Source organism: Pseudarthrobacter leeuwenhoeki (genome assembly GCF_055412885.1).
Genome location: NZ_JBVAYY010000019.1, coordinates 1 through 55,847 on the forward strand (window position 1 = coordinate 1; position 55,847 = coordinate 55,847).

At 63.1% G+C, this 55,847-nt stretch carries 54 protein-coding genes and 1 pseudogene; 31 read left to right on the top strand and 24 right to left on the bottom strand.

Annotated features, from left to right (window positions below; all coding sequences use genetic code 11):
• Window positions 1–271: 271 nt before the first annotated feature.
• Window positions 272–466, bottom strand: a complete 195-nt coding sequence (locus ACZYX4_RS15295) for a hypothetical protein (RefSeq protein WP_463877378.1) — start codon at window positions 464–466, stop codon at window positions 272–274.
• 291 nt (window positions 467–757) lie between these two features.
• Between ACZYX4_RS15295 and ACZYX4_RS15300 the strand changes: the two genes are divergently transcribed.
• The 3 genes from ACZYX4_RS15300 to ACZYX4_RS15310 all read left to right on the top strand — a co-directional run bounded on the left by ACZYX4_RS15300 (window position 758) and on the right by ACZYX4_RS15310 (window position 2,796).
• Entirely contained in the window at window positions 758–1,063 is a 306-nt protein-coding gene (locus tag ACZYX4_RS15300) for a hypothetical protein (RefSeq protein WP_463877380.1), read from the top strand.
• A 617-nt stretch (window positions 1,064–1,680) separates the two neighbouring features.
• Entirely contained in the window at window positions 1,681–2,262 is a 582-nt protein-coding gene (locus ACZYX4_RS15305) for a recombinase family protein (RefSeq protein ID WP_463877383.1), read from the top strand.
• 234 nt (window positions 2,263–2,496) lie between these two features.
• A complete protein-coding gene (locus tag ACZYX4_RS15310) occupies window positions 2,497–2,796 on the top strand; it encodes a DUF4193 domain-containing protein (RefSeq protein ID WP_123255197.1) in 300 nt (99 codons plus the stop codon).
• 60 nt (window positions 2,797–2,856) lie between these two features.
• Here the strand turns inward: ACZYX4_RS15310 and ACZYX4_RS15315 are convergent, their stop codons facing one another.
• Both ACZYX4_RS15315 and ACZYX4_RS15320 read right to left on the bottom strand, forming a co-directional pair.
• Complete coding sequence (locus tag ACZYX4_RS15315) at window positions 2,857–3,195, bottom strand: recombinase family protein (protein ID WP_463877494.1); 339 nt, start codon at window positions 3,193–3,195, stop codon at window positions 2,857–2,859.
• 510 nt (window positions 3,196–3,705) lie between these two features.
• Entirely contained in the window at window positions 3,706–3,987 is a 282-nt protein-coding gene (locus ACZYX4_RS15320; protein ID WP_463877385.1) for a hypothetical protein, read from the bottom strand.
• On the opposite strand from ACZYX4_RS15320, the gene ACZYX4_RS15325 reads away from it, so the two are divergent.
• Both ACZYX4_RS15325 and ACZYX4_RS15330 read left to right on the top strand, forming a co-directional pair.
• Window positions 3,988–4,827, top strand: coding sequence for a hypothetical protein (locus tag ACZYX4_RS15325; protein ID WP_463877387.1), 840 nt, complete (start codon window positions 3,988–3,990; stop codon window positions 4,825–4,827).
• Window positions 4,828–4,988: 161 nt separating this feature from the next.
• Window positions 4,989–6,158, top strand: a complete 1,170-nt coding sequence (locus tag ACZYX4_RS15330) for a DUF6544 family protein (RefSeq protein ID WP_463877390.1) — start codon at window positions 4,989–4,991, stop codon at window positions 6,156–6,158.
• Between the two features lie 47 nt (window positions 6,159–6,205).
• Here the strand turns inward: ACZYX4_RS15330 and ACZYX4_RS15335 are convergent, their stop codons facing one another.
• The 8 genes from ACZYX4_RS15335 to ACZYX4_RS15370 all read right to left on the bottom strand — a co-directional run bounded on the left by ACZYX4_RS15335 (window position 6,206) and on the right by ACZYX4_RS15370 (window position 15,239).
• Entirely contained in the window at window positions 6,206–6,586 is a 381-nt protein-coding gene (locus tag ACZYX4_RS15335) for a hypothetical protein (RefSeq protein WP_463877393.1), read from the bottom strand.
• A 630-nt stretch (window positions 6,587–7,216) separates the two neighbouring features.
• Window positions 7,217–7,702: a hypothetical protein gene (locus tag ACZYX4_RS15340; protein ID WP_463877396.1), complete on the bottom strand. Its 486-nt coding sequence runs from the start codon at window positions 7,700–7,702 to the stop codon at window positions 7,217–7,219.
• Window positions 7,699–8,115 (bottom strand): ester cyclase, encoded by a 417-nt coding sequence (locus tag ACZYX4_RS15345; RefSeq protein ID WP_463877398.1) that lies wholly within the window; start codon window positions 8,113–8,115, stop codon window positions 7,699–7,701. Before ACZYX4_RS15345 ends, ACZYX4_RS15340 begins: the two co-directional genes overlap by 4 nt.
• 602 nt (window positions 8,116–8,717) lie before the next feature.
• Window positions 8,718–11,330, bottom strand: a complete 2,613-nt coding sequence (locus ACZYX4_RS15350; protein WP_463877400.1) for a helicase-related protein — start codon at window positions 11,328–11,330, stop codon at window positions 8,718–8,720.
• A 243-nt stretch (window positions 11,331–11,573) separates the two neighbouring features.
• Window positions 11,574–11,957, bottom strand: a complete 384-nt coding sequence (locus ACZYX4_RS15355) for a ParB family protein (protein WP_463877403.1) — start codon at window positions 11,955–11,957, stop codon at window positions 11,574–11,576.
• On the bottom strand, window positions 11,954–13,042 hold the full coding sequence (locus ACZYX4_RS15360; RefSeq protein WP_463877405.1) for a ParA family protein: 1,089 nt from the start codon (window positions 13,040–13,042) through the stop codon (window positions 11,954–11,956). The genes ACZYX4_RS15355 and ACZYX4_RS15360 overlap by 4 nt, the downstream gene beginning before the upstream one ends.
• 1 nt (window position 13,043) lies before the next feature.
• Complete coding sequence (locus tag ACZYX4_RS15365; RefSeq protein WP_463877407.1) at window positions 13,044–14,660, bottom strand: hypothetical protein; 1,617 nt, start codon at window positions 14,658–14,660, stop codon at window positions 13,044–13,046.
• Window positions 14,661–15,035: 375 nt separating this feature from the next.
• Window positions 15,036–15,239 carry a hypothetical protein gene (locus ACZYX4_RS15370; RefSeq protein ID WP_463877410.1) on the bottom strand — a complete coding sequence of 68 codons (204 nt, stop codon included), beginning with the start codon at window positions 15,237–15,239 and terminating at the stop codon, window positions 15,036–15,038.
• A 263-nt stretch (window positions 15,240–15,502) separates the two neighbouring features.
• Between ACZYX4_RS15370 and ACZYX4_RS15375 the strand changes: the two genes are divergently transcribed.
• The 15 genes from ACZYX4_RS15375 to ACZYX4_RS15445 all read left to right on the top strand — a co-directional run bounded on the left by ACZYX4_RS15375 (window position 15,503) and on the right by ACZYX4_RS15445 (window position 30,251).
• Window positions 15,503–16,339, top strand: a complete 837-nt coding sequence (locus tag ACZYX4_RS15375; RefSeq protein ID WP_463877412.1) for an oxygenase MpaB family protein — start codon at window positions 15,503–15,505, stop codon at window positions 16,337–16,339.
• A complete protein-coding gene (locus ACZYX4_RS15380; protein WP_463877414.1) occupies window positions 16,336–16,872 on the top strand; it encodes a hypothetical protein in 537 nt (178 codons plus the stop codon). Before ACZYX4_RS15375 ends, ACZYX4_RS15380 begins: the two co-directional genes overlap by 4 nt.
• Before the next feature lie 86 nt (window positions 16,873–16,958).
• Entirely contained in the window at window positions 16,959–17,882 is a 924-nt protein-coding gene (locus ACZYX4_RS15385) for a DUF6545 domain-containing protein (RefSeq protein ID WP_463877415.1), read from the top strand.
• Window positions 17,879–18,307, top strand: a complete 429-nt coding sequence (locus tag ACZYX4_RS15390; RefSeq protein WP_463877418.1) for a hypothetical protein — start codon at window positions 17,879–17,881, stop codon at window positions 18,305–18,307. The genes ACZYX4_RS15385 and ACZYX4_RS15390 overlap by 4 nt, the downstream gene beginning before the upstream one ends.
• Window positions 18,308–18,885: 578 nt before the next feature.
• The gene (locus tag ACZYX4_RS15395; RefSeq protein WP_463877419.1) at window positions 18,886–19,965 is read left to right on the top strand and encodes a CHAP domain-containing protein; all 1,080 of its coding nucleotides are present in this window, start codon (window positions 18,886–18,888) and stop codon (window positions 19,963–19,965) included.
• Window positions 19,962–20,480, top strand: coding sequence for a hypothetical protein (locus ACZYX4_RS15400; RefSeq protein WP_463877421.1), 519 nt, complete (start codon window positions 19,962–19,964; stop codon window positions 20,478–20,480). Before ACZYX4_RS15395 ends, ACZYX4_RS15400 begins: the two co-directional genes overlap by 4 nt.
• A 40-nt stretch (window positions 20,481–20,520) precedes the next feature.
• Window positions 20,521–21,984 (top strand): MinD/ParA family ATP-binding protein, encoded by a 1,464-nt coding sequence (locus tag ACZYX4_RS15405; protein WP_463877424.1) that lies wholly within the window; start codon window positions 20,521–20,523, stop codon window positions 21,982–21,984.
• 34 nt (window positions 21,985–22,018) lie between these two features.
• Window positions 22,019–22,633 (top strand): DUF6668 family protein, encoded by a 615-nt coding sequence (locus tag ACZYX4_RS15410; protein ID WP_463877426.1) that lies wholly within the window; start codon window positions 22,019–22,021, stop codon window positions 22,631–22,633.
• Window positions 22,634–22,645: 12 nt separating this feature from the next.
• The gene (locus tag ACZYX4_RS15415; protein ID WP_463877428.1) at window positions 22,646–22,915 is read left to right on the top strand and encodes a hypothetical protein; all 270 of its coding nucleotides are present in this window, start codon (window positions 22,646–22,648) and stop codon (window positions 22,913–22,915) included.
• A gap of 29 nt (window positions 22,916–22,944) precedes the next feature.
• Window positions 22,945–23,697, top strand: coding sequence for a DUF8175 domain-containg protein (locus tag ACZYX4_RS15420; RefSeq protein WP_463877431.1), 753 nt, complete (start codon window positions 22,945–22,947; stop codon window positions 23,695–23,697).
• Between the two features lie 25 nt (window positions 23,698–23,722).
• Complete coding sequence (locus ACZYX4_RS15425; protein WP_463877433.1) at window positions 23,723–24,949, top strand: hypothetical protein; 1,227 nt, start codon at window positions 23,723–23,725, stop codon at window positions 24,947–24,949.
• A complete protein-coding gene (locus ACZYX4_RS15430; protein ID WP_463877434.1) occupies window positions 24,936–26,444 on the top strand; it encodes an SCO6880 family protein in 1,509 nt (502 codons plus the stop codon). The genes ACZYX4_RS15425 and ACZYX4_RS15430 overlap by 14 nt, the downstream gene beginning before the upstream one ends.
• A complete protein-coding gene (locus ACZYX4_RS15435) occupies window positions 26,445–28,040 on the top strand; it encodes an ATP/GTP-binding protein (RefSeq protein ID WP_463877437.1) in 1,596 nt (531 codons plus the stop codon).
• Between the two features lie 20 nt (window positions 28,041–28,060).
• Window positions 28,061–29,818, top strand: a complete 1,758-nt coding sequence (locus tag ACZYX4_RS15440; protein ID WP_463877439.1) for a type IV secretory system conjugative DNA transfer family protein — start codon at window positions 28,061–28,063, stop codon at window positions 29,816–29,818.
• A 1-nt stretch (window position 29,819) separates the two neighbouring features.
• Window positions 29,820–30,251 (top strand): DUF4913 domain-containing protein, encoded by a 432-nt coding sequence (locus ACZYX4_RS15445; protein WP_463877441.1) that lies wholly within the window; start codon window positions 29,820–29,822, stop codon window positions 30,249–30,251.
• A 493-nt stretch (window positions 30,252–30,744) separates the two neighbouring features.
• Here the strand turns inward: ACZYX4_RS15445 and ACZYX4_RS15450 are convergent.
• A pseudogene (locus ACZYX4_RS15450) lies at window positions 30,745–30,900 on the bottom strand (transposase); the annotation flags it as partial.
• A 415-nt stretch (window positions 30,901–31,315) separates the two neighbouring features.
• Between ACZYX4_RS15450 and ACZYX4_RS15455 the strand changes: the two are divergent.
• Window positions 31,316–32,800 (top strand): putative bifunctional diguanylate cyclase/phosphodiesterase, encoded by a 1,485-nt coding sequence (locus ACZYX4_RS15455; protein ID WP_463877443.1) that lies wholly within the window; start codon window positions 31,316–31,318, stop codon window positions 32,798–32,800.
• 517 nt (window positions 32,801–33,317) lie between these two features.
• Here the strand turns inward: ACZYX4_RS15455 and ACZYX4_RS15460 are convergent.
• Window positions 33,318–34,154, bottom strand: a complete 837-nt coding sequence (locus tag ACZYX4_RS15460; RefSeq protein WP_463877445.1) for an alpha/beta fold hydrolase — start codon at window positions 34,152–34,154, stop codon at window positions 33,318–33,320.
• 242 nt (window positions 34,155–34,396) lie between these two features.
• Here ACZYX4_RS15460 and ACZYX4_RS15465 point away from each other — a divergent pair, with 242 nt between their 5' ends.
• The 6 genes from ACZYX4_RS15465 to ACZYX4_RS15490 all read left to right on the top strand — a co-directional run bounded on the left by ACZYX4_RS15465 (window position 34,397) and on the right by ACZYX4_RS15490 (window position 38,137).
• Entirely contained in the window at window positions 34,397–34,792 is a 396-nt protein-coding gene (locus ACZYX4_RS15465; RefSeq protein ID WP_463877447.1) for a cupredoxin domain-containing protein, read from the top strand.
• Entirely contained in the window at window positions 34,789–35,268 is a 480-nt protein-coding gene (locus tag ACZYX4_RS15470) for a hypothetical protein (RefSeq protein WP_463877449.1), read from the top strand. Before ACZYX4_RS15465 ends, ACZYX4_RS15470 begins: the two co-directional genes overlap by 4 nt.
• Before the next feature lie 184 nt (window positions 35,269–35,452).
• Window positions 35,453–36,223: a hypothetical protein gene (locus tag ACZYX4_RS15475; RefSeq protein WP_463877452.1), complete on the top strand. Its 771-nt coding sequence runs from the start codon at window positions 35,453–35,455 to the stop codon at window positions 36,221–36,223.
• 263 nt (window positions 36,224–36,486) lie between these two features.
• Window positions 36,487–36,951 carry a sortase domain-containing protein gene (locus ACZYX4_RS15480; protein ID WP_463877454.1) on the top strand — a complete coding sequence of 155 codons (465 nt, stop codon included), beginning with the start codon at window positions 36,487–36,489 and terminating at the stop codon, window positions 36,949–36,951.
• A gap of 54 nt (window positions 36,952–37,005) precedes the next feature.
• Window positions 37,006–37,638, top strand: coding sequence for a hypothetical protein (locus tag ACZYX4_RS15485; RefSeq protein ID WP_463877457.1), 633 nt, complete (start codon window positions 37,006–37,008; stop codon window positions 37,636–37,638).
• Window positions 37,639–37,687: 49 nt separating this feature from the next.
• Entirely contained in the window at window positions 37,688–38,137 is a 450-nt protein-coding gene (locus ACZYX4_RS15490) for a cupredoxin domain-containing protein (protein ID WP_463877459.1), read from the top strand.
• 1,103 nt (window positions 38,138–39,240) lie between these two features.
• Here ACZYX4_RS15490 and ACZYX4_RS15495 read toward each other — a convergent pair.
• Entirely contained in the window at window positions 39,241–39,927 is a 687-nt protein-coding gene (locus ACZYX4_RS15495; protein ID WP_463877462.1) for a plasmid pRiA4b ORF-3 family protein, read from the bottom strand.
• 282 nt (window positions 39,928–40,209) lie between these two features.
• On the opposite strand from ACZYX4_RS15495, the gene ACZYX4_RS15500 reads away from it, so the two are divergent.
• Entirely contained in the window at window positions 40,210–41,100 is an 891-nt protein-coding gene (locus tag ACZYX4_RS15500; protein ID WP_463877464.1) for a hypothetical protein, read from the top strand.
• Here ACZYX4_RS15500 and ACZYX4_RS15505 read toward each other — a convergent pair.
• Both ACZYX4_RS15505 and ACZYX4_RS15510 read right to left on the bottom strand, forming a co-directional pair.
• Complete coding sequence (locus tag ACZYX4_RS15505; RefSeq protein ID WP_463877466.1) at window positions 41,009–41,311, bottom strand: DUF4193 domain-containing protein; 303 nt, start codon at window positions 41,309–41,311, stop codon at window positions 41,009–41,011. The genes ACZYX4_RS15500 and ACZYX4_RS15505 overlap by 92 nt on opposite strands.
• Window positions 41,312–41,434: 123 nt before the next feature.
• Complete coding sequence (locus tag ACZYX4_RS15510; RefSeq protein WP_463877469.1) at window positions 41,435–42,490, bottom strand: PDDEXK nuclease domain-containing protein; 1,056 nt, start codon at window positions 42,488–42,490, stop codon at window positions 41,435–41,437.
• Window positions 42,491–42,912: 422 nt separating this feature from the next.
• Here ACZYX4_RS15510 and ACZYX4_RS15515 point away from each other — a divergent pair, with 422 nt between their 5' ends.
• On the top strand, window positions 42,913–43,353 hold the full coding sequence (locus tag ACZYX4_RS15515) for a hypothetical protein (protein WP_463877471.1): 441 nt from the start codon (window positions 42,913–42,915) through the stop codon (window positions 43,351–43,353).
• A 76-nt stretch (window positions 43,354–43,429) separates the two neighbouring features.
• Here the strand turns inward: ACZYX4_RS15515 and ACZYX4_RS15520 are convergent, their stop codons facing one another.
• The 3 genes from ACZYX4_RS15520 to mobC are packed head-to-tail and all read right to left on the bottom strand — an operon-like array spanning window position 43,430 to window position 46,719.
• Window positions 43,430–44,662, bottom strand: a complete 1,233-nt coding sequence (locus ACZYX4_RS15520) for a hypothetical protein (protein WP_463877473.1) — start codon at window positions 44,660–44,662, stop codon at window positions 43,430–43,432.
• 30 nt (window positions 44,663–44,692) lie between these two features.
• Window positions 44,693–46,324 (bottom strand): relaxase/mobilization nuclease domain-containing protein, encoded by a 1,632-nt coding sequence (locus ACZYX4_RS15525; protein WP_463877476.1) that lies wholly within the window; start codon window positions 46,322–46,324, stop codon window positions 44,693–44,695.
• Between the two features lie 2 nt (window positions 46,325–46,326).
• A complete protein-coding gene (mobC, locus tag ACZYX4_RS15530) occupies window positions 46,327–46,719 on the bottom strand; it encodes a plasmid mobilization relaxosome protein MobC (RefSeq protein ID WP_463877478.1) in 393 nt (130 codons plus the stop codon).
• A gap of 224 nt (window positions 46,720–46,943) precedes the next feature.
• Between mobC and ACZYX4_RS15535 the strand changes: the two genes are divergently transcribed.
• Window positions 46,944–47,246, top strand: a complete 303-nt coding sequence (locus tag ACZYX4_RS15535; RefSeq protein ID WP_463877481.1) for a hypothetical protein — start codon at window positions 46,944–46,946, stop codon at window positions 47,244–47,246.
• A 347-nt stretch (window positions 47,247–47,593) separates the two neighbouring features.
• On the opposite strand, the gene ACZYX4_RS15540 is transcribed toward ACZYX4_RS15535, so the two are convergent.
• Window positions 47,594–48,010: a hypothetical protein gene (locus tag ACZYX4_RS15540; protein ID WP_463877499.1), complete on the bottom strand. Its 417-nt coding sequence runs from the start codon at window positions 48,008–48,010 to the stop codon at window positions 47,594–47,596.
• On the opposite strand from ACZYX4_RS15540, the gene ACZYX4_RS15545 reads away from it, so the two are divergent.
• Complete coding sequence (locus tag ACZYX4_RS15545; RefSeq protein WP_463877497.1) at window positions 47,988–48,326, top strand: helix-turn-helix domain-containing protein; 339 nt, start codon at window positions 47,988–47,990, stop codon at window positions 48,324–48,326. The genes ACZYX4_RS15540 and ACZYX4_RS15545 overlap by 23 nt on opposite strands.
• Before the next feature lie 35 nt (window positions 48,327–48,361).
• On the opposite strand, the gene ACZYX4_RS15550 is transcribed toward ACZYX4_RS15545, so the two are convergent.
• The 4 genes from ACZYX4_RS15550 to ACZYX4_RS15565 all read right to left on the bottom strand — a co-directional run bounded on the left by ACZYX4_RS15550 (window position 48,362) and on the right by ACZYX4_RS15565 (window position 55,440).
• The gene (locus ACZYX4_RS15550; RefSeq protein ID WP_463877484.1) at window positions 48,362–48,967 is read right to left on the bottom strand and encodes a DNA-binding protein; all 606 of its coding nucleotides are present in this window, start codon (window positions 48,965–48,967) and stop codon (window positions 48,362–48,364) included.
• Window positions 48,968–49,297: 330 nt separating this feature from the next.
• The gene (locus ACZYX4_RS15555; protein ID WP_463877485.1) at window positions 49,298–54,199 is read right to left on the bottom strand and encodes a helicase; all 4,902 of its coding nucleotides are present in this window, start codon (window positions 54,197–54,199) and stop codon (window positions 49,298–49,300) included.
• A 209-nt stretch (window positions 54,200–54,408) separates the two neighbouring features.
• Window positions 54,409–54,687, bottom strand: a complete 279-nt coding sequence (locus tag ACZYX4_RS15560) for a hypothetical protein (RefSeq protein ID WP_463877488.1) — start codon at window positions 54,685–54,687, stop codon at window positions 54,409–54,411.
• A 180-nt stretch (window positions 54,688–54,867) separates the two neighbouring features.
• A complete protein-coding gene (locus ACZYX4_RS15565) occupies window positions 54,868–55,440 on the bottom strand; it encodes a recombinase family protein (protein WP_463877491.1) in 573 nt (190 codons plus the stop codon).
• Window positions 55,441–55,847: the final 407 nt, after the last annotated feature.

The window sequence follows — 55,847 nt, forward strand, 5'->3', positions numbered from 1 at the left end:
CCATCGTGGCCGTGAAACGTCCCGGAGGCATCTGGGGCCATACCACCGCACAAACGGTGCTCTACGACGACGACCAGATCATTGTCCAGGGCAGGAAAGCCAAGGCCGAACGGTTCAGCACCCTCCCCTGAACCGTCACAGTCAGCCGGACCCGGCGCACCGCAGGAGGACAGGTACCAGCACCTGGCCGAAGGACCTCATCGCGCCGGCCTAACCGGATGATCGGCACCTCCCGTGCCGGACGCCATACGAACAAGCGCCCCACCGCCGATCAATCTGACGGTTTTGTCCGGGATTCGCGCTGGTGGTTTTCGAGCTTCTTCTCGGAGTCCCGGCGACGCTGGCCCACGGTGCGCATCGGCTGCGTGACCGGCCTCTTCGGGTTCTCTTTATCCAAACCCTGGACACGGCCTTCCTCGCCGCCCGGAAAAGTCCCGTCCGCACCGGAATGTGTGTTCTCGCTCATACATGCATCCTCCCACCCGGCAAGCCCGGGTACTAGGCGAACCGGGTCAGAGCCAGTAACTGTCGACCCCGGCCGGCAGGGACCGGGCCCGTATCGGGAGGGCCGAGTCAACAAACGACGGGCGGACACGAGAGGCATGTGCCGGTCCAGGGCGGGCCTCCCCGGCTCAGGCTGCCGGACCCCGGAAGGAGCGCCCAGCCCCAGCACGGTATCACCGGCGGCCCCTACCCCAGCGCCAGGCCCTGGCCCGGCACTGGGCTTAGCCTGCTTGCTCTCCCCCTGCCTGTTAGCGTGGAAGAGACCGTAAGTAGATACCGACAAGAACGGGAGCAGTTGATGAACACTCGAATGAGCGAACTCGAAGAGACACTGAACGACGGCAGCGGTCCGAAGGCGATACCGGTCACCGGACACCCCGCAGGTCCAGCGGGCCCGAAGAAAAACGGATCAGACCGTGATGGCGGTCAGCCTGAAGCTGCCACAGACAACGATCCAGCTACCGGGCACCAGACGATCACGCCCGGTCCCGCGGAAGAAGAAAACCGGCGGGAAGCAGATGACCGCGGGCTGACCACGGACACCGGCTCCAGCGACTGACGCGTGCACCTTCGGCACACGCTGATCCTGCTTTCCACCTTTGAACTCCATGTCGCCGCTCTTGCCATGCGTCAGCGGTCTGCGCCGAAGGTCGAACCGCCGCCGAAGTCCGCTCAGCACGGCGGGCGCCAGATCGCCAGGTTCCGTGATTCTCTGGGGGTGTCCGGCTGGCGCATCTCTTAGCCCAGTATTGGGAGGGCGGACAGACGCAGACCAGGCTGCGCTGCCACCAGCGCCTTGCCGGCAGTTGTCTTTCCCACGCCGAAGGTTCCGTTGATCCAGATCATCATGTCGCCGACGGTACCTGCTTCCAGAGGACGTCGGCAGGTGTTGAGTCGCGTGTCTACGAAATGTCGACCGGGGCCCGTTCAGGGTTGCTTCCCCTTAAGCTGCCGGATCCTCGCTACGTTGGCAGTCACGACCTGGCCTGGGTGCAGACAACTTCTGACATTCCGTGCAGACGACTCCTGAAATCGACAGGCGACGACCGGCAGTGCCCGAAATTTCGTGGAATTGAACGAATTTTTGCACGGCCGGTGAGTCTCGTAACTATGTCTCGAAAGCTTCTGGTTGAATCAGTGTATCCACCATTAGTTACGAGACACGTCGGAGAGCCCATGACAAAACTGATCGGCTACGCGTGCGTTTCGACGCGGCAGCAGTCCACCGACCGGCAGCAGGTGGACCTTCTAGCCGCCGGCGTCCGCCGCGATGACCTTTACGTGGATCACGGTGTCTCCGGGGCGCGGGCTTCACGACCCCAGTTCGATCGAGCACTCGACGCGCTGATTGACGGAGACACCCTCGTCATTACAACACTGGACCGGCTTGGACGATCCACCCAGAACATGCTTTCCTTCGCCGACGAACTCCGCGGTCGAGGTGCTGGTTTGCGCGTCTTGAACCTGGGCGGTGGCGACGTCGATACCGCAACACCCATGGGTTCGATGCTGTTCACGATCATGGCCGCTCTCGCCCAAATGGAACACGAGATCAAACGCGAACGCGTCACCGACTCCATCAGCAAACGCAGAGAAGCCGGAAAGGACCTTGGCGGCCGGCCTCGCCAGGTCACCGAGAGTCAGGTTCGAAGCGCTGTCCGCCTGGTAGAAGGCGGTGAACCCGCAGCACAGGTTGCCCGCGATCTCGGAATGTCACGAGCAACATTTTATAGACGGTCGCGAGCACTCAAGGACTAGCCGCATCGCATCACTCTCCCTGAAGGCGAGACCAAGCGATCACGGAACGCCGCCAAGGAGCGATCAAATCCACCAAGCCAACGGTGCGAAAACCGCCAAACTGAGCTGTGAAAAAAGCCGCCAATCCGAACTAACAGTCACAGGGTTGATGCCGCCAAGAGTGGGGGAATCATACGCCGATGCTGTACGTTCACCTTGCTGTAACCAACACAAATGAAAAGAGAAGCACCACAAGTGGCAACCGATTATGACGAAGTCCGTTCCGACGTCAAGGAATCACAGGACCGCTCGCTCGAGGCGCTGCAGTCCGAGAACGCACCGGATGCCCGGATCGTGCGTGACCTGGACGAATCAGACTCCATGGATGATGGAATCATCCCGGGCGGCGAAATCGTCAACGACGAACTCATCGTCCAGGTTATCCCCCAGGCAGCGGACGAGTTCGTCTGCTATTCCTGCTTCCTGGTCCGGCACCGGTCCCAGCTCGCCCGCGAAAAAGACGGCCACGCGTACTGCACCGAGTGTGAAGGCTGAACCGCCGGCCCAGAGTTGATTGCCGGTTCGAGATGGTCTGGGAGGCCCCGGAGGACGAGGTCACCCTGCCGTCGGCCGCGAGTTGAGGGCCGTCCTTGCCACTGCTATCCCCGGCTTGACGGCATTACTGTCAAAGACTGCACTGCGGTCAAAGCTGAATTTTCTTCCGGAATCCGATCCGCGTCCGCCGCGAGGGATCGGAAACCTGCACCCTGTTCTCGATGACGTCCAGGACGCACTGGCGGAGAGTTGAGGACGTTCCACCGTGGATCCGCTGACTCCGTTGCCCGGAGAGGTCCGCGCTGCGCCGACGGCCTGGAGTGCAGTGAACTGCAGATCAAGGTTCTGATCCGTGGTGGAAACTCTCGCGCACCCGACAACAGCCATGGCCGTCCCCATAGTTCTCTTAATCCCGAACAATTAGCCGTTGTGAAACCAAGTGTTGTTGAACGGCGTTTCGAGACAGCGACTGCCCGTGTCGCCACGGGAACGTCTGGAGCCCCAGGAGAGCGGCCCTGCCGTCTCAGTAATGGATCGTATTTGAGATGGAATGTGTCATCTTCCCACTAGAAGCGCCCCTGGTCGGCGTCGAGTCGGTCCTTCTCCCCTACACCCACTTTTCAGTCCTCATGCGGCCGGACAAACGCCTGGCAGCCGTCACCGCACTTGTCGTTTTCAGAAGTCGTCTGCACGGAATGTCAGAAGTCGTCTGCACCCGGACTAGGTCGTGACTACGCCGTCGAACACGAACGCTGACAGGTTCCACCATTTGCCGCGGAGGCGCCCATGATGGAGGTTTTGTTGGCCATGATGATGATCAGATGCCCAGCAACGGGGCGATCAGCACGGCGTATCGCGCCCTGAATCGTCTGTCGAACGGCCCAAACGTCACCCCGATGATCACAAGGCTCACCCCGATGCCGTGCCCGAGTAGGAGATCGGCCCCGACAGAGAAACCTCATAGTAAAAGAGACCTACAGCCACTTTTCCGACGCCGTGCACGGTCGCGGCAACGAAATAGCTGCGCTTCGACAGTGTGGAGGCGATGGAGATTAACACGCTGAAGATCATGCACGGCACCCAGGTACACAACGAACCACCAGGGCGAGACATGACGAGCCCGACGGCCGAGGGAGGTATCCCGGCTGAGAACAGAAAATTGATCGCACCGATGCCGGTAGCATCAAGCACATGAATAACTTACCCGTCGCTGCGTACCGGCTCTCCGGGGCATTGGCGATCGTGGCATTCGCGGCTGCCGCAACCTCGTTTTTCATCCCCGATGTTCTTGGGGGTCCGCCCGTTGCCCAGGGCAACCTCCGCGGTACCGCACTGGTGATCATGGTCCTCGCGATTCCAGTGCTCGTCGCTGCGATGTTCTTCACGCGGCGTGACTCGGCGCGGGCGCTGGTCCTCTGGCTGGGGGCACTGGCATACATCAGCTATCAGGGCGTGCTGTTCCTCTTTGCCACCCCGTTCAACAGCCTTTTCCTGATTTACGTCGCGATGCTGTCATTGGCGTTCTGGTCCATCGTGGTGATCGTTCGGAAGATGGACCTTGCAGCATTCCGCGCCAGCTTCGACGATGGACTCCCGGCCCGCAGCATCGCGACCTATGCCACCGTGCTTGCTGTACTCAATGCGGCGGTGTGGTTGCGGACCATTGTTCCGGCCGTCCTCAGCGAGCAGCCGGCCGCCTTCCTCAATGGCTCCGGGGCGACCACGAATGCGGTCTTCGTGCAGGACCTCGCGATCTGGTTGCCCTTGCTTATCAGCGGCGCATGGTGGCTCTGGAATCGCCAGCCGCTCGGCGAAGTGGTCGTCGGCGGGATGCTTGTGATGCTGGTGCTCGAGGCCATCGGAGTGGCCTCCGATCAGTGGTTCGGCGCCAGCGCCGATCCGAGTACCCCCTTCGCGTCGATGGCAGCCGTTCCTATCTTCCTGGTGCTCGCGGTAATCGGAGCGGTCCCGCTCTTTTTCTACCTCAAGCACCTAAATACAGCTGCCGGACTGAAAGAACGAAGCAACTGATTTAGGCGCTCGGCCATTGTCCGCTTCCTCGACAGTGCGGTGCTCGTCATCGCACCGCCTTCCGCTCGGCTACGTGGTCGCCGCTGACCGGACCGCCGCATCAACGTTCCCAATGAACATTTCTTAGCCCGCTGCCCATGTTGAACGTTAGGAAACCACCCGTGCCACAGTCCTGGCGTGCCCATAAATCTCCGGTCGGGGTGGTCATGAAAATTGCCTTCGCGGCCTTCCTCGTCGCTCACGCGCTCATCCACCTGATCGGTGCTGCAAAGGGTTTTGGGTTCGCCGACGTTCCCCAACTGACGGAACAGATATCTGCGCCGCTGGGTGTCCTCTGGCTAGTGGCGGCAGCCCTTCTCCTAGCCGGCTCGGTTGCTCTCTTCGTCCTGCCAGAACGATGGTGGGTATTCTGCACCGGGGGCATCGTTGTCTCCCAGATCGTGATTATCTCGTCCTGGGCAGACGCCGCCTACGGGACGATCGTCAACCTCATCCTGCTCGTCGGCGTCGCCTTCGGCTACCTCTCGCGAGGGCCGCAGAGCTTCCACGCCCAGTACGAGCGCGACGTCTCACAAGGGCTGGCCCGGGCCGCCCAGTACCCGATACTTACCGAAACCGACCTCTCCCGGCTTCCCGCGGTGGTGCAAGGCTACATTCGGCTCAGCGGTGCGGTCGGTCTGCCAAAGGTTCACAACTTCTTCGCCCGCTATCACGGGCAGATCCGCAGCGGACCGTCCGCGCCCTGGATGTCCTTCACCGGCCGACAAAGCAACTTCTACGACCGATTCTCACGCCTGTTCCTCATGGACGCCTCACGGGGGGGCATGCCGATCCAGGCCTTCCACCGGTTCATCGGGCCCTCCGCGACCATGCGGGTGAAGCTCGCATCAACCGTAACGGTGGTCGATGCTCATGGGCCGGACATGGACGAGGCCGAGACGGTGACGCTGTTCAATGACCTCTGCGTGTTCGCGCCAGGCGCGCTGGCCGATCCGGGAATCCGGTGGCGCGAAATCGATTCGCACACCGTCAGTGCGTCCTTTACCAACGGAAGCCACACCGTCAGTGCCGTCCTTTCGTTCAACGATCGCGGGGAGCTCATAGATTTTGTTGCTGACGAACGCGGGGCGGCGTCCGCGGACGGAAAGTCGTTCACCAAAATGCGCTGGTCCACCCCGCTGGGGAGCTATCGACAGTTCGGACCGCACTGGGTTGCGGAGCGCGGCGAGGGAATCTGGCACGCCCCCAGCGGGGACTATTCCTATCTGCGTTTCGTCCTTGACTCGATTGAGTACAACGTCACCGCACGGCCTGGCAGACAGCGCTTATGAGTTCGCCATCGGTTGCACCGTCAGGCGCCTCGACGGAGTGAGGTGTGCTACTGATGTGAGACACAGTTTGAAAGGATGGCGCTCACGTTCAACGCCACCACGTCGACAACCACGGTGACCACCGCCGGCGTCACCAGAACCGTGGTCACGGGGACGCTGGGTGCCGCGGCGAGCGGGGCCGGAAGCATCCGCACCGCCAGCACGGCCGCCGCGATGGTGTGGACCTCGACGTCGTCCCTTACCAGTACATCCGGCGTTGCGTGCTCCCTAGCCCCAGCAACCGAAACCGGCACTCTCGACAGATTTCTAACCAGGATGAATGCATGGACATCTACGGGGAGCCATGGATGCGGTCCCTCAGGCGGAAGCGCCCAATCATGGTGGCCGTGGAGCGCGTCGCGGACTTGTACGGCTCCAACCTTTGTCATCGGTATCAGCTAATCCGCCACCATGAGCTGTGAAAAAGCAGCCATTCTTGATGAACAGTCACAAAGACCAGCCAAACGATGGAAACGCGTCGTCTCAGTTCCGCAGCTCACGCACGTGCCGTTGCTGTTACTAACGGCAAAAGGATCGGCCGGCCCAGCGTGATCAATCCAGCGAAGCTTGCCTATGCCGCCCACCTTCGGGACCAGGAAAATCAGTCCATCTCCGAGATCGTCGAAGCCACGGGCATCACCCGCTTGATTTTGTCAATCTGACTTGAACCCACTTTGGTGGGAAATCGCAGCTTGATCGGGGCCCGCGATGAACGAGGTCGCGGAGGCGTTGGGGCCCCGGAATGTGACAGTTCCGTTAGGCCAATCCCGGCGGGGTGCCGTGTACTCGAAATCAGGGGACCGAGTGCCGCCTGCTGCCAGATAAGAACCACCATGATCCCGGACCCTTATGGGTGGACGGGGTTACTTCACCCTTTGAGAAGGGTGCAATCGCTGCCTCACCCGCGTGTTGCCGCGAATCGGATTCCCGGGATTTCTGCGCCCCGGCCAGAAATCCCGAAGACGGTTTGGACGGTCAGGGGTGCAACGGGGAAGTCTGCCCGTTGCACCCCCGGCGGGTCAACGGGGGCGGTCGGCGGCCGGGTCCAGGGCGTGCAGCGCCGCGCCTGTCACAATGCCGTAGGCCAGATGCGGGATGATGTCGCTGGCCCAGTCCGCGGGAGACCAGGTGCGGGGATCGGTAATTCCGAGAACGATCATGGGACCGTTACTGCCGATCAGTGCGCCGGCCGCCGCAGTCAGTGACGAAGCGAGGAGTCCTGGCCGGTATCCGACCTCCCTGACAAGTCCGAGGACCGCGCCGACTCCGGCGCCGACGACAAGCCCTGTCAGCGGGCCTAGCCCGGCCAGCCGGTTCGTGCGTTCTTCCTCGTTGCCGGGGATCTTGACCCCTGTGACGTCGGCCAGTTTTTCGACGGTGGCCTCGGGTGTGCTGCTGGCAGGGCGGGCACGCCAGACCATGTCCAGGTAGGTGAGGGTGTTCAGGACTGTAGTCCCGGCGGCGCCTGCTGCGGCCCCGGTGGCTAGTGCGCGGACGATTTTCATGGCTGCGGGGACAGCCCGAGTTGGGTGAGCATGCCCAGCTGGTCGCTGCTTCCCCAGCGCTCGACGAGTTGGCCGTCTTCGAAGCGTCCGATCTGCATGCCCCGGATTTTGAAGCTCTTGCCGGTGGGCGGGTGGCCCATCAGCGGCCCCTGATGTGTCCCGGTGATCGTGTAGGCGAACGCGACGTCGACGTCGGTGGCTGTGAGGTGTTCGACGTCGAGGTGCAGATCCGGAAAAGAAGAGCGCAACCCTGTGAACAGGTCCTTGAATCCCTGCGGGCCCGGTCCTTGTCCCGGTGCCGGGTCGTGGTCGACACAGCCGGCCGCGACGACGTCGTCGAATTCTTCGAGTTTGCCGCTGTTTACAGCGGCGCCGAAGCGCTCCTGAGCGTGGATATTGGCGTCCCTGGTCATGAATCCTCCGTTTATGGTTATCAGGCCGGTCCGTGCGGAACGGTCCTCGTTGTCATCTGTCATCGTGCGCGCTGGTCTGCCCGGGAGCAAGGGCTCCCCTCGTCTATTCAGCACTCCTAAACTCACTCCGGTCGGGGGGCATTCGAGTTCCACTGTTCACGCTTCATGGCCTCCAAAGAATGGCCGCCAGTGATGAGTGGATTCACTACAGCGACGAAGTTAGTTATGAAGTCTCCAAAATGACCACGGAACACCCGGCCAGGATAATCCGGGAGGCAGCTCGTCACGTGATTGATCGCAGCCATCACGAGGACAACGGAAGCAAAAAGGCTCTTGAGGAATACCCGGATCCACAACCGTCAGCTGAACTCGCATGACGAAGCATCCAGAGTCCCACCGCCGTCCCCCCTGCTCTGCGTAGCCAACATTCTCGGCGAGGAGTCCACCTACATCGCCGCCAGGCCGCCGACTGCGGAGGCCCAGTTGATCAGCACCCAACGGCGTGCAGGGACAGGAATCGACAACGCGGATATCAGCGCATACGTGAAGCCGACGACATCGGGGCGATAAAACCACTTTTCTCGATTCAAACGGCAGGGGATTTAGCGCCCATACTCGGTTTGTTGTTGGCGGTGCTGGTCCGGGGTACGCGGTTGGGCGGTTGTGCCGGTGGAGGCCGCGGTGCCGGGTTGTGGCGGGAATGAGGCATTCATGAGCCGTTGCATCTTTTCCATCCGGGGGTCGATTTCGGCCGGAGGTTCCGATGGTGCTGGTTCTTCGGGTTTTGCTGCGTCGGCCATGAGCTGGTTGATCCGTGCCGAGTCCGCCTGGGCGGCTTTGAGTGCGTCGGCGTGCTTGAAGGGTTCCGCCAGGGCCTTCCCTGCTTGTTCCACGTGGGTGAGTGCTTCGTGCCGGCGTCTTTCGACGTCGGCTGCCAGCTTTGGGAGCGATGAGACCCTGTTTTCGAGTTGCCTGATGGTGCCTAGATCGGCTGACAGGAGGCTGCGGCGGGCTATTTGTGTTGTTGCCCTGGGTACTCCGTCGATGCGTACTTCGACGGTTGCCCTGTCCAGGTCCCGGGCCGGCATGAGGCGGGCACGGAGGTCGTGGCCGCCAAGGGTGGCAATCGTTCCAAGCTCGTCGTAGCCGTAGAGATTCATGAGCCGGTGGCCGTGCTTGCCGGCCCATGCCCGGAGCGCTTCGGCCGCGTCCCCGCGGTTATCGAGGGATTTGCCGTCGACGGTGGCGTTGAAGGCGTCCGCTGTGGTGTCGATAGTCCGCGCCGCTGCTGCCTGGATCAGGGGCAGGTCGCCGGCGGCCGCGTCGGCGGCCGATTGTTCGCCGCGTTTGGTGTGGGCGACAGCAACCATGTTGCGGTTGTAGGCCCGGTCCAGGCGGCTCAGGCGGGCCAGTTCCTGGTCGGCGACGGCTTTTTCCAGCACCAGCGGGTTACCGCTGGTGCTGGCTTTCGCCTGGGCGAAGTTCAGGGTGTTGTCCCCGATGTCTTCGATTTCGCGCACGTCCAGGCGCCCGCGCATGATCTGGTTGATGAACCGGGACTTTCTTTCAAGTCCCTGCCACATGAAGGAATCGAAGGATTCTTTGGTGACGACCTGGGAGATGCGGACCTCGGGGTTCTGGTTGCCTTGGCGCAGGATGCGGCCGTGGCGTTGCTCGACGTCCGAGGGCCGCCACGGCGCGTCCATGTCCACTAGGTGCACGGCGCGTTTTTGAATGTTGGTGCCCACACCCATTTTTGAGGTTGATCCCATGAGCACGGCGATCTGTCCGGAGCGGGCGGCGGCGAAGAGCCGGCCTTTCTCGGTGTCGTTCTTGGCGTCGTGGATGAACCGGACCAGGTGTTCGGGCACGCCGCGGCGGCGTAGCTGGTCTTTGAGTTCGCCGTAGACGTTCCACCGGTCAGAGGGTGTGCCGAAATCGCAGAACACCAGCTGCAGGGCACCGGGCACGGGGTCCGGTTCCCCGGTTTTCGGGTCGGTGTAGATGCGGTCCTTGTGCTCTTCGTACACGCTGGCCAGCAGCTCAGCGGTGGCGCTGATCTTGGTGGGCCCTTGCTGGAACAGTGCGGGGTCAACGAGTCTCATGTCCAGTGCGGCTTTACGGCCGTCTGAGGAGACTTTGAGCATGTTGTCTTCCTCGGCGTCCACGAGCTTTTGCTGGATGCGGTCCACCCGCTGGCCGATGTCCTGGATGTACTCGCGCAGTTCGGGGCTGGGTTCCACGGTGAGCATGTTCGGCTGCCGCAGCCCGTCCCCGTCGCGTGCGGCGAGGGCCGGGACGGGGAGCTTCAAGTCCTCGGCGGTCTTCACATCCGCAAAGGTGTAGAACATTTTCAGCAGCTCGGGGACGTTCTGGAATTTCGCGAACCGGCTCTTGAGCTTGAACCGGTCACCGCCGGCTACTGAGAGTTCCATTTCCTCGACAACCTGCCCAAAGGTTGCCGCCCAGGTGTTGAAGTCCTGGATTCCTGCAGCCTGGAGCAGATCCGGGCGCAGGTAGCGCTGCATAACGTACATTGCCGTGACGGAGTTCGCGATAGGTGTCGCTGTGGCCCCGGTGATCACGCGCCGGCCCTCGCGCTGGCGCAGCAACTCTGTCTTCATATGCAGGTCCGATGCACGGTTGGAGCCCTGGATTCCGGCGCCGGGGATGTTGCTGGGCGTCTCCAGGTTCTTGTAGTCGTGCAGCTCGTCCACCACGAGGTAGTCAATGCCGGTTTCCTCGAAGCTGATTCCCGGATCGGCGGGGGTATCGAGCTTGGCTTTGAGGCGTTCTTCCCGTCCCAGGACCACCTTTTCGAGCCGTTTGACGATACTCGCGCTGGGCTGTCCGTTCTCCTGGCCGCTGTCCCTGACGGCTTCCAGCTCGGCCCGAGCCTGGGCGACTTCGGCCCTCATATACGCGGCTTCAGCTTCAGGGCTCAGGCTCACGCGCTGGAACGCGGTGCGGGTCATAACCACGGCGTCCCACTCGTTGGCCGCCGCGCGGGCCACGAACTGCCGGCGCTTATCCCCGGCAAGATCACTCGATGACGCTGCGAGGATGCGGGCCTGCGGGTAGATCTGCAGCCATTCGGTGCGGTCTGGATCGACGCCGGCACGCACCAGGAGTTCGTCCGGGAAATCCTGAACGACGCCTACGCCACGGTCTCCAACGCCGCCGGCTCCATGTGGGACGTCAAAGCCAACCGCCACACCCTGGCCGCACGATCCTCCTCTGGTGCCGCCCACAGAGCCTCAAAGCTCAGCTGACCATCTACTTGCTTCTTACGCCCTGCCATCGGCTGTCCCCTTACCCAGAATGGTTCAGGGGCCACGCTAGCCGGGTTGGTGCCGCATTGCCTGTTCTGGCCACATCACCGGCGTGAACCGTGCGGGACGTCTACTGGCGAGAGTTGAATTGTTTTGACGGCATTACTGTCAAAGACTGCATTACAGTCAAAGCTGAATTTTCCGCCCGGGTGCAAGGTTCTGCGCCCCGCCTTGAAACTGGCTGCCTTCGTTGTAGAGGCGTTCGCGTCGTTCCACTTCCATGAGGACTGCGCGGGAAATGAAGTCCGACCAGCTCCGATCCATCTCCTTGCCGCTCGTTCCCGTGTAGGCGGCTTTTGCGCGCCTTAGGTCATCCGCGGCCATGTAGAAAGTGATCTGTTTGGGGGCGGTGTCCGGCAGCGGGTTAGGACGCAACGTCGCAGAGGCCGCAGGTGCGTCGCTGCCCGTAGTCGCTGAGTCCCTGTTTGCTTTCATCAGGTTCTGGACGGCGAGGTTGTCAGCATTCCGACGGGGCGGCACGCCGATGGGTTTGCGGTTGCTTTCAGTCATGATGCGTTCCTTTCCTCGGCTGCTTCCAGGCGGGCAACGAGTTCATTGGTGATCTGGTACAGGTCTTCAGCGACGTTGGCGGCCGACCGAGGCTGGCTCTGGCCGGCTTCGGCCGTACCCTTCAGCACCTCGTACCATTTGGGGGCAGCCTTGACTTGCTCTTCGAGCTCATGGACCAGCACTCCCCTATCGCGGGCTGCCTGGGCCGGAGCTTCCGCATGTCGCACCATGCCGTTGAATAGCACGGCATCCGTACCAAAGGTCTCTGCAATGGCGTCCCGCGTCGTCCGGTGAACGTTGGTAGCGGTCGAAGATGTAGCAGTGATGATGACGCCGAGCAGGTCCAGGTTCGGGTTGACGTCAATGACCGTATCCAGACGTTTGGCGACGCCGATAAGTCCTTCGCGGCCGGCTTTGTCCGTCTTAGTCGGTACCACTACGTACGAGGCCGCACCGAGGGCTGCAACCTGCAGGGGTTCATTCCCGGGCGGGCAGTCGATAAAGATGATGTCATATTCGGCCGCGATCGGGGAAAGCGAACGGGCGAGGGCCAACTTTGCCTTGCTGCCATCCTTACTGCTCTGCGCGATAAGGCCGGCAGCTGCCTGGTCAAGCTCCGCTCCCCCGGGAACGACGTCTAGATTAGGGCGGATGTCTTTCAGTGGCGCTAGCCGCGTCCCGAACATCAGGCTCTGAGCAAGGGCGCTGCCGTCGTCGTCCTGGGTTCCGTGCCTGTAACCAAGATCCAGGCCCAGGTTTCCCTGCGGATCCATATCTACGAGCAGGACCTTCCACCCGGACACTGCGAGCAGAGCACCCACATTTGCCGTCAGGGTCGTCTTCAGTACTCCGCCCTTACCGTTGACGAAGCCGCAGATGCGGTCCATGCCTGTGCGGTCGAACGCTGTTGTAGCTGTCATGTTCCCCACCTTAGTGCAAATACTGTCAATACCGTCAATACTGTCTTTGAAGTCTTTACAGTCAAAGACTTTTTTGCGGTCAATACTGTCTTTGAAGGTATTGACGTCTTTACTTGCAATGCTGGCATTGCAGTCAATGACGTCTTTACTGTCATTCGGTGGCAAGTCAGGCAGCTCGCCACAGCGTTCCGATCAGGTCCAGTTCGGCTTCCGAGGGTGGGATCCAGTAGAGATCAGAGTCAGGTTCGTTCACTTCGTGTTCCGCGAGTTCGGGTGCGAGGTTTCTGTCCAGCCATGCGTGCCAGGCTGCACGTTGCTTTCGATGGATGCTGATCTGTTCTGCGGCGTCGTCCAGCGCCCCGAGACGCCGGGCCAGCGCTGTCAGGCTGGTCCCGGCTGTGATGCTCCAGTGCCCGTGCCGGCGTCCGATCATGTTGTAGCTGCTCATGGTAGCGAGTGCCGTTTCAACGGCTGTGCGGCTGAGTCCTGTGGACCGGACGATTCCTGCTGTGGTGGGGGAGAGGCGTCCGCGTTCAATGGATTCGTAGACGAGGGCGGCGACGTCGCCCAGGGCCCGGAATACAGGGCGGATGCCGTGGATTTTTCCGCTGCGCCAGGAGAGCTCCCGGGCGAGTTGTTCAAAGTGCTGGGGGAGTTGGATCACGTAGGTATCGGCGTTGCGGCCGCGGGCATCGGCAATTTTGGTCAGGATGCCGTCTGAGGCTTGTTCCAGCATCGGGAGCAGCCTGGAGATCGTGCCGTGGTGTTTGCCAAGCGCAGTAGCGAAGGTGCGGCAGCCGACATCCAGCAGGTCAGTCTCCATGGTTCGCATGTAGCCGAGCACTGCGCGTAACAGCAGGCGCAGGCTGAGGCCTTCGCGGCCGCGTTCTTTGAGTCTGTGGTCCAGGACTGCGTAGAGGATATTTTCAAGATCGTTCACGAGCTGGTGGGCAGCAGCTTTGCTGCTGGTTCTGCTGCCCCCCCCTGTGGGTACTGGGGGGCTTGTGTCGTTTATACGGGCATTCCTTCTGCCGGCTGACGGGGTTCCCGGTTTTTGGATCCAGCGGCAGGCCTCAGCCCACTCTTTATCGAGGAGGCGTTCCTGCTTCTCGGCGTCGGTGTAGAGGGCTGCGAGGCCGGGGAACTGGCCCCCCATTTCGAGGCGGACTTGATCCAGGGTCCAGCCACAGGAGGCGAAGTGGTTCAGCACAGCCATGCGGGCTTCTGACGGGCTGGCGTACCTGGCGGTGTCGTATAGCCCGGTGCGGGCCGCCAGGCGCAGGGGTGCCTGGCTTCCACCAAAGGGGAGCGGACTAACACCGTTAGCCCTCGCCGGGGCTGCCAGCTTGGCGGCGCGGGCCTTTAGCTCGCGTGCACGTTTGAGCTCCGGTGCCAGATGGCGTCGGAGGGCCGCGACAGCGTGGACAGGGTTGCGGCGTCGCAGCACGTCGTATGCCTCGTTCAGGGGCGTGACGAGTGTCTGGTGTCCGCCGCGTTTGTGGGCGCTCCCCGGGACCCGAATGCAGCCGTCGGTGACGTTCTGGTGCGGGCTGGGGTCAAGGCTGGCTGCTATCCGTGCAAGGGCTTCGATCAGCTCGCGAGCCGCCGGGGCTTCCATGCGCTCGGCCAGGGGAATGTAGAGGTGGCGTCCGCCGCTGGGGGAGTAGTCCGCGATGTAGCGGATACCGCAGCCTTCCAAGATGCTCCCGAGGTGTCGGGCATCGTCGTCGACGACGCCCTGCAGTGCTTTGGAAGTGTCCAGGTCAAGGCAGAGAGTCGCCACGGAGCCATCTGCTCCGTGAATGGGAACGGCCGCCGGCTGCTTCGGCAGGGATGCGGTGATCCGGGGCGGGTTTAGCGGCCGGGGGTACTGAAACCGGCCTTTTATCCATCGTCCCGGGCGGTAAGTCGGTGAACCAGCGATTAATGGAGCGAGAGCCCATGCCATAGCGGGCGTGACTTGACGCGCGGGTTGCAGCGCGTCAGTTATTGACGGCACGGGCGCTACAGGTACCATAGACAACAGCTAGTCCTTTCGGGGTATAGCGATTGGAGCGCCCCTCACGGGGAGCTTGGATAAGTTCAGATCGCTGATCCGCCAAGATGTGGATCTGAACGCATACTTTTTGAAGGCCCGCCTAGTGCGGGCCTTCAGTCTTTAACTGGCCTTAGCGATAGGCAATGACTCCTGGCCGTCGAGTTCATCGAAGTTGATAGTGCTTAGGTGGTCATGCAGCAGACGTGCGAGAAGCTCCGACCGGCTCTCAGAAGTGATTTCTACGACTCTGCTGAGCTTTTCGGCATCCGCGCGCGGAATTTTGGATGTGACAGTCAGGCGATCGCCTTTATGCATCCGTGCCATGGATCCTCCTAAGTTTTGCGTATCGGTCCCTAGCCAATAGCAATCCGATTGCCTTAAGTGGGATGTGAACCCGGCGTGTCGGATCAGGAGCGGCCCTCTCGATCACTTGCTATCGCCCAACCACTATAATCAAACCTTGGACATGTCTAAGGGTACACGGGCATACGCAACGTCTCTGGAGCACCTTTCCTGTCTCTGGCCGGGTCCACGAGTGGGCCGTCTATCCTCTTTTTCGGGAGTTTGAATTGATGCACGCAAGCCGAGTGGAAAGTATTGCCCGGCAAAAAACGCTCGGCCGCGGCCAGTACGAGGACATCTATCGTCAGTTCGTGCTCTTCGACCTGGCCGAAGACATGGACATGGGCTTCTTCTTGGCCTACTACCGAAACTTTTCCGTCCCTTCGCTGGCCAAAGCGCTGGAAGCGACGGGGGAGATTCGCGCACGTCCCCAGAAGAGGTCTTATGACACCGCGATCGTGATCTACGAGATCATCGCCGGAGGGCTTGATAGCGAGCGGGGTGCTGCAATGGTTGCGCTCTTGCGTAACGTGCATAAGGGCGTGCCTGGGAGCAACGCTGACTTCGTCTATGTCCTGATGACGATGCTGGTCGTCCCGATTCGGTGGGTGGACAGGCACGCCTGGCGCCAATCCCTGGACACCGAAAAACAAGCGGCTGTGGACTTCTTCGCTGAGCTCGGAACACGCATGGGACTGCAAGATATCCCCAACGACTTCGCAGGCGCGGAGGATTTCCTGGACAGCTACGAACAGGAATACGTGGCGGCGAGTCCGGCCGGGCTGAGCTTGATGAGCTCGACTCTGGGCGTTCTTCGCGGACGCCTGCCGGCGCCCGTGCGTCCGGCCACAGAATTGATCCTGTCTGCAATGCTCGAAGACGAGAGGCAATCGGCAGCACTGGGCCTTCCCAAACCCAATCCCTTCGTTGCGAAGACGCTGGCTGGACTCTTGAAGATCAAGGCCGCCGTGTCATCCAGGCGCCCCCTGAGGACGACGGCGCGGTTCAGGCCCGGCTTGTCAGGTTCTTCGCAGTACCCCTCCGGTTACACGCTCCAAGACCTGGGACCCGTCAAGCCATGACTCCGCTTATCGCCCCTAGCTACCTCGGATTGGTTCAATCAACTATCTCCGAGCTCGGTTTGCCTGAAAAACTGACCTTGGATGGGCTGCGCCACATCGTCTCCACAAGGCGCGCGCGGAAACTGGTGGTCCGGAGAACCGAGGAACTTGCGGGCAGCCTGGTCTGCGCCATGACGTACTGCAACGAGAGCGTAGACCTCGTCCTGTTCGCGCCCGCCGATGAACGCCGGCGGGAGGACCATTACGTGTGTCACGAATTTGGTCATCTGCTACTGGGCCATCACGAGCGGGCCCGAGGAAACGTAGCGCGTCCTATGCCTCTTCTGGGTTCGGCGATGGTCACCAGCCAGCTGCAGGTAGACGACGTAGAACCCAAGCTGCTGGGACGGCGCCGGTCCGCTACGTGCTCAACATTTACTGTGGTGGAAGAGAAACGCGCAGAGAGCTTCGCGGACATCATTATGGACCGTATCTGGCGCGCCAATCTCCGCCCCATGGATGAGCCGTCAAAGTTCGCCGAGGTGTTCGGGTGATGAGTGTACTTGTGGCCTGTTGCCTGGGGCTCCTGACACTTCTGAGAGTTTCGGCTCTCTGGAATCCTCCTGCGCGGCCGGCTTTCATGGCTTCACTTTTCGCTACAGCAGGATTCACCCTGTACATCGAGCCGGTCTACGCCGCTGTTGACCCAATGATGGGAGGCCGCAATCTCACCGGGTTGATTCTCGCCCTGTCCGTCCTCGCAGCCTTCTCGCAACTGCATATAGCTGTCACCAGCGCTGCCGGTGCATCCGCAAATATCGTCGCCAACGCCCGCCGAGGTTCCTCTCGACGGCACAAAGTGGCCTGGATACTCGCATCTCTGATTCTTATAGCTGGATTCTTCATGAGCGACCTTCCCGTCACCAGCCCCTCGTTGATGCGCACCTATGGATCCCAACCGGGCATGATGATCTTCCTCGTGGCCGCCTCTTCCTTCATCGCTTACACCAGCGCCAGCATCGTCGGAGTTCTCGTCAGGCATCTTCGACAAATGTCCGCTGCCTTCCGGTTCGGTTTCTTCCTCGTCTGCGCCGGCTGCCTGGGTGCTATCTCCCTTCTAGCAGCAAGATCTGTGCTGCAACTCGTGGCCGACCGCTCCGTTCAGGAATCGTTTTCCCCGTCCTACGGCGTCGGCCAGGCGGTGGCCGTTATCTGCGTTGCAGCAGGGCTTTCAACCTCGCGTTTGGTCGGCATAGGACACGCGGTCTCCTTCGACATCGCTGCCAGGTGGCATTTGCTTCGTCTGCTTCCCCTCTGGCGAGCAGCCACCAGAAAGAATCCGAACTTGGTGCTCCACAACGGCAAACTGCCTGTAGCGGATGTTTTCAAGGCCAGACCCCACACAGCTCTGCAACGCCGAATAACGGAAGTCCGAGACGGCCTTCTGGTTGATCCAGCTGGGCTTTCGGATACGTGGGCCACCCACGGATCGATCCTCATTCAAGCAGAACGACTGATGAAGGCACCGCTAACACCTTCAAGTACTGATAGGACCGCAGCATGATCAACAACCAGAACGCGTCCAAACGGCGAGAAGAGCTATCCCGCCGTTTGGACATCCTCATGGACGTCGTCGTCGCAGAGGGTGGACAACCATACAAATTTGCTGACATTCAGTCTGCGCTTGCCGCTAAGGGCGTCGGTTTGTCGCGTGCACGCTGGTTCTATATGCGGGAAGGAACCGGGGCTACCGTAACGGATCCCAAGCTTCTATCAGCCCTGGCCGACTTCTTCGGTGTCCCCGCGGCATACCTTTTGGACTCGGATCCCTCCCTGCCAGCCAGAGTGGAGGCTCAGCTCAAACTCTTGAAGGCGATGAGAATCGCTGAAGTCCGCAGTTTTGCGGCCCGAGCACTCGGTGACCTTTCACCGGAGGCAACAGAGGCCATCGCCAAAATTCTCGAGGACGAAATGAAATCAACGGACTAGTTGCATTAGCCATGTCTAAGACATGGCTATCCTTGATCTATGACCTACCACTCATGCAGGGCCCAATCCCGCAGAGCAATGGAGCGATACACGCCCTGGCTCAAGGGGGCGACCTCAGATTTGCACGTCACGATTCCACCCCCAGCGCATACGACCGAAGACTCTCTAGCAGCGCCTCAATGCGCGGTAAATCCGCCGAAAAGGCGTGATTCAGCCGACCTGTCGCGGTACCGACGACAGGGGTTTTCTTCAGCACGCCAGCTCCCGCAAGGACGCCTGCAGCCTTACTTAGGGTCACCGGCGAAAATTCGCCCAACTCTTTGGCAAGCTCAGCACGCGTAGCGGGTTCACGCCTGCCTGCCAGGTGGTGGATAAGGGCAAGGTTGACCCCACTACCGAAGACGGTTTGAGCAGTCGCTACCGCGTCATTCCATGCGGGGTCTGCGGGCTTAACCAGTCGGGGCATATCGAACATCCTACTTGTCGCACTTTGTTGTTAGCTCAGGCCAATGCGGTCGATAGAGTGATACTTAAAGTATTGCTATAATATTTTAGATAACACTAGGAGGGGGACTCGAGTGCAACCCAAGGGATTCATCATCGGCGCAGGCGTAGCCGCCCCCTTGGCAGTCCTTGGGCTCATTTCGTCCATGCTTCTTCTGCTGGGGCCCGCGAAACCGGCGTCGGCTGACTGCGGTCCGGCCGTTTCCGTCGTCATCGACGGCACCACCAAAGTTGACGGCTATACCCAGGAACAGCTCAAGAATGCCGCCGCGATCATGGGCGCCGGAAAGACGCAGGACGTCTCTGTCAACGGGCAAATCATCAGCGTGATGGTGGCCCTGGGGGAGTCGGGGTTGCGGGTGCTGGATACCGGCGACGGCGCCGGCCCGGACTCCCGCGGGTTGTTTCAACAGCGCGACAACGGCGCATGGGGTTCCTACGCAGACCGCATGAACCCCACCACGAGCGCAACCAACTTCATCAAAGCCCTGAAAGGCGTGGCCGGATGGGAGCTGCTGGAACCGACCCTTGCCGGCAACAGGGTCCAGCGCAACGCCGACCCCTACCACTACCAGAAGTACTGGCCCGAGGCCGTCAAACTCGTCCAGGCGCTCTCAAGCTCGAACTTCTCCCTGCAGGGCAGCGACTGCGCCGTCCCCGGACAATCCGGCGCGGGGGACGACTACCCGTGGAAGAACTCCCCGACCTGGCTACAGGCCGGCGCAAACACGGCCAGCACCTCGCCTCTGGGCATGTACTACCGCGAGTGCGTGGACTTCGCCCTCTGGCGGGTCAACCAGCAGATGGGTTCAACGAAAGCTCCGTTCAAGTTCCTCAACGGCTCCTTCCGCCCCGACGGACAGGGCCTCGGCTCGGCCCTGACCTGGAAGGCCGGCTGGGACGCCAAGGGCTGGGACTCCGGCAGAACACCCCGGGTCGGCGCCGTTGTCTGGTACGCCCCCGGCGCCGGGGGAGCGGACCCGAACTTCGGCCACGTCGCGGTGGTCAAGGAAGTCAAGGACGACGGGACCTACGTCGAAGAGGGCTACAACGGCAACCCGGCCCCGGATGACCACAGCTACTACACCCGGACAGTGGCCAGCACTGTCCCCTCAGCTTTCCTGTATCTGCCCACTCAAGAGGAGAAGAAGTGAAAAAGCCTTTGGCCCTGCTCGCCATGGCCCTGTTCTGCGTTTCGTGCGCACCGGCAGCGAGCACCACGACAGCTCCGGCAGAATCAGCCAGCACCAAGACCACATCGTCCGCGCCCGTCTCACTGAGCGCCAACAGCGGACCACAGGCGCCAGGGAGCACGGTCCCGGCCACGACCGGCATCACCTGGGACGAAGCCAGCAAGGGCAAAGCCGTGGAAGTCGCAGAGAAGGCAATGACGGACTTTGCCCGCCCCACCGTGGAAGAGAAGCAGTGGGCCAATGACCTGGCCCGCTGGCTGACCCCGCAGGCCACCGCCGACTACTCGGCGGTCGATCCGGCCAACATCCCGGCAAGCCGCGTCACCGGCCCCGCCACCCTGAGCGTCGATGAAACCAACGGCTTCGGCGTCATGGCAGCGGTCCCCACCAATGCCGGGACCTACACGGTGCAGCTGCTCCGCACCGGCAAGGACGCCCCGTGGAAGGTCAACCGACTCACCCCACCCGCCTCCTAAGCCCCGCCCCCTCTATCCCACACACGTAAGGAAGAAGCTCATGGGCACTACACCAACGCAAGTCATGGCCTTTCCCAACATCCGGGCCATCGTCCGCGACAACGGCACCGCCGAGGTCGTCGTCGCGGGCAACTCCCGCGTCGTCCCGGCCGGGGATTCCGTACAGGAACTCCGCAACAACGCCCTGGCCCTCATCGTCGGCGAAGCGCAGACGCTGCAGCGGCCCGTGCGGGTCCGCATTGAGGACCCCGAAGGGCACGGTGAACTCATCGTGCACCCGGACAACAAGATCGAATCCGTATCCTACGAGCCCGCTCCGGCACGCCGCCCGGCAGAAGCCTCCGAAACCACACCCGCGACCGCAGCGCCGACCATCATTGAGACCGTCCCCGCACCCGCACCCGCACCAGATCCCGCGGCCGCTCCGGTAGAGACCGCGCCAGCTCCTGCCCCTGCAGCATCGGTGGACGCCCAGCCGTGGCCGCCTGCCCCCGCGACGGCCACCCCGGAACCGCAGACAGCTGCCGTTGTTGAGGAAGCAGCGCCAACCCGGCTCAGCTTGAAGGAAACCTCGTTTCTGGTCAGCGCCCCGGTGCTGGAACCGGCCACCCTGGGCTGGCGGGGCACGCTCACGCGCCTGGGGTTCCGGATGGATCCCTCCGAGGAAGAACTCTCCGAGCGGGAGGATGTTCGCGCGGTCAGCCAGCACTGGCCCGGTCCCCGGACCATTGCCGTGGTCAATCGCAAGGGCGGGGCGAACAAGACACCGACCGTGGTGATGCTCTCGGCCATCCTTGCCCGCTATAGCGGGGCCGCCACCGTGGCGTGGGATAACAACGAGTCCCAGGGCACCCTCGGGTGGCGAACGGAAAAGGGCTCCCACGACCGAAGCGTCCTGGACCTGATTGATTCCTCGACCGAGCTGCTGTCCCCTTCAACGAACGCGGCCGAAATCGCCAAATTCGTCCATCACCAGACGGCGGATAAGTTCGATGTCCTGCGTTCGGATGAAAACGAAGAAGGCGACCACGAAGTGACCGCCGAGGAAGTCGACATCGCCCACCAGGTGCTCACCCGCTATTACCGGCTCGTGGTCATGGACTCCGGCAACACCGCCCGGGCCGCGAACTGGCGGCGGATGATCGACCACACCAACCAACTCGTCGTACCCGTGACGGCCATCGAGGACCGCGCCGAAGCCGCCCGGTTGACGCTGCAGACCCTGGAATCCCGTGGCGGCCACGACGCGGAGCTGGCACGCAACGCCGTCGTCATCGTCTCTGAGTCCACCGACGCCAAGCGCAACATGACCGGGGACGCCGTGAAACGCGCCAAAGACGAAGCGCAGCGAATCGCTGACGGCTTCGAACCCTTCGTCCGGGCCGTCGTCCGGATCCCTTATGACCCTGCTCTGGTCAACGGCACCATCCGCTACGAAGCCCTCCAGCCTGCCACACAGCGGGCATGGCTCGCGGCCGCGGCCGCCGTCGCCGCCGGCTTCTAAACCACTCATCAACGGACTTTGAAAGGAGGCAATCGTGCAACAGTCTCTGAACCCCTGGATCACCCGTCCGGCCGCCGCCGACGGCGCAGACACGGCAGCCCCGGATACACACGTGCCGCCTGCGGCCGTGATCAGTGCGCCGCTGAGGGGAATGGTCGAACCCGACACTGCAGACCGTCTGGCCAGCCGCGCCGTGACAGGCTCTGCAGCCCTGTGGGTCACCGGCGCCCACGGGGGATCCGGTGAAAGCCGCATCGCGGACCTGATCGACGGGGCACGCATCACCGATCACTGCTGGCCCGTCCTTGAGGACGGCAGCACCCCGCAGGTGCTGTTGGTCTGCCGTGCAGATATGCGCGGCCTGACAGCTGCCCGGAACGCACTGACCCAATGGGCATCAGGAGCGGCGCCCGCACTTGATCTGCTCGGCCTCGCCATTCTGGCGGACGCACCGGGGAAGACTCCCAAACCCTTGCGGGACTTCGCCGCCATCGTCGGCGGGGGAGCACCCCGGCTTTGGACCCTGCCCTGGGTCGAGGCCTGGCGGCACGGAGACGCCACAACCCCACCGTCGGCCCGCGAATACCAACGCTTCATCACTGACTTAGCAGCCTTGGCTGCCGACACCACCCCAAGCACCACCAACTGAAAAGGTCTCACCATGAACTCCTTCTCCGCACTGGCAGCAAGCGTCATCCCCAACCCCACCCCGGTCGTCCCGGCCGAAGCTGGCGGACTGCTCACGGTCCTGAACTGGGCCTCCGGCATCGGCCTGGTCCTGGGCGTCCTCGGCGTCATCATCGTCGGCATCGGCATGGTCATCCAGCTCCAGCGCGGCGAGGGCGGCCAGTCCCTGGCCAAGCTCGGCTGGGTCCTCCTGGGCTGCATCATCATCACCGGCGCCGCCGGCATCGTCCGCGCCTTCGTCTAAACCAGCACCAACAAAACGGGAGGTTCACCATGAACCAGTCAACAGAGAGCACCACCGAAAGCAATCCGTTCACCAAACCCGGTTTCATCATTGCAGCCGCGCTGGTGGTCGCGCTGATTGCAGCAGCCGTCATCATCTTCCTGATCCCCAAAGGACAGGACAACGCCCAGCAGGCCCCCGCTGCATCGCCGGACAGCGCCTCCGCAGCACCTACGACGTCAGCAGACACGGCTGCAAGAAGTATTTGCGGGCTGCCCTCAACTCCGGAGACAGCACTGGGAACAGCGCCGAAATCCAAGTGGGAACTCGTCGGAAAAATGGCCGCACCCACTGATCCCAAGACCTTCGGCCCGGGACTGACCGACGGGGATGGCTTCCGATCCTGTTTCGCGAATTCCCCCACCGGCGCACTCTACGCGGCCACTAACATGATCGCCCTTGGCTCTTCCGGAACACAGGATGAGCTCAAGCTCGCCGACAAACTTCTGGTGCCGGGTCCCGGGCGTGACGCGGCTATTACGGAGGCCAAGACGCGGACTTCCACTGCGGGACGCGGTGAGACCGCTCAGGTCAGCGGCTTCCTGATCAAGTCCTACAGCCCGGCTGAAGCAGACGTCGATCTGGCTATCAAACTCCCGAACGGTGCGCTGGCGCATTCAGTCCTTTCGCTTCGCTGGGTAGACGGAGACTGGAAGGTCAAAGCCTCCGATGACGGCCAAATCTTCAATGGTGTCGCCCAACTCGATGATTTGAGTGGCTTCATTCTCTGGTCAGGCGTCTGACATGGCTGAGTGCAGTTTGGGGGACATGACGTGCTTCGCGGGGAACATCGCCTCCGCAGCCGTCAACGACGCCATAGCAGACCTGGCGAAGTCGATCATGGAGGGCATGAGTCAGATGGTGACGACCCTGTCGACCTTCTGGGTCGCCATGCCCACGGTGAACTTGGCCAGCGCAGACGGGGCAACGCCAAGCCCCATTGTGTCGGCGGTCAATAGCGAATTGTTGCCCTGGACGCTGGCGCTGGCGGTCTTCGCTGTCATTATCGGTGGCATTCGAATGATCTGGGAGCAACGGGGAGCTCCGCTGAAAGACCTACTGCGGTCCCTGGTCACTCTGACCTTGGTGTCGGGTCTGGGGCTGGGTGTCATCTCGATCCTGGTGATCGCGGCAGACGCTTTCTCAGCCGCGATTATCGACCGCTCCACGAACGGCAAGGGTTTTGCCGATGCAATGAGCATCCTGGTGATGACCAATCAGACCGGGGTCGGGGTATTTATCCTCATCATTCTGGGTCTGATCGGGTTGATTGCGTCTCTTGTCCAAATCGTCCTGATGGTCGTGCGCAGCGGCATGTTGGTGATCCTGGCGGGCATCCTGCCCACCACCGCCGCTTTCACGAACACGGAGATGGGAAGGCAGTGGTTCCAGAAAGCAGTTGGCTGGACTATTGCCTTCATCCTCTACAAACCGGCTGCGGCCATTGTCTACGCGGTCGCGTTCCTCCTCATGAGCAGTAGGGGCCAGGACGCCTTGATCGGCTCCATCACCGGGTTCACCTTGATGCTTGTTGCCTTGTTCGCCCTGCCGGCGCTGATGCGGTTCGTGACGCCGATGGTTGGTGCCGTCGCCTCCGGTGGGGGAGCAGGGGCCGGCGCAGCCGTTGGGGCCATGGCCACGGGTGCCGTGTCCATGGGCCGTGGCGGCAGCGGTAAAGGCAACGCCTCCCCGACGCCGGCCAGTACGCAAAGCACCCAGTCGGGCGCGTCTCCGAAGGGAAGCAATGGAACAACCGGCCCCAGGGGGAATGGCGGGCAGCCGACCCCCGGGGCGACCGGACCGGGTGGGGCGGCCGGCACGACCGGAGCAGGAGCCGCAGCCGGCACCGCCGGTGCCGTGTCGGGAGCTGCGACAGCTGCAGGTCCGGCGGGGATGGCCGTCGCCGTAGGAGCACAAGCAGTGTCCAGGGTTTCTCAGGCCGCACAACAGACCGCGCAGGATTCAACCGGGGAGGGCCCCAGTGGCAGCAATTAATACCGAATACAAGGAACCGTCCTACGGCAACTGGCGCGTCCCGCGCTCTGCCGGGCTGGGCAATCTCGGAGCTATCGGCACCGGCATTGTCATGGCTGGGTTGTTGCTGGGCATCATCAGCTTCGCCATCTGGGGCTTGTTCCCGGGCCTGGCTGTCCTGGCCGTGGCCGGGGCCAGTGCCCTGTTGCTGACGGTCAAGGACAAGCACGGCCAGTCCGTTGTTGACCGTTTCGGGACACGGATGAGCTTCCGTCTCTCCAAGTCCTCCGGAACGAATCTCTACCGTTCCGGCCCGCTGGGTGTGACGCAGTGGGGCATGTACCAGCTTCCCGGCCTTGCCGCGAAGTCGACCCTGTACGAGTTCGCCGACTCCTACAAGCGCCCGTTCGCGCTGCTGCATGTGCCTTCCACCAGCCACTACACCGTGATCTTCTCCACCGAACCTGACGGCGCGTCCCTGGTGGACCCGGAACAGGTCGATGCGTGGGTCGCTAACTGGGGCGGTTGGCTCGCCGGGCTGGGAGATGAGGCCGGCCTGGACGCCGCCGCCGTGACGGTGGAGACCGCACCGGACTCCGGCTACCGGCTCCGCAACGAAGTCGAGATGAACATCGACCCGGACTCGCCGCCTTTTGCCCAGGCAATTCTCCGGGAAGTCGTGGAGACGTATCCGGAAGGTTCGGCCACGGTCCGGGCCTGGGTGTCCCTGTCGTTTAACGCCGCACTGCGGGCTGGATCGAAGAAGCGCACGCCTGAAGATGTGGCCCGGGACCTCGCGTCCCGGATTCCGGGCCTGTCGGCACGGTTGCAGTCCACCGGGGCCGGTATCGCCCGTCCGATGTCCGCGCAGGAACTCTGCGAGGTTGTCCGGATCGCCTACGATCCGCCCGCTGCCCTGATCATTGACGAAGCGCACGCCGCTGGCTCCCCGGTGTCCCTGACCTGGGGCGAAGTTGGACCCTCCGCGACGCAGGCGAGCTGGGATGACTACCGGCACGACAGCGCGTTCTCAGTTTCATGGACGATGACAGGTGCCCCGCGCGGTTCGGTGAACTCCTCGGTGTTGTCCCGGCTGCTGGCCCCGCATGGGGACATTGACCGTAAGCGGATCTCGCTGCTGTACCGCCCGATGGATTCGGCCCGGGCCGCTGCCGTGGTCGAGCGGGATCAGAACAACGCCAACGTCCGCATCACCTCCGGGAACCGGCCCTCTGCCCGTGCCCTGGTCGATGCCCGCTCCGCTGTGCAGACCGCGCAGGAGGAAGCCCAGGGGGCCGGGCTGGTGAACTTCGGGATGGTCGTCACGGCCACCGTGACCGACAAGGAACGCCTCGCTGATGCCGTGGCGGCCGTGGAACAGACCTCCGGTACCGCGCGGGTGCTGTTGCGCCGGGCCTACGGTGCACAGGACACCGCGTTCGCGACGTCCCTGCCGCTGGGGCTGGTCCTTCCCCAGCACAGCATGCTGCCCTCCGAAATCAAGGACGCGCTCTAAATGGCCCTGAGAGAGTTTTTGACGTCAATGACCGCAAAGACAGTAAAGCCAGCAAAAGGTGCGCCCAAGGACAAGGTGGGGAAGCAGCCCCGTGAGGCCGGGCCGGGCGCCCGGGGCTGGACCGGCCGCGGCGGCGGCATGGCCCAGCTCGTTCCGTCCGTGAAGGAATACCGGGGAACCACGGTCCAGGTCTGCGGGCTGTGGCCGTTTTCCTCCGGGGCGTCCTCGCCCATGATCGGTGTTCCGCTGGGCCGTCATGAGGAAACCCAGGCCACGGTCTGCTGTGACCCGATCAGCTGGTTCCAGCGCGCACGCCTGATCTCCAACCCCTCCGCGTTCATTCTGGGCCTTCCCGGATTGGGTAAGTCCACTGTGGTGCGGCGGATGTTCATCGGTCTCTCCGCTCAGGGCGTCCACCCTCTGATCCTGGGGGATTTGAAAGGTGAACACGTCAAAGCGGTCCAGGCACTCGGCGGCCAGGTCATCAAGCTCGGTCGCGGCGTCGGGTACCTGAACATCCTTGATCCCGGCCAGGCCGTCGAGGTCGCGCAGCTCCTTGAAGACAGCGGCCACCATGAGGACGCCGCCCGGGTCCGCGCTGACGCGCACGGCCGCCGTCTGACAATGGTCGTTTCCCTCATCACCATCAGCCGGAACAACCCGCCCACCGATCAGGAACAGACGATCCTGGACCGTGCCTTGCGGGTCCTCGATGACCGGTTCGACGGCATCCCGGTCCTCAAGGACCTGCTGGACGTCATCGTCTCCGCGCCCGATGAGCTGCGGCAGGTCGCACTGGACCGTGGCGACATGGCCGTCTACCTGCAGGAAACCCGCGCCTTGGAAGCAACCCTGCTGGGCCTGACAGGTGGCGGGAAGTTGGGAGAAATCTTCTCCCGGCAGACCACCAACCCCATGATGCGGGACCGCGCCGTGGTCTTCGACGTCTCCAGCATCGATGAGACAGAAACGGACCTGCAGGCCGCCGTACTTCTGGCCTGCTGGTCCTACGGCTTCGGCACCGTCAACGTCGCCAACGCCCTCGCGGACGCCGGTCTGGAACCACGCCGGAACTACTTCGTCGTCCTGGATGAGCTGTGGCGGGCGCTGCGCGCCGGCAAGGGCATGGTGGACCGGGTGGACGCCCTGACCCGCCTGAACCGATCCGTCGGTGTCGGCCAGATCATGATTTCCCACACCATGTCCGACCTGCTGGCACTGCCGGCGGAAGAGGACCGGATGAAGGCCCGCGGCTTCGTCGAACGCTCCGGCATGGTGATCTGCGGTGGCCTCCCGGCCTCCGAGATGCCGCTGCTGACCTCGGCCATTCCGCTCTCAGGTGAGGAACAGCAGAAACTCATCTCCTGGCAGGACCCGCCCGCCTGGGACTCACGCGGGCTCGACGTCGAACCTCCCGGACGTGGGAAGTTCCTGATCAAGGTTGGTGGCCGCCCCGGTATCCCGGTCCAGGTTGGACTGACCTCCATTGAGCAGGCCGAGGGATTGAACGACACCAACACCCGCTGGCACGCGCCGGCTGAAACGCTTCTGGAGCCCGTAGCTCCGGAGCTGCCCAGGGAAAGTCGAACACCGTGAGTGCACCGAACCGTAAGGGAATGGGTCTCGGGGATGCCCTGCTGGTCTGGATGGCCATCGGCTTCATCGTCGTCTTCGGCGGCGGGACCTACGCGGCCGCCCACCTCGGATCCTGGATGGCCGGCATCGACTCACCCCCGGCCCATCCCATTGATCTGATCGCCGGGCTCATCAAGGGCCGGGTGCCCTGGCCCGTCCAGTCCACCGTCGCGGCCGCCCTCATGGCCGGCGTGGTCCTGGTCCTGGCCATCGTCGTGCTCGTGGCCTGGAGGAAGGGCGCCTCCAAGCGTGCCCGGGTAGATAAGGCCGCCCGGTACCTGGGTCGAGGGAAGTCTTTGGCTGCGTTCTCCGAGAAGGGCGCGAAAGCGACGGCGGATCGGCTGGGAGTGACAGGCACGCCGGGCATCGTGGTGGGCAAGGTTGTCTCCACCGGCCAGACGTTCATTCAGTCCTGGGAAGACCTCAGCCTCGATATCTGGGGTCCCCGGACCGGTAAGTCCACCTCACGGGTGATGCCCGCGATCCTGGACGCACCGGGTACTGTGGTGTCGACCTCGAACAAGCGCGACGTGGTGGACGGCACCCGGGGCGTCCGCGAGGCCACGGCCCCCGTGTGGGTGTTTGATCCGCAGAAGATCGCCCAGGAGGAGCCTGAGTGGTGGTGGAACCCGCTCTCCTACGTCACCGACGAAGAGAAGGCGTTCAAGCTCACGCAGCACTTTTCGGTCGGTTCACGGGTCCCGGGGTCCAAGCCGGATGCCTACTTCGACCCCAAGGCCGAAGACATTCTGTCCTCGTACTTCCTTGCGGCCGCGCTCGGTGGGCTTCCCATCACGCAGGTTTACCTGTGGGTGACGGAGCAGGTCAGCCAGGAACCCATCGAAATCCTGAAAGAGCATGACTACGAGCTGCAGTACAAGGGCCTGGAGTCCACGCTGAAGCTCGCCGACAAGCAGCGTGACGGTATCTTCGGCACCGCCGAAAAGATGATTCAGTGCCTCAAGTCCAGGAACACGCTGCGCTGGGTCGCCCCGACAGGCGGCGCGACGGTGGCCACGGATGCCCGGCGGCAGTTCAACCCGCACGCTTTCGCTGCCTCTCAGGAGACGATCTACATCCTCTCCAAGGAAGGGGCCGGCTCGGCCGCCCCGCTCACCACAGCGTTGACGGTGGCGATCGCGGAGGCGATGGAGGAACGGGCCGAGCGCAGCGGCGGCCGCCTGCCCAAGCCTGCGCTGTTCGCCCTGGACGAGTTGGCCAACGTCGTTCGCTGGGCCGGTTTGCCGGATCAGTTCAGCCACTTCGGCTCCAAGGGCCTGATCGTCATGGGCATCCTGCAGTCCTGGTCCCAGGGCGTCGAGCTGTGGGGCGAGGCGAACATGCGGAAAATCTGGTCGGCCGCGAACGTCAAGGTCTACGGCGGCGGCGTGGCCGAAGAAGGCTTCCTCCGGGCGCTCTCGGACCTGATCGGGGACTACAGCTACACCAATGTCTCCGTCTCCTCCGGAAAGTCCGGCTCCAGCCGCTCCCGGCAGGAGGGCAAGGAACGCATTTTCGATGTCTCCAACCTCGCCGAGCTGGACCGCGGCCGCGCCGTGGTCCTCGCATCCGGCGCACCGGCCACGCTGGTCCGGACCATGCCCTGGTACACCGGGCCGCACAAGGAAGCCGTGGAGGCGTCCATCAAGAAGTACAGCCCCCGCCCGGAGGAACCGGTGGCGGTCCCGGTCTCTGCTGCGCCGGTCGCTAATCCCTGGGTCACGGGGCAGGAGGTTTGAGATGACTAACGACATCGGCCGGTTCAGCTCAAGCGACACCGAGACACCTGCAGACACCCCGGCAGAAGAGCAGAAGCCAGCTGAGCTGGTCTACGGCTCAGCCGAAGAGTTCCTGCACGAACAACTCCTGCCAACGTACGTCCGCGACGTCGACGGCCGCGCCGCCAAATGGTGCATCGAGTGGTACTACCACCCCGAAGCAGTCACCCGGGTAGAAGCACTGTGGCGGGCCTGGGAACACCTCAGACTCGACGGCGCGACGGGAATCAGCGTCTGGTTCAAGGACCACGCGGACCACCACATGAACGTCCTCCTGGACCCACGCGGTCCCTTCTACAAATGCGATATGCAAAAGCACAGGGACCCCGAACACCTGGAACCGAAGAAGGCTCCGGAGGGCTGGTTCCCTGACGTGCGGACGCCCCCGACTTAACCCCGGACAGCTGAAACAGTTGAATACGACAGATCCTCGGCACCGTGTTCCTCGATCAAGCAGACGAGAACCCTACGGGCCGCATGGCGCTGCTTCTTGGGCGCGGTCGTGTCCTCCACCAAAACGGCGCGGGACATGCGCAGCAGTGCTGCAACGGATCAGCGTGCGGCCTGCCTCTGCCATGAATCTGCAGGAGGTTCGGCCGCCCGCGATTCGGTGAGAGGGCCTCAGTCTCTGCGTTGATGCCAGGGGCCATAATGAGGCCATGCATATTGAGCTGCTGACCATTCCGGGCTGCCCCCACAGCCTCCCGGCCCGGGAACTGTTCGCCCGCGCACTTTCGCTGGAAGGCATCGATCCGGCGCTACTCATGGTCACGGAAATCACCACGGACGCTCACGCGGCAGCAGCGTCGTTCCACGGCTCGCCGTCCTTCATCATTGACGGGACGGATCTGTTCCTCTCAAACGCGGCGCCGGCCCTTAGCTGCCGGGTGTATCCAAGCCGACTTGACCAGCCAGTTGCGGAGCGTCTCGGGGCCGACACCGTAGGCGGTGGCGACGTCCTTGATCGGCTTCGACGTGTTAATCACCTCGCGGCACAACTCGTCCTTGAACTCCTGGGTAAATCGCTTCCGTGATGCGGTCATGCTGATCTCTACTTTCGGTAGACCCCCATTTTAAGAGGGCCCACTGTCCGAGATCTCCGCGGCAGCCCAAACCCCCGACAACACTGCCGCTTGCCGATTCTTGGCTCGGCGTTTAGCTTCCGTTCGTTTTTGCCTGATAATAAGAACTCGTGGCCCCCTCCCTTACGTCCTCCGCACTGTGAAGCCGCCTCCGCCTACGCTGGGTGATCTTGGCTTCGAGGCGATCATCCTGCGGGCCGACACGCCCTCGGGAGGAATTGAGGCGCTGTTCCGGGCCGACCGGCGGCTTCGGGCCGTCATCATCGATGTCGGAGGGAATCATTCCCTGTTGACCCGGGACCAGCTTGATCACCGGATGACGGGACGGCTGGGCTACGGGCGAGCCTTGAACGCCCGCGCTTCGGCAGAAGCGTTGATGTCACACACCACCTTCAGGCTGCCGCCATCGCTGGATCTTCGGGCAGCCGCCGCCGCGCTGTTGGACCGACCCGAGGAAAGCAGATATCAGGATGTGCTCGTCACCGCAGAGGCCCCGCGCATCGTTCCGGTCTCAGAGGTCTTCGAAGGACTTTCCGATCTGTTCCGGCACGCCGCCCTCCATGACCCGCTGACCGGCCTGGCGAACAGGCGGGGACTGGAAGAGTCAGCGCCAGCTCTCCTGGCCGGCAACGATTCATCCCGGACGGCAGCCCTCTACGTGGACCTGGATGATTTCAAGATCATCAACGACACCTTCGGGCATCGCTCCGGTGACAGCGCGCTCACCGCCGTTGCCGCCCGGCTTCAGGCCTGCACACGGCCCTCCGACACGGTCGCCCGCCTCGGCGGGGACGAATTCGCCGTGGTGCTGACCGACGTCGATGAGACCACGGCCCGTACCGTCGCTTACCGGATCCTCCGTTCCCTGGATGAGCCATTCCCCCATGACGGACACGAGCTCCGGCTCTCCGCCACCCTGGGCCTGGCCATGGCCAGCGATATCGACGCTGACGGGCAGGACCCCGGGACGCGTCTGGAATACCTCCTCCGCCACGCGGACGCGGCGATGCTGCAGGCCAAACACGAAGGCAAACGCCGGCTGGGCAGGATCGACCCCCGCCGTCCCACAAGCCGTTTCGCCCGCCAGGCCCTCATCCGACGCCGCCTGCCCCAGGCCCTCAACAACGCAGGGTTCAGTCTCCACTACCAGCCCCTCATGGACATCCCCACCGGTGCATGTCTCGCTGTGGAGGCGCTGCTGCGCTGGGAAGACCCGGAACTGGGCACGGTCTCCCCGGACGAGTTCATCCACATCGCCGAACACACCGGTGAAATCCATGCCATCGGCCGTTGGGTCATCGACGAGGCCTGCACCCAAGCCCGGCGCTGGCTGGACGCCGGAACACCCCGGGCCATCTCCGTAAATACTTCACCTCTGCAGCTGACAGCGGGAAGTTTGGTCACCGATCTCCAGGCAGCCCTGGGGCGGCACGGCGTTCCGACATCGCTGCTGAACATCGAGATCACCGAAAGCGCAGCCATCGTGGATCTCCCCTCCGCCGCCGCGCAGCTACGCACACTGATCCACGCGGGCACCGGGGTCGCCCTGGATGACTACGGCACGGCCTATTCCTCCCTTGCCCTGCTCCGGGAACTTCCCCTCACGGGGTTGAAGCTGGATAAGTCGTTCATCGACGCCATCGACACGGACCCCACCTCCGCAATCCTGGTAGCCAGCGTCATCGCCCCTGCCAAAGCCCTGGGACTGAGAACCACCGCCGAGGGCGTGGAACGCGAAACACAATTGGCTGTCCTGCGGGAACTGGGCTGCGACACCGCCCAGGGCTACCTCATTTCGCGGCCCCTGCCCGCGGCAGAGCTCGACCGCGCCTTGACGGCGAGAGAAGCGGCCGCCACGTGACCACAAGGACCCGGCACAGAACCTATCGGCCCGACCGCCGGGACTGGACGGGACTGGACTGGACTGCATCCATGGTGCCGCGTCCTTCCAGGCATCATGGATGCAGTCCGTAATCTGGCGTTGCCCAATCCAGCCGGCACACGCCTCGTGGGCAGGTTCAGTACTCTCCCTGAAAAGAAGCAGCGCAGAACCTGAAACTTCACGTAGCGAACAAATGTAGGTAACCGAGCCGGACCGTGGGCCGGATCTGCCACAGTGCCCTGAACGGCCGCGGCGGCTGCCACCCATCGTCTTTACGGCGACGCAGATTAGTACATCACGCAGAGTCCCGTTGAACCCGCGAGCGTCCTCGCCCTTCGAGACGGTGTGAGCTGCTGCGGGGATCTCTGGCCTGTGATTGTTAGCGGAACGTGGCGGTTAGATCACAGCCCAGATGGCGGTTTCGTCCCGTTAGAGGATCTACTGTCAATTGCTACTCCTGTTGAATAGCTCCACGAGGTCTGCCGGACCTCGTGGACTATTTGGCCAGGAACTGGATCAGTGCTTCGTTCCATTCCTCGGAGTGGCTTACGTTGCATCCGTGGGGGGCTCCGGTGATGACGCGCAGTTCACTCCCGGGCAGGGTTGCGTGTGTGCGCTGACCGGATCCTTCGAAGGGTACGATGGCGTCGACGGCGCCGTGGAGCACGAGTGCCGGAACGGTCACTTTGGGCAGGTCGTCACGGAAATCGGTGCCGCCAAAGGCGGCCATGCACGCGAGGGCCGCTTTCTTGTCCGCCTGCTTGCACAATGCGAAGGCATCCTGGCGCTGTTGCTCGGTGACCTTGAGTTCTCCGTTGACGGAGAAGAACTTGCCGGTGAATCCGTCGTAGAACTCGTCCTCGTCCCTGGTAAGGTCCGCTGTCATCTTCGTGGCCGCGTCCTTGGTCAGGGGTCCCTCGGGGTTGTCGCCGGTCTGCATCAGGTAGGGCGGGACCGCGGACGCGAAAACGACGCTGCGCAGCCGTTCCGCTCCGTAGAGGCTGAAGTAGCGGGCTACTTCGCCGCCGCCCATGGAGAAGCCGACCAGGGTGACGTCATCGAGTTCCAGCTGCTCCAGCAGGGCGTGCAGGTCCTCGGTCAGCGTGTCGTACGTATAGCCAGTCCTTGGTTTGTCGCTGCGGCCGAAGCCGCGCCGGTCATACGTGATGACCCGGTATCCGGCCTCCTGAAGCGCCGGCACCTGGGCCTGGAACGCTTCCCCGGACAGCGGCCACCCGTGGATCAGGACCACCGGACGACCCGGCCCTCCGGTGTCATCCACATGCAGGTTGGTGTCCTTGAACAATCCGTGATGTGCAGTGATTTCAGTCATGACTCACCCTTCGATGCTCGTACCGTGCCGGATGGGGCCAGCCTACACAGACCGGAAGCAAGATGTCTTTCACATCAGAAAACTTCCTCCGGAGAACATGGACCCGGTCCGGGCCGGTTATTCCGCGAGTCCCCGTCGGGCAGTCCGTGAGGGCGGGGGTGACGAATAGGGTGTGTGGGTAGTTTCCTGACTTGCGCGCCATTCCGGCGCGCGGAGGACACATCCCTGGGAAAGGGATTGTCATGAGAACGATCAATCGCATCTTGACCGTAGCTGCCGCCGTGTCGTTGGCGGCCATTACCGGGTGCGCCGCCCAGGAAGGAGCACCCTCCGCCGCGCCGCCCGCCACCAGTTCCTCTGTCCCGTCAGCTGATGGATCGGCCACGGCTGGTGAGGCTGTCATCACGATCAGGGGCTTCGCGTATGAGGTTCCCGCGTCGATGAAGCCGGGGGCGATGGTGACGGTGACGAACGCGGACAGCGCCCCGCATACCCTCACGGCCAAAGACAAGGGCGGTTTCGACGTTGAAGTCCCGGGCGGTGCAACGGTGAGCTTCCAGGCTCCGGACGCCCCGGGTGAGTACGGGATTATCTGCAGCTTTCATCCGCAGATGACCGGGACGCTGGTCGTGAAATGAACCGCCCAGAACTACAACTGACCAGACGGAAGCGCGCCTTGTGGGTGCTGCGTGCCGGCGTCGCGGCCGGTCTGGTGGTCAGTGCCGTCATCCATGTCCAGATCGCCCCGGGCTACCAGCAGGCCGCGCCTGGCGGTCTCGGGCAAGGGACCCTGTTTCTGATCCAGGCCGGAGCCTCGGCCCTGGCCGCGGTGTTCTTACTGCTCAAAGGTTCACGGACGGCTTTCGCGGCCGCCGCCGTGGTGGCGTTGTCGTCCCTGGGTGCGGTCATCCTTTACCGGTACGTCCAGGTCCCCGCTGTCGGGCCGTTGCCTTCGATGTATGAACCGGTCTGGTATGCGGCCAAGACCATTACGGCGGTCGCCGAAGCGGCCGCCGGGGCCCTGGCGGTGGCCGGGTACGCCCTGCTGCACAAGACCCGGCCTGAATCAGGGCCAGCTGCCAGGGGGCCCCGCCGCGGAGCTTCAACTGCTTGACCCGGGGCTGGGTTACCGGCCCGGGTCAGGCACCTCTGATGCTCGCCCGGCCGTGGGCTGGCCAAAAAATATGTGGTCCGGGCCACATTTTAAGCCATCCTTTGCCGGTAGTGTTCCGAAGTACCGGTGTCCCTTTCCTGGGGGCGCCTAACATCACACGCGCGTGTATGAGGAGATTTATCACATGAATAAGACACTTCGCTTTATGGCAGTCCCCACCCTGGCCCTGGCCGCCCTGGCCCTTTCTGGGTCCCCTGCGATGGCAGCGGACCAGTCCTACCAGTCCACCCTGGGCCAGCTCAACGGCAGCGCAGGCTCGGGCAGCATCACTGTTGATGTCAAGGGCAACCAGGCCCACGTTGTCCTGAAGGTTTCGGGCATGCCCGCGACCTTTATGGACGCCCCGTACCCGCACGTCCAGCACATCCACGGCGGCGCCCAGGGCACGTGCCCGGCACCCTCGGCGGACAAGGACGGTGACAAGGTCATCTCCACTACCGAAGGCGCCCCGTTCTACGGCGGAATCGTTACCACCCTGTCCACCAGCGGTGACACCAGCCCCGCAGCTGGCCTTGACCTGAAGGTCGGCGGCCAGGGCGCATCCTACACCGTTGACCGCACGTTCGAAGTGAACGCCGAAACCAAGGCAGCCCTGGACGCCGGCACCGCCGTTGTGGTCGTTCACGGTCTTGATCCCGCCACCCTCAGCGCCGCAGGGCAGGCCGCCAAGAGCGACCTTGCACCGACTCTTCCGCTCGCCGCCACCTCCCCTGCCCTGTGCGGAACGTTGAAGGCCGGGCAGATGAAGGTGCCGGCCGGCGGCGCTGACACCGGCGTCACCCCGGAAGCCGGGACGGACACCGGTGCCCTCGCCGTCGGTGGGGGCCTGGCCCTGGTCGCCCTCGCCGGTGGAGCCTACGTTGTCCGCCGCCGCACCGCCGGTTCAGCAGCCTAAGCCAAGCTGACCGGATCACTACTACTGTGAGAATCAGGAATCCAGGCCGCCGCGGAGGCCTCCGGGCTGCCACGGCGGCCGGGGTTCTGCTCCTGCTGGCCCTGTCTGGCTGCGGTGCAGGAAACAACGGAACGCTGGACGTCGGCTCCCCACCTTCCGCTTCAGCGGTACCCTCCGCGGCACCCACCCCCGCCGCACCCAGTTCCGCAGTACCGATACCTCCCGCATCGAGTCCGGCTGCCGCGCCTGCCGTGGCAGAGCCCGTGGTGCTGACCCGATCCGAGCCGGTGACCCTGGAAATCCCGGCCATCGGCGTGCGAACCGACCTCCTGAAACTTGGACTCCGGGAGAACGGCTCCCTCCAAGTACCGCAGGACACCGGCAGCGGAGCGCCCGCCAGCTGGTACAACGGCTCCCCCACCCCCGGAGAACGCGGCCCCTCCGTGATGCTGGGCCACGTCAACGCACTCGGCGGCGCCACAGGAGTTTTCGCTGACCTCCGCGATCTCACCCCCGGTACCGATATCAATGTCTCCCGGACCGACGGCACCCTCGCTGTGTTCACGGTCGACCACGGCGCACAGTACAGCAAGAACAATTTTCCAACCCTCGAGGTCTACGGCAATACCCCCGGAGCTGAGCTCCGGCTCATCACGTGCGACGGGTACGACCCCACCACGAGGCTTTTCGATGACAACTACGTCATCTACGCAAAACTCAAAACCTGAACCACGGAACTCCCGCTCCATCCGGAAGCGGCAAATGGCGCGAATGGACTGGACATGAAACACCGAAAGCACACCCTGGTTGCGCTGGCCGCCACGTCGCTGATGCTCTCCGGCTGCGCAGCAGCCGCCGGATCCGTCGGGCCCGGCACCTCCGCGGTCGTTCCCTCGTCATCCTTAGCTGCCGCCGAATCAGGACACGCCGCCGGGCACAACCACGGCTCCTCCCCGTCCCCGGGCACGCCCCAAGCCCAAGGACCCAGCGACGCTGCCCTGATGGTGTGCGGGGACCAGCCGATGGACAGGCTCACCTCCATCCTGGATCTGGACTCGAAACCGCACACGGTCAATAACTGGGCCGACAGCACCTTCACCTGCACCTACCACCTCACAGAGGGTGCCTTGGAGATTTCCGTCAGGGAAGCAAAAGATCAGGCCTCTGCACTGAAATACTTCGACGCGATGCAGGCCCTGGCTAAAGACGCCAAACCCATCGAAGGTCTGGCGAACCTGGGCTTCCCGGCCTACGAAACCGCTGACGGATCAGCGGTATTCCAGAAGGACAGCTTCGTCCTTCAGGTGGACGCTACCGACCTACCAGCGGCCCTGGGACCGGAGAGCATCAGCCGGAACGCCTTGGCCTACCAGCTTTCGACCACCATCCTGGCCTGCTGGATCAAACACCCCTGACACACCCCCGCCGCAGATCACTAAAGCAGGGCAGACGAAAGGTTTCATCATGAAGGCGAACACCAGAACACTCAGTGCTTTCGGACTGGCGGCAACAGTTGCCATGCTGGCTCTGTCCGGCTGCGGCGCCCCTGGCACGTCAGGGTCCGGCACGACAGCAGCACCGACAACGACGGAACGATCACCCTCAGCCCTGCCTGCCACCACTGAACCTGTTCCCTCGACCTCCAGCCCGGGCTCTTCACCCGCAGCGGCTTCGGCGGAGATACTAATCAAGGGCTTCAAATACCAGGGCGCGGAAACCGTGAGCCCCGGAGCTACAATCAGTGTCACCAACGAAGACATTGAAGCGCACACAATCACCGCTGACACCGACAACGCGTTCGACGCCGCCATCAAAGTCGGCACCGGCACCTTCACCGCACCGACCAAACCCGGGACCTACCCCTACCACTGCACCTTCCACGGCAACATGAAAGGCACCCTCACCGTGAAATGACACGTCGCGTGATTTGCCTGTCGGCAAAGTCATCTCAATCGCTGCCGGCAGGACCCTGCAGCTGCCGCAGGTTGCTGAATCCGTCGCGGATACGGGACTAGACTGCGGAGACACTCAGGTTGAGGGCCGCTGCCACTTCCACGAAGGTCTGCCCCCCCCGAAGTACGCCAGGACTATAGCCTGCGACTGGGCAGCGCTGATCATTTACTGGCTGCCCAGGACCTTCTCATCCTCGAACCTGCGCGGCCGTCCGCAGGACGGTTGCGGCGGTGGCGCGGGCACGTATGATCCAACGGACAGCAGCAAAAAAGGAAAAGAAAAATGCTTGTGCTGTCCGAGCGCAGCGAGGCCCGTATCGGTTCCTGGCTGTCGCCTGTCATGCCAGCTTCCGGGAGAGAACACTTCAGTGCGCGCTGGCCCGATGCAGAGACAGTGGCCACTGTGCGGGCGCAGTTGTAGCCTTATGGGAGACTGCGGGAATGCTTGTCCTGCGATCAAGCAACGGCGTAAAATCCCCGCACTTCTGCGAAGTTCGGGAGGTCAGAGGAGGTGTGTTCTGATGGATGAACACCCGCAGGAACTGACTCATATTGCGTTCCTGCTCGCAGACCTCGAGGTCCATGAAGCGTGGTTGGCGTACTTCGTGTACGGGGGCAACCAGGGCCTGTTGGTCGTCAATGCATATCCAGGTAGCGGCCGGATCGGCCGGAGTCCCGCTCCTTGGGCACACCTAAAGCTTGATTCTGTGTAGAAATCTGTGTAACTCATCGAGAAGATGGGGTCACTATGCAAGGACATTGACGCACACCCTGAACCGAGAGCTGCTCCCGCACTACCTGACTGGCTCGCTCAGGGACTTATCGAGAACCTTCATATGACCGATGCCGAGGTCTCCCAACTCACTGAAGATGAAGGGCTAAGAATCTTCTAATGCAGCACTGGTCGAAACCTCAATAATTAGGGTTGCCGCGGACTTCACCTTCACCTGTAACGGTGCCCTCGGCGTCTTCAGTGACTGAGTCGCGGCAACCCAACCCATCATTTTTTGTTTCGTGTGCGTTTATCCCCCTTTCAGCAGGAAAATTAAGCGCCGATAATGGCCGTTACGTCAGCCCCGGTCCGGTCTGGAGGGTACGACCAGGTGGCCTTGGCAGGACCAGAAGGAGCTCCCGGTTAATGGCCTCGACATCCAGAAAGCCAGGATCAAAGGGCTCATCGGTGCTGGTCGCCTCGGCGACCCTCGCCGAATGTTCAACGTGTTCAGGATGGGCCGGGTCGGCCAGGGCATCCAGAAACTCCTCGAACCCGGGCATGCCTCCGGAATCTTCCAGCGGGCCGCGCCGGGCTCCGCCGGTCATCCGCGCCGACGGAGTCTCCTTCGTCGCTGGGCGGCGGGAAATCAGCTCGATCCGGTGAAGCCAGCTGTCGCCAAAGTCGTACTCATAGAACACCACCCCCGATCCCCTCGCCAGAAGTTGATCAAGCGAGCAGTCCTCCTCAGCCCTGTCAGCCGGGTCTTCGCACCACTGCGTCGGGAGCCACTGAGGGGCTTCCGGCATCTCTCCATCAATCGGCCGCAGCGGTGCGAAGGGATTGCTGTCGGTGAATCGGTGAAGGTGAACATCCTCCCAACCAAAGGCCACCTGCAGAACCCCGTGCACCTGATCCAGTGAGGTTGAGCCGCGGACTTCCAGCTGACGCCAGATTTCCGGATGGCTGCCGACAAGAAGCACCCTCAGTTCCAGGAGCGGCTCCTGTCCATTCTGGTTCTGGTCGTCATCCTGTTTCATGGCGCCATCGTCTCAAACCACACGCGTTTCGCCGAAATAGGTACGCCCCGCGCGTTGCTGCGGCCACCAGCAGAACCTGTGCGTCCCTTGCGCGGGCTGGGTGGTTCATGTTGTTGTGTCTACCGTTGCCCGCTGTCTGCGAAGCCGGTCCGTGGTGGCAGCGGGTCCGACATAGACGCTACGTGTGGACTCCTCGGGCGAGCCGCGCCGATGCCCACAACGGGCCGCCGGCGGATCATTTTGAGGCGATTCTTGCCGGGCAGTCGCTATAGCATCTGCTGCATGAACAGGGAACGAGAGCTGATTCTTGCCGAGCTGGACGCGGACGCTGATCGCCTGCAAGGTCTGAGCCTTGAAGATCTCGGCTACGTTCCAGATCTCCGGGATCTCTCCGACGAGGACCTGGCCGGCGTGGATTCGGAAACGATGGAAGTGATGGCTGGCATTTCCGCCGAGGACCGCCGGCGGAGTTTGAACCGTGCCCGCCTTCTGGCCGGGGCCATCTGGCATGCCTCCGTCGTTCTCATCGATCAGCTGTTCCAGGACATCCACACGCTGCACGGAAAAGAGTCGATCACGCGCGCAGACATCAACGAAACCTGGATTCTCTCTGGCCTGCCACCGCAGTACGCCGAAAAGTACAACGGACTCTTTGCCCAGGAATTCCTGGTGGTGGCCGTTGACATGACGATGAAACTGGCCAGCGGCTGGACCCCACCCAGCTGCGTGGCCCAGGAGCTCGCCGTCCGGTGCCTCCTGGACCAGATCGAAATCACCGCAGACACCTACGACCTGGACCTTGACCCGCACTGGCGCGGCACGCTCACCGACAGGATCCTCGAAGACACCGACAGCGACATGCTTTACGACCGCAGACTCGACGGTTTCCAGCATGATGAAGATCTGAATGAGCAGCTCCGCCTGGCACCGATGGCAGTGGAGCAATGGTTCGAACCTTTCAACAATGAAAGGCACGTCCCCCCTACGCCCGCTGAGCCACTCCCCCGCTCCAAATGCCCCGCCGGCGGGCTATGTCACGCTGACGTGGCTGTTGGCTCCGGCATTCTTGAAGAGCTAAACCCTAGCCTTCACACTCGACGCAGTACGAGTGGCCGTTCTTTTCGCGTGCGAGCTGGGAACGGTGCCGGACCAGGAAGCAGGAGTAGCAGGTGAACTCGTCCCCGGCCTGGGGAATCACCTGAACGGTCAGTTCCTCGGCAACGAACTCTCCACCGGGGGTCATCGCGTCATCCAGCGCGTCGGCCTCGTCCAGGTCCCGGACGACGCTTCTGGCATCCGGGGCGTTCGCGGATTGCAGCGCCTCGAGGGAGCGCTCCTGTGATTCCTTAACGTCGGAACGCACTTCGTCATAATCGGTTGCCACTGCGGTGATTCTCTTCTCTAACGTTATTGCCGGATCGAACTGCAACCTACACCATGGCTTCGGTATTCCCCTTCAGCGGGACGGGACGCCGGCTTGATATGACTTCGAACGTTAGGCATTCCCTCAGGCGGAGTCGTCGTTCGCGGTGGGTTCAGCCCATTCCAGCGCTGCGACGATGTGTCCTTCATTGGGGAGTGCTTGTTGTTCCGCCGGTGGGAGCTTGTCGTAGGTGTAGGCGGCGACTGCCATCGGTGAGGTGGAGCGTCCGAGGCTGTACCGGACGCTGCGGTCGTTTTTGGTGCCGCAGATGAGGATTCCGATGGTTTCGTTATGGTGGCCGCGCCGAAGTACGTCGTCGACGAGGGCGACGTAGAAGTTGAGCTTGCCGGCGTATTCGGGCTGGAACTTGCCGGTCTTGAGTTCGATAACGACGTAACGGGATTGCTCGATGTGGAAGAAGAGCAGGTCCACGTAAAAGTCGTCTCCGTCGACGTCGAAGTGGACCTGCCGGCCGACGAAGGAGAATCCGGGCCCGAGCTCGCGGAGTGTCTCCGTGATCCTGCTGGTCAGGGCGTTCTCCAGCTCGCGTTCGGCGACTTCGCCGGACAGGCCGAGGAATTCAAAGTTGTAGGGGTCTTTGGCAATCTGCTGGGCGAGTTCCGAGTCCGGCGCAACTAGGTGTTGCACAAAGTTCGACGGCGCCGCCCCGGTGCGTTCCAGGGTCTTGTTCATGATCATGTTCATGAGCACATTCCGGGACCAGCCGTACTCCACGGCCGCTGCGGCGTACCAGTCCCGTGCCTCCGGCTCCAGTCCTTTGTCCAGAATGGTGCGGATGTGGCCCCAGGGCAAATGTCCCACAGGCTGTGGGACATTTGCGTCGAACGCGGGCCAGGCCTCCGCGAAGCTGCGCATGTACTGCAGGTTGGACCGTGACAGGCCGGTCATATCAGGGAACTCGGCCCCCAGGTCCTCGGCCAGCCTGCCGATGACTCCGCTCCCCCAGCCGTCGATGGCCTGGCGTTCCAGGATGGTACGGCCGATGGACCAGTACAGCTCGATCAGCTGGGTGTTGACGGTCCGCAGTGCCGTGGTCCGTGCGGCCCGGACCCTGATCTTGAGCTCGCCCAGGAGGTCGGTGTAGCCGGTGGGGAGGGCAAGGTCACGCGGTTCGGTCATGGGTTCCATCCTAGAGAACGACTCGACCCTGCCCATCGATCCGGTGAGTCGTGATGCCGGAGTAATTAGACGAACCGGCGTGACCGGAACTGGGAAGCCGCGATCCGAATGCACCGGACGGCGAGCCCGGACTGCGTTCTCCAACGCGGCGACGGCCAGCGGAAACATCTGGAACCGAAGAAGGTCCGGGCGGGCTGGTTCCCTGACGTGGGAACCCTGCAGGCCTGAAGACCTGGTGTTTTGAAAAAGGGGAGAATGTTACCTGGCGTTCTCCCCTTTCTGTCGACCGGCATCAGATTCGACCACGAGGTACCGGCTACGGACGCCTGACACGGCCGCGATTACAGATACCTGCCTCTCCAACGCGCATTGGCTATTCAGCGGGCGGGAGGAGGCCGAGCTAGCATCGGTACGGCAACCAGATGAAATGGGGAATTATGGATCAGACAATAGTGTGGGCAGTGGCAGTGATATCGCTGATTACTTTCTTCAAAACTCTGCTGGATGCTCTCAACAAGAGCGCGGAGGCTGAGGCCGCACATGCAAAGCACTATAAGAAAGAAGTGACAGAAACTGCGGAATGCGGAACATGGTCACCGAAAGAGAAAGTAGACTTTGCCAGCTTCGTGCTCGGATTTCTTGCATCCTTCCTGGGCCTGATCTTCGCTTGGCTTAAGGCTGGGAATTTTCCTGCAGCAATGATCATCCTGGGCCTGGGCTTCATAGTGGCCCTCTTCGGTGTCGCTTGGGCAGGCTGGTACTACGCCCAGACCAGAGAATCGAAAGTTGCGACTTGGATGTCGAAACCTGTGACTTGGATAAGTTCGACGTTTTTTCCTAAGCAGGAAGACCCGCAGACCTAGAGCGGACACTGTCAAAGAGGGCGAGAACGTCATCTGGCGTTTTCCCCCTCTTTGACCAAGTCGCTCGGAGCCTTGGTTAGCGTCTTAGGCCGTTCTTGCCTCGTTCAGCGCCCACTGTTGCCCCCGTGCGGGATTTTCGGGCCTTCGCTGCGCCCTTGCCCGTGGTCACTGCTGCGCTGGGATGTGTGCCCTCGCTGCGGGCTGCGGCGAGGCGTCCTCGTATCTGGTTTTCGTTGGCGCCAGTATTCGCAAGGGTCTCAGCGAACTTTTCGTGGTGTTCGGCTGAGCCGTAGTCGGCGGCCGACGTGCTCTCCGCTTTGAGGCCTTGGTCTTTGAGCCGGCTGCTGTCGTTGCCGGTGACGCGGTTCTCAATTTCCCGGCCGACGCTTTCCATGCGGGCGAAGAGTTCCTTTTCGGCTTGTTCGTACCGCTGCTCCGCCGTTGTCCGCTCGGAGCCCTTGAAACCGCCATCGGCCAAAAGCTTGGCCTCGTGCATCTCCTTGGCGGCTTTGACGAACGCGGGATCCTCGAAGTGCGAGTCACCGGCGCCGTTGATGTTTGCGGTGGTCTCCTTGCGCAGTTGGTCAAGGTCGGGACCGTTGATGCCGTCCTTGCCGATGAGGAATATGCGTTCCTGCACTGTGGCGTCGGCTGCCGCCAATGCCTTGGGGGTCTTGGCGCTGTGAGCGATCTGCAATGCGTGGGCCAGCTCGGGGTTGGCAAGGTACTCGACGGGTACCTGGTGGCGCTCCATTTCCGGGGCCAGCTCGGCGGCCTGTGCGCGGAGTTCTTCGGCGCGGGCCGCGGCGAGGAGCTGCATGGCCTTCTCGTGTTCGGCGGCGGCCTTCCGTGTTTCTTCCTGGCTGCGGGCCAGCTCGTCCTGCCGGGTTTTCTCGGTGGTAGCGGTCTGGATCCCTGACTCCAAGTAAGCGGCGTCGGTGCCGACGTCGTGGGTGTCGATGCCGTAGCGCGTGAGCACTTCCTGACGGATCTTTTCTGAGGCCGCCAGTGCGGTGGGGTCGTGGTCTTTCCAGCCTTCAGCGACGGCGTGTGCCGTGGCAATGTCCTTCGGCTGGGCGTTGTCCCACCACTGGTCCTTCTCCACGGGCGCCAGCGCTGCGTGGGCGGCGCTGCGTTCGGCGGCGAGACGTGCCTGCGCTTCGTGCGCCACCTGGGCGTCTTGGTGTTCCTGCTGCCGCTGGGATTCCTGCCGGCGACGTGCCAGGGTCTCTGCAATGCGTGAGGCGATCATCAGCGACTGCCGCAGCCCGCCGTCCACAACGTCATCCATTCCATCTGATTCACTCATCGTGTTCCCCTTGCACTAGTGGTGTGAGTCTTATCGGTCCAGGCCCGGCCCGGAATCGCGTCGGCTTGGCTGGTATGTCTTGGCCGGTGTCGGCGTTGAGGGCACTGCTGATCCCGGGCGGATGGGGACCATGCCGCGCCGGGCGATGTCGATTGCCCTGGGCTGCACTGCTGCTTCCGTAGGCGACTGCTGTTCCGCACCCACCAGCACGGCCTTGGGCATGGTGCCGGTGAACGGGGCCAGCTGTTGCTCGACCACGGCCCGGATGCGTTGCGCCTCACGGGTCCGTCCGGACTGCTGATGCATTTCATAGACGGCGAAGGCGGTGTTGATCAGCTGCAGCATGAGCGCCGATTGGGCGGCCGTCTTGCTCTTGCTGGACGCGGCCATGAACAACATGGCAGCGCCGGCAATGGACGGCAGGGCGACGGGTTTGCTGTGTTGCCGTGGCGCCCGGAGCTGGGCGGTGCGGGACAGTTCAGCGGCGGTGGCCGCCAGCGGACCCGGCGTCGGTTCGAGCCGGTAGGACCATGCCGCGAACGCCCCTGATACTTCCCTCGCTGCCTTAGCCCAGGTCGCGTGATCATCCCGCGGAATGGTGCGCAGCTGATCCGCCAGCGCGGTCGCGTTCCGGGTGTACTCCACCCACATTTCCGCCGGGGGTGTTCCGTTCTCGGGGCCGGTCTTGGACACGGTGCGCCTGTTGCGGGCTGCCGCGTTCCACTCCGCTGCCGCCTCTGTTGCAAGGTGCGGTGAGTCCATCCACTCTTCACGCAGCGCACCGAGCTTCAGGTCGGCGGCGAGGGTGCCGCCGCCGAACCAGATAGGCCTCTCGCCCTGCTTGGGGCGCTCCGCTACGGAGTAGCCGACGATGACGTCGGTCGTGTTCTTGGCGTAGCGGGGCCGGACCAGCATCCCGGTGTCGCGGGCACGCCGGACGAACTCCCCTTCGGTCGCGGAGGCGCTGGCGCTGGCGCGGACTTTGCGTGCCAGGGATGACCGGTGCATTTCCCGTTCGTCCCGGACGGCAATGGCTTTCTCGGCCCGGTCGTAGCCTCGGGTGGAGTGCACGGTGGAGAGCTGTTCCAGCCCGTATTTGACCTCCAGCTCCCGGCAGGTCTGTTGGGCCCTTTTGTAGTCCCCGTGGGTCGATGCCTTGGTTCCGTCTTCGCGGACCAGGGACACGGCCAGGTGGATGTGGTGGTTGCCGTTCTCACTCGTGCCGTGGTTGACCGCAACCCATCGGCAGCGGGCCTTTCCGCTGCTTTCGGTGAATCCCATGGAGTCCACGAAATCGTTGGCGATGTCGCCCCACTGCTGATCCGTCAGGGCGCCCTCTTCGGCGCGCAGGCTCAGCGAGCAGTGCCACACACTGGCGTCCTTGTAGCCGACGTGAACGCGCTCCTTCTTGGCCGCGTCCCACTGCATGTCCTTGATCTGAACCGATACGTCATATGCCCTGCGCGGCTGGTCAAGATGCTTGGCAATAGCAAGCGCATCGTCACGGTCCAGCACACCGTCGTCGTACCACGCCATGATCGCAGCGTCGCCTGCTACCAGGTGCGGATCGGAGTGCGCGTTCTTGGTCGTGTTGGCGTCCGTCGACGCCAGGTAAACCATGAGGCCGCCCATGCGTGAACCGCGGGTGATGTTCGGGATCATCCCTACATCAGCCCCTCAATGGTGCGGTCAATACGCATGGCCACTGACCGCAGGTGCTTCAACGCTTCGTGCGCCTCTGCCGGGAACTCGCCCGTGGCATTGGCCTGTCGTGCGAGCTGGTTAATGTTGTTGGAGGAACGCGCCAGCAGGTTGTGCAGGGACATCAGTTCTGCGATAGCGGCACGGCGTTCTGTTGTCGTCTCCTGCGTCTCGGACAAAGCCGAGGTAATCAGCAGGTTCGGGACGGTCATCTTCTCACGTTCTGCCCTCGCGACAAGCGCGGCTTCCTCTTCAACAGTGACCCACAGATCACGGCGCTTCTTCGTACCGGCCGGAGTGTTCTCCCGACGCCGGCGCGACAGATTGAAACGATGAGTGAATCCCTCATCCGACATTCAATCCATCCCTTCAAAGGCCCAGCGCAGCGACCCCAAACCCGGGGACCACACTGACCAGTGTGCCGCACACGACCGCCAGTGTCGAGCGCGACAGGCCACTTACACCCGTGTAAGTGTATAGCTTGCTCCGTACGATTTTCTTTGGTGGTTTTTCCGCCTTGGATGTGTCTTCCCCGAAAACCCGCTTTCGCATGGGCTGTGGTGGCCGGTAGGGTTTGGGTATGGATATCAACGACATTGCCGCTAGAGCCGCCGCCAAGATTGACGCCGCCAGGGACACTAAAGTCAACGCCGTAAAGACTGCCGCCGCCAGCAGCGTCGAGGTCCAGGAAGCTGCCCAAACGCTCGCTGCAGCCGAACAAAAGTACGCCAAGGACTACCAGACAGCGTTGCGCGCAGACTGGACCGAATCGGACCTGCGCGGTTTCGGTTTGGATGCCCCGACCAAGAAGGCCGGTGGACGCCCGCGAGGCCGGAAGGCCACACCGGAGTCCACACCGGCCACTGGTGGTTCCGGACAGTAACCCCTCGCCCACCTGGGCACGGCAAAAGCAATTTCCTTCGGGCTTTTCCCGCACACCCGTGGACGACGGGACCCAGCTGACCGGCTGCACACCATCGCCAGGTCACCACGGGGGCGCACCTCACCCACGGTCACCGGCGACCCTGCACAGCCTCCCATCACGTCGGTACAGCACCACCAGGATCCTTCCCCCGGATCAACGCAGCCGTCCCCGTCCCACCACCACATGTGGCCGGGCTGTCTCAGCTTCGAAAGAGACGCACAACGCGACGAACTGCACCCGGATACACGAATGGCCGTCACGTTTTCGTGACGGCCATTCGTACTCCTCCTGTTGACGGGTAGCCGTCAGCGCTCCACGCCCGATTTCCGGCGCCGGCGCCAGTACCAGGCAGCAACACTGACAACAAGGACCGCAAGGACCCCCGCGAGGAACGGTCCGGGACTCATGGTGTTCGACGCCTGAGTGCCCTGGATCGGTTGAGCCGAGGACGTCGCCGACGGACTCTGGGACGTCGACGGCGTGACACTGACCGTGGCAATCGGGGTGGCCGCGGCCGGGGCCACCGTCGGAGCATTCCCGGGTGCCGGAACCTCCGTCGGGCCCTCCACGGGGACCTCAGCGGGAACACCGTCGATCACAGGGTTCTCCACAGGGGCAACACCCTTGACCGGCTGGCTCGGTGCGGCCGGGGCGAAGCCCTTGACGGGCTGGTTCGGGGCCGGTGCGGGCGCACGCGAAATGTTGGCCGGGACGAGTGGCACCGCTCTTCATTATCGTCCGCCCAATCCGGGCAGCAGTGTCCCGGATTGTGACCCGCAGCCGCCCGTGACCGAAACCCCGGGCAGCCAGCATCGCTTCCTGACCATCGAGCAAACCGCGGAGGAACTGAACGTGTCACAGACTCAGATCCGTGCCATGCTCCGGTCCGGGGAACTCCATGGTTTCCAGGTCGGGGGCCGCGGCCTGTGGCGCGTCGGGCGGGTCGATCTCGAGTCCTACATCGAGGCTGCGTACGAGCAGACTGCGGCGAGGATCGCCGCCGGTGAGCTCAGGACCGAGCAGACCGCGGTGGAGTGACCCGGCTTCAGGATCTCCTGCGCCCGGGGCCGGGCTCAGGCTTCCTCGCCCTTGCCCTGCTTCGCCTCCGGTGTGGTCTGCGGTGTAATGCGTTGCAGCAGGGCATCGTGTGCTTCCTGCAGGGTGCTCGTACGTGCCTCGGCGGCTGCCAGCCGGGTGAGAGAAGCTGAGGATTCCCGGGTAGCATCCTGCGCTGCGGTCTGGGCCAGGGCGAGCTGCTCCCCCGTCGCCGCCAGCTGGGCCTCCAGCGCGGTGATCCTGGCCGTAAGTTCTGTGACGGCAGAATCTTTCTCGGCACTTACTTTGTCCAGGTCAGCGACGAGTTCGGCGATCTCCAGGTTCAGGTCCTTCTTCTCCTGCGCCCAGGCCGTTTGGATGCCGGCATGGCGCTCGTCGGCCAGCTGCGAAGCTTCGGCCCAGCAGGCCCCGGCCAGGCGTGCGGCCTGTTCCAGCAGTGCGGCCGGCGCTGCGGCGAGCTGGCCCCCGGCGGCCTGCTTCTCCTCCGTCCATTCCTTCAGGTAGCGGGTGGCATCGGCGTTGCTCACGCCCGCCGCAGCCCGGACCGTCGACACGGTCGGCCGTCGCTCGGCACTGATCTGCTCGGCGGCAGCGAACACTCGGTCTTTTACACTCAACGTCACGGCGGCGACCCTTCAAGTAGTAGGAGTAGTAGGAATACTACTCCTACTACTGTCTGCGCCGCCACTGCCCGACGTGGCATCGCCGCCTGGCCTAGGGGGCCCGTCCGCGAAGGGGGGCTCTCCGGAGCGGCCGCCGGTCCGGGGTTTGACGAAGGCAGGGCCGGCACTGACGTGCCGGCCCTGCCCTGGGTCTTATCTACTCCTGCGGAGCGCTTGCCGGACCTCGGGTCCCATCGTCGATGACATCTCGCGAGCTGTCCTCTTGCTGGCCAGCCACCCGGATTCGAATCATCCGTGGTCCCCGGCAGAAACATGACCGGCGGGGGCGCCCTATCGTTCCAGTCCGCCGCTTCTTTCGTGGCGGGGGTGATGGGTTGAAGGTGCCTGGGGTGCTGTCGGCGCTGCTGGTCGGGTGGGACTGGGTGCAGTCGGGAAGCTGACGGCATGCAGTCTGCGCTGTCGTGCAAGTGCCGGGTTCACGTCCTCCTCCGACGTTGAAGCCTCTGCTGCCCGTGCTGGCTTGGGCGGGTCGATGGATGCCGTCAGTTTCTCGTCCAGTTCCGCACACTTCGTACGGGCGGTAACGAGTTTGTCTTCGTATTTGAACGGTTTCCCCGCCTGGCTCTCGACGTCGGAGAGCACCGCCTGTTTCTCGGAGATGGTCTGACGCAGCTGGGTCTCGTAGTCGGGCAGCCCGGACACTTTGTTCTCCAGCCGGGTGATGATGCCGGGGCTTCCTTCCAGCAGCTCCGTGCGGGTGAAGACAAGCGGTGGTGCGGGCACGTCTTTGATGGTGATGGCGAGGTCCTGGTAGGAGCCGAGCCGGGAGTCGTCGGCCGCGTTTCGGACCTGCAGCTCGTGGCCGCCGAGAATGGCCAGGGTGCCGTAGTCCTGTTTTTGGCGGTAGTAGTTTCCGTACTCCGGTGTGTGGGTACGGACCCATTCAGGGATAGCCGCAACGGCCTCCGGACGTTTGGTGTAGCTCTTGCCGTCGATGGTCGCGGTGAAGGCCTCCCCGGCGGTCGGGGTGATGCGCGGGAGAGCGGCCTGCAATGCGGGCAGCTTGCTTTCGGCTCTGGTGATGCTGGTTTCGGCCGCGGCCCTGGTCCAGGAGAGTGTGCTCTGTCCTTTCTCGTGGGCGCGTTTGAGTCGTTCGAGTTTGGTCCGGGCGGCGTCGGCCTCGATCTTCTCCATCACCAGCGGGTTGCCGCTGGTCGCTGCCTTGATCTGTGCGGCGTTGAGGGCGAGATCTCCAACGTCCTCGATCTCGCGGATATCGAGTCGTCCGCGAAGGACCTGCTGGATCATGGTGGCCTTGCGCTGGATCCCATCCCAGGCGGCACTGTCGTAACTGCCGACGGTTGCGTACTGGAAGTTGTGGACCTCCGCGTTGGCGTTCCGTTGACGGATGATGCGCCCGTCGCGCTGGGTCAGGTCAGCCGGCCGCCAGGGACACGTGACGTGGTGGATCGCTTTGGCGCGGAGCTGGACGTTGGCGCCGGTTCCCATCATGGCGGTGGAGCCGATCAGCACGGCCACCTCCCCGGTACGGCATTGGGCGAACAGCTGGGCTTTCTGCTCGGGCTTGGGCGCGTCCTGGATGAACCGGATCTGATCTGTCTGGATGCCGCCGGCAACGAGCTGGTCCTTGATCTGCTGGTAGGCGGTCCAGACCGGTTTGCCGTCGGAACCAGTGTTCTTGGAGGGCGTGCTGAGGTCGCAGAAGATGATCTGCAGCGCCCCCTTGTTGGCCGAAGGGATCCCGGATTCGAAGCTGGTTTCGTACTCGTTGTCCCGGTTCTCCTCCCAGACTTTCAGGGTATTGGCGACCACCTGGTCCAGCTTCGTCCCGGAGTCGGGTTCGATGCCGACCATACGCAGGTCCAGCGCGGCTTTGCGGCCGTCGTTGTAGACACTGAGGGCGTTGTCCGCGCCCTTCTCAGCCCAGCCGGAGAGGGAGTCCAGCCGGTCCGCAAGGCCCTTCATGTATTCGGCCAGTTCGGGCGGCTGCGGGATCAGCACCAGTTCCGGCTGCCGTTCCCCGTCGCCGGGGCGGCGGGCGAGGTCCGGTTTTTTGAGGTAGGTCAGGTCTTCGGCGAGCTTCACGTCCGCGAAGACGTGGAAGGACCGCAGCATCTCGGGGACGTTCTTGAACTTCGCGAAGCGCGGCTTGTTCTTCAACCGGCCTCCGGCGTCCATCTCGATGGCGGTGACGGTTTCCCCGAATGTCGCTCCCCAGACGTCAAAGTTCTCCACACCCGAAGCCTGGAGCAGGTCCGGGCGCAGGTAGCGCTGCATGACGTGGGCTTCGGTGATGGAGTTGGCAATCGGTGTGCCGGTCGCCATCGTAACGACGCGTTCCCCGTGGGTGCTGCGCAGGTATTCGAGCTTCAGGTGCATGTCGGTGGCCCGGATGGAGCCCGCGATTTCTGCGCCCTTGATGTTGGTGACCGTGCGGAGGTTCTTGTAGTCGTGGGCTTCGTCCACGAACAGGTAGTCCACCCCGGTGTCCTCGAATGTCAGTCCAAGGTCCGGCGCGGTGTCCATGAGCTTCTTCATGCGCTCTTCTTCGGCCTGGAGCTTTGTTTCAAGCTTCTTCACCGTGGTCCGGTCTTCGCCTTCGGCCTGGGCGTTGACGATGGTCTGCCGGACGTCGGCGATGATCGACTCCTGGTAGGCCTGGATGGTTTCGGCTTTCACACCGATGCTCTTGAAGGCCTGCTGGGTCATGATGATGCCGTCCCAGTCGTTCGCTGCGGCGCGGGCGACGAACTGCCGGCGCGCAGCCAGGTCCCCGCTCTTGCTCTTGATGTCATCACTGCCGGCCGAGAGCAGGCGGGCCTGCGGGTACAGTTCCAGCCACTCGCGGGTGAACTGCTCCAGCATGTGGTTCGGGACGACAACCATGGGCTTGGAGGCCATGCCCAGGCGCTTGAGTTCCATCGCTCCAATCACCATTTCGGCGGTCTTGCCGGCCCCGACTTCGTGGAAGAGGCCCACGGCCGGTTCGGAGATGATGCGCGCGACGGCGGTGCGCTGGTGCGGGTGCGGGGTGAAGGACTTGGCCAGCCCAGGAAGGGTCAGCCGGCCGCCTTCCTTGGTGTAGTCGCGCAGGGCCAGGGAGTTGAAGCGGCGGTTGTATTCGTCAATGAGGCGGCTGGCGCGTTCGGGGTCTTCCCAGACCCACTCGGCGAAGCGTTCCTGCAGGGCCTCGGCCTTTTCCTGGGCCGCTTCGGTTTCTTCGAGGTTGGCGACGGGTTTGCCGTCCTCGTTCTTGTCCTCGACCTGAATGCTCTTTTGTTCCAGGATGCTTTGCAGCAGGTCCGGGGCGGGCCGGCGGCCCGTTCCCCACTCGTTCGTGGACCGGACTGTTCCCCGGTTGGCTTTGACCCGCCAGATGCCGCTGCCGACGCTGGTCACGCTGGCGTGGGGATCGGCCAGGATGTCCTGGACGAAGCGTTGGTGTTCCTCGGGGGAGATCCAGACCGCACCGATGCGCGCCTCGACGTCTTCCATGCCGACCCGCGGCGGCTGGACTTCCTCCAGCGCGGTGACGTTCACGCTCAAGCGCTCGTCCTCGGCCGCCGCAGCGCGGGCAGCGTCGAGCTTGGTCCGGACGTTCCCGGACAGGTATTCCGGGGCGGTGACGAGCTTGCCGGTTTCCGGGTCATCGAACACGAGCGTGCCCAGCTGCTCGCGGGCTTCCTCTGCCATGACGCCCAGCAGGTCCGCGATCTGTTCCAGCTCCGGGGCGCCGTAGGTGTCCAGGGCGATGGCAAGGGCTTCGTCAACGGTGTCCGCACCCATGAGTGGCTTGCGGGCCACCACCTGCCGGTGCTGAAGCAGGCCAGCCGGTGTCGCCGTCTGCGTTTCGTCATTGAATTTTTCCAGAGCACCGGGAAGCGCCCCGAAAGGGTCCTCGGACATCAGCAGCCGGAATGCAGGCGCTATGCGACGGGTGACAATGTCATCGCCGGTCTCTTTGTCCGTGCGAACCGATTCGGTGTAGCGGTTCACTGGCCCGTACTTGCCCACATAGGTGGCATAGCGGGCGGTCAGACTAGCCCGCAGGGCTTCCAGCTCGGGGGTGTCCTCGTTGTCCGATGCTTCCATTTCCAACAGCGACCGTGCACCGTCGCGCAGCCCCAGCAGGTCCCGCATCTCTGCAGCATGCTTCTTGGGCACGGGGAGTTCTTCTTGTTCCCCGATGCGGGTGATGGTGAAGGTTCCGTCGGGTTGGGCGGTGATGGTGCCGTCCCATTCCTGCCCGGTGGACGGCAGCAGCGCTGCTGGGGTTTTTCCCGGGGCCGGCTCGGCAGGGGCGTGGTTCAGGCCTCGGTCCAGTGCTTCCTGCACCACGGCGTCGAGCCGCTGGGCGAGTAGCTGCGGGACAGCAGCGAGGTCGTCGGCTTTGACGCTGACGGTTTCCTCGCCGTACATGCCGTTCCCAACGGTGATCTGCCCGAGGACGTTTTGCGGGTTCAGGTCAAAGTAGTTGTTGATCTTCACGTTGCGGCCGTCGATGATGACTGGCCCGACCTTTTCCCAGTCCGTGTTGGCAGGCTCCCGGCCCGGCTCGCGCTTGCGCAGCAGCAGCAGGTCAGTGAGTGCTTCGGTGCCCGCTGCGCGGCGGTGGGCGCCGGTGGGCAGGCGCACGGCTCCCACCAGGTCCGCCATGGCGCTCATCTCCCGCCTTGAGGTGGGGTTGGTTGCGTCCATGGTGAAGCTGGAGGTCAGCACGGCGACGTATCCGCCGGGTTTCACGGCGGCCAGGCTCTTGAGGATGAAGTGGTTGTGCATGGAGTGCCGGGAGTCGGCGTTGTGGGTCTTGTCGTAAAGCGTGTTCTTGCTGAACGGGACGTTGCCGACGGCGAGGTCAAAGGAATTGGTCTTGATGGGGGTGTCCGCGAAGGACTCGCTGCGGATCGTCGCGTCGGGGTACAGGCCTCGGGAAATTGAGGCTGTCAGCGGATCAAGCTCCACGCCGGTCATCCGGGCGCCTTCCGGGGCGAATCCGATGAATGTTCCAGCGCCGGATCCGGGTTCCAGCACCTCTCCCCCGGTGAAGCCGAGCCGGTCAACGGCGGACCAGATTTCCTTTACCAGGGCGGCGTCGGTGTAATACGCGTTCGTCGTGGTCCGCGACGCTGCGGCATACTCGCGCTCACTCAGGACGTCCTGCAGCTGGGCGCGCTCGGCCGCCCATTCGGCCTTATCGAACAGCTGAGGCACAGCTCCCCAGCTGGACCACCGCGCCAGGGAACGCTGCTCTCCCTCGGTGGCCGGCCTCTGCTGGTCCTCCAACTCCCGGACGATGCGGATTGCTTCAATGTTTGCAGCGAAGCGGGCTTTCTGTCCCGATGGCGCAAGGTCCGTCTGGGATGCTGGGCGGAACTGTCCAGCCGTCGCAACCGCTGCCGGCTCCGGCTGAGGTTCGGCCCCTAGCTTTCCTCGTCCTCCTGGGCCCCGTAGGTCGGCTCCATCTCCTCCGGCTCCGCGGGAAGGCTGGCGTAGATCATCTCCTGATACACCATCTCGCGTGCCCGCAGCTTGGCCATGTTCACCATCCCGATGAACTCCATTGGCTCTTCCTGGCCGCGCATGGGTATCAGCTCTGCGCTCAGAGCCACGATCGCTTCCTGGATCTCCCTGCCCAAAGTCGAAAAGTGCGTCTCGGGGTCCGCTATCTGCGCGAAGCTCTCCGGATCGTGATTCTTCATAGTTTCCATGGCGTGTCTGCCGTGCTCGTTCATTGACTACCTCTTCCGGTTCGGCCCACAAAGACTCCAGACTCAGCTGACCCTCAATGTGGTTCTTAGATTTCCTCGGTGCCATGTGCGCCGTCCCCCTCCGTTTGCCTCCACGCTAGCGAAGGCACCGAGGGATTAACAGCCGCACCACTACTCCTGCGGTACCTGCAGGCTCTTCCGCTGCCGTGCGAGCTCACGCACCACGGTGGCTTCACTGACCTCGATGGTCTTGGCGATGGCGCTGATCGTCCGCCTCTCGCCACGCATCCGGTGCGCGGTGGCTGCCTTGTCCGGCGTCATTTTGGTCGGTCGGCCGCCGACGCGGCCGCGGGCTTTCGCCGCTGCAAGGCCGGCCATGGTCCGTTCACGCAGCCGGTTCCGCTCGTACTCGGCGATGGCGGAGAAGAAGTGAAACATCAGCACGCCCTGGGACGTAGTGGTGTCCAGCCAGGTCTCCGTCAGTGACCGGAGGCCAATATGCCGGTCGGCCAGCGTCTTCACGATGCCGGCCAGGTCAGCCGTGTTTCTGCCGAGCCGGGATAAATCGTTGACCACCAGGATGTTCCCCGGCTGGAGGTGGTCCAGGCAGTCCTGCCACTGCGGCCGTTCCGCCGTCGCACCGGACGCGAAATCTGTCCAGATCCGGAAGCACCCGGCAGCGTTCAACGCATCCAACTGCAAGTCCACCGACTGCTCAGTAGTGCTCACTCGGGCGTAACCCATCAACGTAGCCAAACCAGTCCACCTCCGTCATTCAAAAACCGTCACCCACGGAGTTTTGACCAAGAGCGGCCCCGTAGTTTTCGTAGTCGAGTTCTGACACAGCCTAGCACTGGCAAAACCGATTTTTGGGATGTCATTTTCAATACTCGTCTGCACGAATGTCAGTACTCGCCTGCACAAACCGCTGCACATCCCCTGAACGGTCAAATAACGTGCACTGTGCGAGTGCGTGCGGCGATGCTTATCAGGGGTGTCCTTTCGCTATTCAGATCCCATTCAAACTTCCATGGTGCCCATGTGAATACTGGCTTCCAAGGGAGCCACCTGTCGTGCGCTTCAGAGCCACCTGCCCAGATCACGGATCGTGTCGTTCAGAGCCACGATTGGCGTGGTTGAGAGCCACCTGA

Bases quoted from the DNA above. Each gene is read 5' to 3' on its own strand.
- ACZYX4_RS15295 (WP_463877378.1), bottom strand. From the start codon at position 466: ATGAGCGAGAACACACATTCCGGTGCGGACGGGACTTTTCCGGGCGGC.
- ACZYX4_RS15305 (WP_463877383.1), top strand. From the start codon at position 1,681: ATGACAAAACTGATCGGCTACGCGTGCGTTTCGACGCGGCAGCAGTCC.
- ACZYX4_RS15315 (WP_463877494.1), bottom strand. From the start codon at position 3,195: ATGGGGACGGCCATGGCTGTTGTCGGGTGCGCGAGAGTTTCCACCACG.
- ACZYX4_RS15325 (WP_463877387.1), top strand. From the start codon at position 3,988: ATGAATAACTTACCCGTCGCTGCGTACCGGCTCTCCGGGGCATTGGCG.
- ACZYX4_RS15335 (WP_463877393.1), bottom strand. From the start codon at position 6,586: ATGACAAAGGTTGGAGCCGTACAAGTCCGCGACGCGCTCCACGGCCAC.
- ACZYX4_RS15340 (WP_463877396.1), bottom strand. From the start codon at position 7,702: ATGAAAATCGTCCGCGCACTAGCCACCGGGGCCGCAGCAGGCGCCGCC.
- ACZYX4_RS15345 (WP_463877398.1), bottom strand. From the start codon at position 8,115: ATGACCAGGGACGCCAATATCCACGCTCAGGAGCGCTTCGGCGCCGCT.
- ACZYX4_RS15355 (WP_463877403.1), bottom strand. From the start codon at position 11,957: ATGACTGAAAGCAACCGCAAACCCATCGGCGTGCCGCCCCGTCGGAAT.
- ACZYX4_RS15370 (WP_463877410.1), bottom strand. From the start codon at position 15,239: ATGGCACGGATGCATAAAGGCGATCGCCTGACTGTCACATCCAAAATT.
- ACZYX4_RS15380 (WP_463877414.1), top strand. From the start codon at position 16,336: ATGACTCCGCTTATCGCCCCTAGCTACCTCGGATTGGTTCAATCAACT.
- ACZYX4_RS15385 (WP_463877415.1), top strand. From the start codon at position 16,959: ATGGCTTCACTTTTCGCTACAGCAGGATTCACCCTGTACATCGAGCCG.
- ACZYX4_RS15390 (WP_463877418.1), top strand. From the start codon at position 17,879: ATGATCAACAACCAGAACGCGTCCAAACGGCGAGAAGAGCTATCCCGC.
- ACZYX4_RS15405 (WP_463877424.1), top strand. From the start codon at position 20,521: ATGGGCACTACACCAACGCAAGTCATGGCCTTTCCCAACATCCGGGCC.
- ACZYX4_RS15415 (WP_463877428.1), top strand. From the start codon at position 22,646: ATGAACTCCTTCTCCGCACTGGCAGCAAGCGTCATCCCCAACCCCACC.
- ACZYX4_RS15420 (WP_463877431.1), top strand. From the start codon at position 22,945: ATGAACCAGTCAACAGAGAGCACCACCGAAAGCAATCCGTTCACCAAA.
- ACZYX4_RS15425 (WP_463877433.1), top strand. From the start codon at position 23,723: ATGACGTGCTTCGCGGGGAACATCGCCTCCGCAGCCGTCAACGACGCC.
- ACZYX4_RS15435 (WP_463877437.1), top strand. From the start codon at position 26,445: ATGGCCCTGAGAGAGTTTTTGACGTCAATGACCGCAAAGACAGTAAAG.
- ACZYX4_RS15440 (WP_463877439.1), top strand. From the start codon at position 28,061: ATGGGTCTCGGGGATGCCCTGCTGGTCTGGATGGCCATCGGCTTCATC.
- ACZYX4_RS15445 (WP_463877441.1), top strand. From the start codon at position 29,820: ATGACTAACGACATCGGCCGGTTCAGCTCAAGCGACACCGAGACACCT.
- ACZYX4_RS15455 (WP_463877443.1), top strand. From the start codon at position 31,316: ATGTCACACACCACCTTCAGGCTGCCGCCATCGCTGGATCTTCGGGCA.
- ACZYX4_RS15460 (WP_463877445.1), bottom strand. From the start codon at position 34,154: ATGACTGAAATCACTGCACATCACGGATTGTTCAAGGACACCAACCTG.
- ACZYX4_RS15465 (WP_463877447.1), top strand. From the start codon at position 34,397: ATGAGAACGATCAATCGCATCTTGACCGTAGCTGCCGCCGTGTCGTTG.
- ACZYX4_RS15470 (WP_463877449.1), top strand. From the start codon at position 34,789: ATGAACCGCCCAGAACTACAACTGACCAGACGGAAGCGCGCCTTGTGG.
- ACZYX4_RS15475 (WP_463877452.1), top strand. From the start codon at position 35,453: ATGAATAAGACACTTCGCTTTATGGCAGTCCCCACCCTGGCCCTGGCC.
- ACZYX4_RS15485 (WP_463877457.1), top strand. From the start codon at position 37,006: ATGAAACACCGAAAGCACACCCTGGTTGCGCTGGCCGCCACGTCGCTG.
- ACZYX4_RS15490 (WP_463877459.1), top strand. From the start codon at position 37,688: ATGAAGGCGAACACCAGAACACTCAGTGCTTTCGGACTGGCGGCAACA.
- ACZYX4_RS15495 (WP_463877462.1), bottom strand. From the start codon at position 39,927: ATGAAACAGGATGACGACCAGAACCAGAATGGACAGGAGCCGCTCCTG.
- ACZYX4_RS15500 (WP_463877464.1), top strand. From the start codon at position 40,210: ATGAACAGGGAACGAGAGCTGATTCTTGCCGAGCTGGACGCGGACGCT.
- ACZYX4_RS15510 (WP_463877469.1), bottom strand. From the start codon at position 42,490: ATGACCGAACCGCGTGACCTTGCCCTCCCCACCGGCTACACCGACCTC.
- ACZYX4_RS15515 (WP_463877471.1), top strand. From the start codon at position 42,913: ATGAAATGGGGAATTATGGATCAGACAATAGTGTGGGCAGTGGCAGTG.
- ACZYX4_RS15520 (WP_463877473.1), bottom strand. From the start codon at position 44,662: ATGAGTGAATCAGATGGAATGGATGACGTTGTGGACGGCGGGCTGCGG.
- ACZYX4_RS15525 (WP_463877476.1), bottom strand. From the start codon at position 46,324: ATGATCCCGAACATCACCCGCGGTTCACGCATGGGCGGCCTCATGGTT.
- mobC (WP_463877478.1), bottom strand. From the start codon at position 46,719: ATGTCGGATGAGGGATTCACTCATCGTTTCAATCTGTCGCGCCGGCGT.
- ACZYX4_RS15535 (WP_463877481.1), top strand. From the start codon at position 46,944: ATGGATATCAACGACATTGCCGCTAGAGCCGCCGCCAAGATTGACGCC.
- ACZYX4_RS15545 (WP_463877497.1), top strand. From the start codon at position 47,988: ATGTTGGCCGGGACGAGTGGCACCGCTCTTCATTATCGTCCGCCCAAT.
- ACZYX4_RS15560 (WP_463877488.1), bottom strand. From the start codon at position 54,687: ATGAAGAATCACGATCCGGAGAGCTTCGCGCAGATAGCGGACCCCGAG.
- ACZYX4_RS15565 (WP_463877491.1), bottom strand. From the start codon at position 55,440: ATGGGTTACGCCCGAGTGAGCACTACTGAGCAGTCGGTGGACTTGCAG.